Source organism: Streptomyces sp. NPDC058773, from assembly GCF_042746015.1.
In the GTDB taxonomy this organism is placed as follows: Bacteria; Actinomycetota; Actinomycetes; order Streptomycetales; family Streptomycetaceae; genus Streptomyces.
Map to the genome: position 1 here is coordinate 89957 of NZ_JBHYPE010000003.1, position 57040 is coordinate 146996.

The window sequence follows — 57040 nt, forward strand, 5'->3', positions numbered from 1 at the left end:
GGCGGGGGGCGGGCCGCCTCCCGCCCCGGGGCGGGTGGTGCCACCCGGGGGGGGGCCGCCCCCCCCTGGCCCGGCCCGCCGCCGTTGTGTGTGCGCAGCGCGCGCTGTCCGTCAGACCGCGCTGCCCTGCTGCCACTCGGACCAGGACATGTTCCAGCCGTTGAGGCCGTTGTCCGGCTTGACCGTCTCGTCCTTCGAGTTCTTCACGATCACGACATCGCCGATCAGCGACTCGTTGAAGAACCACTTGCCCGGGGTGTCGCCGCCGCCGCCCTTGTTGTCCCGCAGGCCGACGCAGCCGTGGCTGGTGCCGGCCTGGCCGAAGATGGACGGGGAGCCCCAGTAGTTGCCGTGGAGGAAGGTGCCGGAGGCCGACAGCCGCATGGCGTGCGGGACGTCAGGGATGTCGTACTCGCCCTTGCCGTCCTTGCCCTTGAAGCCGACGGTGGAGCCGTCCATGCGGGTCTGCTCGAACTTCTCCGAGATCACCATCTGGCCGTTGTAGGTGGGGTTCTCGGGGCTGCCGCCGGAGATCGGGACGTTCTTGAGGGTCTTGCCGTCCCGCTTGACCGTCATGGTCTGGGTGTTCATGTCGACCGTGGAGACCTGCGAGCGGCCGATGGTGAACGAGACCGTCTTGGACTGGACGCCGGTGATGCCCTGGCCGCCCTTCACCCCGTCCAGGTCGATCTTCATAGTGATCTTGGAGCCGGCCTTCCAGTAGTCCTCGGGCCGGAAGTCCAGGCGCTGGGCGCCGAACCAGTGGCCGACGACCTTCTGGCCGCTGCTGGAGGTCACCGTGATGTGGGACTGGACGTCCTTCTTGTTGGTGATCACCTTGTCGAAGTTGAAGGACACCGGCATGCCGACGCCGACGGTCTTGCCGTCGTCAGGGGTGTAGCTGCCGATGAAGCTGTCGGCCGAGGAGACCGTCGTGAAGCTCGCATTCTCGGTGGCGGCGCGGCCCTTGGCGTCCTTGGCCTTCGCCACGATCCGGTACTTGGTGCCGCGCTCCAGCTGCACGCCGGGCTTCCAGGACGCGCCGTCGGGCGATATGGCACCGGCGACGTCCTTGCCGGACTCGACTTCGGTGAGCTTCACCTCGGTCAGCTTGCCACCGGTGGCCTTCACGCCGGTGTCGTTGATGCTGGCGTCGGTGGCGCCGTCCTTCGACGAAACCTTGATCTTGACGTCGGAGGCGTTCTTGGCGGCCGCGGCGTCCGCGCCGGCCTGGCCGTTCTTCCCGTCGTCGTTGCCGCCGGCCGAGGCGTCTCCACCACAGGCGGAGAGGGTCAGCGCGCTCGCGGCGAACAGGGCCGTCACGGCGAGCGTGCGGCGCATCCGCCGGTTACGGCGCGACGCTCCCGACGCCGGCTGCTCGACCGAGGGGAGCAGCTGGTGCGGGGTGCGGGACCGAGCGGGCGCGGTGTTGTCCGGCGTTGTCACGAGCTGCTCCATAACAGGGGTGTTGTGATTCCGTGCTGGTAAACAGCACGGGCGGGCGGATTTGGTTGCGGGTACGGGTCTCTTGTGATGAAGGTCACATGTGCGGCGGTAGGGGGTGGTTGGAAGGCCCCGACAGCCAGGTTCGCAGTGCCGTGCCGTGTTCGTCCAGGCGGGGTGGAGCGAAGGGTTGGGCCACCGGCGCCCCCGAAAGGCGGAGTGGGCTGGTGACTTGGGGGATCCGGCCCTCGCCGGCAGATGTCACCGGATCGAGACCGAGCCGTGCCGCCAATTCCGGCGCCCCGGAGAGGGTGTTGACCGGGCCGCGCGGCACGGACACCGCGGTCAGCCGCTCGGTCCAGCCCCGCGGGGTGTCGGCGGCCGGCCGGTCCTCCAGCGCTTTGCTGAGTTCCGTGCGGTTTCGTACCCGGTCCTCATTGCGGGCGAAACGGAGATCCCCGGCGAGTTCCGGGGCGCCCAGGGCCCGCGCAAGCTCCCGGAACTGACGGTCATTGCCCACCGCCACCGCGAGCAGCTGCCCGTCGCGGCAGGCCGGCGTCTCGTACGGGGCGATGTGGTACGCGGCCGTCCCGCGCGGCGGGGGCGCCGTCCCCGTGCGGCTCCGGGGCCGCGCCGGCGGGGTGGTCCGCGACGAACGGCGGGCCCCAGGAGCGGGCGCCGTCACCGGTGCCCGGCCGCTCCACCTTGATCGCCTCGATGCCGAGGCCGGCGAGCGTCGCGGCGGCCAGCGGCCCGGCCGGCGCCCGGCTGAAGTCCGCGACGAGGATGCCGTCCAGGGTGCGGGCGGGCGGAGTGCCGGGCGGTGCGATGCCGGTGAGCCCGGTGGTGGCGTCGGCGGGCGGCCGGGGCTGCGGCCGGTGCGGCTGCGGCACGTGCGTGCTCCTCACGTCGCGGACGGGGTGCCGTCATCGTCCGGGACGATCTCCGCCGGGGGAGCGGCCGCGGTGTCCAACGGCGCGGGGGGGGAATCCTGCCGGGGCGGCCTCTTGGGGTGGCGCCTTCGCGGGTCGTGCCGGGAATGTGGCGAAATGTCATAGGAGATGTGTCACTTCAGGACTTTTGGCCCAAGATCTCCTGTCCGAAGTCCCGGACCGTGGTGTCTACTGGCTACCAGGGCCCGTCTTCCGGGTCGGCCCGGATCAGCCCGCGGCATCCAGAGACGCGCCCCGCCCCAGCGCCCCATCCCTCCGGGAGGACCACATGCTTCCCTCCGTTTCGATTCTGCAGCAGATCGGCCTCGGCGTCCTTGTCGCGGTGGGCGCCCTCTGGGCCGTCGGGATGGTCAGACTGCTGCGACGGGGCCGGTACGAGGCCGCGCTGCGGCGCGACCAGCGGGAGATGCGGGCGCGGTACGCGTCGCGTGGCTGGCTCGCGGAGGACGGCCTCGCCGCCGCACCGGGTCCGGCCGGGCCGCCCGGACAGCCGGAGCTGCTCGGTTCGGTGCCGCGGCAGACCGGGCCGGACGGGCCGCCGTCGGAGTGTGTGGAGCTGAGCCCCGCCGAGCGGGCGGCGTTCGCGGGACTCGTACGGCAGCTGACCAGCCGTAGTTGAGCCGGGCGGCGGGGCCGGCGCGGGTGGGCCGCCCCGGAACCGCCCCCAGGGGTCAGCGGACCGGACCCAGCCGCAGCAGCGCCAGCGCGGCCAGCATCTGCACGGAGACCGCGGCCGCCGACTTCCACGTCGACAGATGGTGCTGGCCGCGTATCAGCAATATGGCGAGGACATAGCCGAAGCCCCACGTCGTCCAGGTCGCGGCCTGGACGAAGGTGGCGCCGGTCGGCAGCCAGGCGGCGATCGCCATCCGCGGCAGATCCGTCACCCAGAAGAGCACGATGAACAGGCTCGCGGTCGGCGCGAAGCGGCCGATACCGCCCAGCGTGCGGGCGATCGCGTGGGCGACCGCGCCCAGCACGAAGCTGGCGGCCAGCACCCCGGCCTCGGCCAGCCCGATGAGCTGGAGCCCCGCGGTGCGGTCGACGGCCCACTGGGCGTGGAACGCGTCCACCGACAGCACCCCGATGGCGCCGCTGATCAGCGACAGCAGCACCGCCGCGCTCCAGGCGCTGCGGTCCCGCGCCTCGTCCAGCACCTCCACCGGGCGGTACCAGAGCCCGAATATCAGCCGGTGCCACCACAGTCGGCGGCGCGGTGCGGGCTTGCGGGGCGCCGGCTGGACGAGCGTGGGCGGGGGCGGCGGGGGAGTCGGTGAGGGGGGCCGTGCGGACATAAGCCCGTTTCTACCACCGGCCGATCAGGGACGGCGCGGTGGCGTCGAGCGGGGCTCGGCCGGTGCGGATGCGACGCTCTTCCGGTGACTTCGCAGACATCGGACCACGACGAGGCGCACGGCGGCGGGCTCGGCAGCCGGCTCAACTGGCTGCGGGCGGCGGTCCTCGGGGCCAACGACGGCATCGTGTCCACCGCCGGACTTGTCGTCGGGGTCGCCGGCGCCACCGACGAACGGGGCGCGCTGCTGACGGCGGGGCTGGCGGGCCTGCTGGCCGGCTCCCTGTCGATGGCGGCCGGCGAGTACGTATCGGTCTCCACCCAGCGCGACTCGGAGAAGGCCGCGCTGGCGCAGGAGAAGCGGGAGCTGGCGACCGAGCCGCAGGCGGAACTCGTCGAGCTGACCGAGATGCTGGAGGGGAAGGGGCTCGACGCGCAGCTGGCGCGGGAAGTGGCCGAGCAGCTCACCGAGCACGATGCGCTGCGGGCGCACGCCGAGGTGGAGTTGGGCATCGACCCCGACGAACTCACCAATCCGTGGCATGCGGCGGGCGCCAGCTTCCTCGCCTTCACGGCGGGGGCGTTGCTGCCGCTGCTGGCGATCGTGCTGCCGTCGGCCGCGCAGCGGCTGTGGATCACAGTGGCCGCCGTGGTCGCGGCGCTGGCGCTGTGCGGCTGGAGCAGCGCACGGCTGGGCTTCGCACCGGTGGGACGGGCGGTGCTGCGGAACGTGGGGGGCGGGGTGGTGGCGATGGGCGTGACGTATGCGGCGGGGTCGTTGTTGGGGGCGGTGGGGGTGTGAGGGGTGGTCAGCGGGGCTGCTCGGGCTGTTGGGGCTGCTTACGGGCGCCGGCGCCGCCGGGTGGCCGAAGCCGCCGACGGCCGCCGGTCCGCGCCCGATGGCCGCCGGTCCGCGCCCGGCGGCCGCCGGTCCGCGCCCGCCCGTCAGCCCTCGGCCCCGTACAGATCCCGGTAGGACGGGAAGACGCCGCCGGGGCCGCGCACCGTCTCCGCGGAGCGGGCCGCGTCGACCACGGCCCGGGTCAGGACGTCCGCGCCGGCGGCGAGGATCTCGTTCAGGGCGCCGGCCTCGGCGTGGATGCCGAACGCGGGGTCGGCGCGGGACTCCTCGGGGGCGAGCGGGCGGGTGGCGGTGGACAGGGCGAAGACCGTGTCGCCGTCGGAGAGGAGATGGACCGGGCGGACGGCCCGGGCCAGACCGTCGTGCGCGGTGCCGGCGAGCTTGTGGGCCTGGGCGCGGGTGAGGGTGGCGTCGGTGGCTACCACGGCGAGGGTGGTGTTGAGCGGCGGCCCGACGGACGCCGCCGAACGGGCCAGGGACACCTCCTGGGCCTCGGCCAGCCGGCGCAGCGCGGCGGCGTGCACCTCGGGGGCCGGGAGGGCGGCGGTCGGGTCCTCGTACAACCGGCCGTAAAGGGCGCCGGTACGCGGGTCGGTGACGGAGCCCGCGGCGTTGACGGCGGCCAGGGCGGCGACGGTGGCGCCCGAGGGAAGGACCGCGCTCGCGGTGCCGATGCCGCCCTTGAGGCCGCCGGCCACCGCGCCCGTACCGGCCCCCGTGTTGCCCCGGGCCACCGGGGCGCCGGGCTCGGTGCCCGCCGCGGCGGCGGCCGCCGACCGGCCCAGGGCGGCGTCCGGGCGGGCCCGCCAGGTGCCGCCCCGGCCCAGGTCGAAGAGGGCCGCGGCCGGCACGACCGGGACGACCTGGGCGGGGTCCGGGCCGACGCGGAACCCGCGGCCCTCGTCCTCCAGCCAGCCGGCGACACCGGACGCGGCGTCCAGCCCGAAGGCGCTGCCGCCGGTCAGCACCAGCGCCTCGACCCGCTGGACGAGGTTGCGCGGGTCCAGCGCGTCGGTCTCCCGGGTGCCGGGCCCGCCACCGCGCACATCGACGGCAGCGACGGCGCCGCCCTCGGGTGCCAGGACGACGGTGGTGCCGGTCAGATATCCGTCACCGATGCGCTGGGCATGGCCGACCCGGAGGCCGAGGACGTCGGTGAGGGCGTCCTGCGGCCCCGTGGGGTACGGGCCGGTCGGCTGCTCAGTAATCGGCCGGTCCCATCACGACGACCGGGTGCAGGTCGGGGTCGAGGGTGCGCAGCAGTTCCCGCATCACCTTGGGCTTGAGGCTGATACAGCCCTGGGTGGGGCCGTCGTGGTCGACGTGCAGCCAGACACCGCCGCCCTTGGCGGCGCCCCAGGGACGCCGCTGGTCCAGCGGGGAGGTGCCCGGCTCCCGGTTGTAGTTGATGGCGATGACGTAGTCGAAGGCGCCGGCCAGCGGCTCGCCCTCCACACCGGTGCCCCCGGCGACGAAGCTGCCGTTGCGGTCATAGGGGAGCTTGGTGCCCTCGGGCGCGGCCAGCAGACCGCCCGCGTCGGTGAGCGGGTAGACCCCGATGGGTGAGCGCAGATCGCCGTAGCGGTGGTCGTCGGTCCAGCCGTGCGCGGCGTTGTGCGCCGGCCAGGTGGGACCCGCCTCCCAGTCGTCCGAACCGTCCGCACGGGTGTAGAGGACGACCCGGGACTGGAAGGAGTCCATGTCCTTGCCCGTGACGACCAGCACCTGGCGGGAGTCGGCCGGTATGCGCTTCCTGGCCGCGTCGCTGAGACCGGGGATCGGCCGGGCGGCCGGGGCGTTCGGCGCGGCCTTCGGTGCGGCGTTCGGGGCGGATTTCGGCGCGGACACGGGCGTACGTGGCGTGTCCGGGCCGGAAGCCGTCGTGGACATGGTGCTCTTGGCGTCGGTCCCGCCGTTGTGGTCGTCGCCCGAGGCCGGCCACGCCCACAGGGCGGTGCCGACCAGGGTGGACAGGGCGAGACCGCTCACGGCCTTGCTGCGCCGGGACAGTCTCGTCCGCGCGCGGGACTGAGCGTGGCGGGCCATGGCTGGCGTCTCCTCAGGTACGGACGGTGGTCGGTCCCAGGGCTTCTGTGGGTCTCCCACAGTGACACCCCCTGTCATAAAAAGGGCAATCTGCACCCTACCGCTTCGACGTGCGCGCGCCTCCGCTGGCCCCTGTGAACAGTGGGGAACAAGAGCACGAAGGGGCGGGAAGTAAGGTCCATTGGTGGGCAATTGACGGGCAATGGGGTGGGGCCGGAAGGGCGCCCGTGCCGCTGACGGGCCGTCGGCCGCCGACAGGGAAGATGGCCGGATCTGATATGGAATCAGCGCCCGGCACAGGGCTGAACGGGCGTCAGGTACGCCGAACCGGGGAGCCGGCAGGGACGCCGGCCGGGCGGGGAAAGGCGGCGTCCGAGGGCTCACACCTACGGCCCCGCACCCTCGGCGAGATCGGCGCCCGGCCGCTCGTCGAGACGGGTGACACGGCCGCTACTCCACCAGCGCGCCCCCCTGACGGGAACTCAGGGCCACCCCGGCCGCCACCGTCGCCGAGGCCACCAGCCCGGCCGCCGGGACGGCCCAGTGCCCGGCGAACGTACACACCAGGACCAGCAGCGCCGACACCGGCAGCACCAGATGCTGCGCCGGCCCCCGTTTCTGGTGCCGTGAGTGGATCAGCCACACCGTGAGCAGGTACAGCGCCGCCGGCACCGTGACACATGCGGCCGCCGCGAACGCCGACAGATGCGCCCGGCCGAAGGACTCCGCCACCGAGACCTCGATGCCCGCACCGACCGCGGCCGCCGCACCGAACACCAGGTAGTGCCCGTAGCCCCAGAGGAACGCCTGCCGGTTCGAACGGAGGTGCAGGTGGACCGGCACCGCGAAGTAGATCCAGTACGCGGCGAAGACCAGCAGCAGGCCGCCGCCCGCGCTCGGCAGCAGCGTCCCGAGCGCCTCGTTCCGGTCCAGCGCCGCCTGCACGGCGAGGGTGGCCGCCGCGATCGTCTCGCCCAGCACGATGATGGTGAACAGGCCGTAGCGCTCGGCGATGTGATGCGGATGCCAGGTCGTCTGCCGCTCCCGTTCGGCCAGCGCCGGCACCGACAGCTCCAGCAGCGCCACGACCCCGAACACCCAGGGGATGTCCCCGACGGGCAGGACCACCAGGCCCAGCCACCCGATCTGGCACACCGTCACCCCCAGGGCGTAACGCAGCGCGGTGCGCCGCTCGGCGCCCTCGCTCCCGTATGCCACCCGCAGCCACTGGCTGACCATCGCCAGCCGCATCACCACGAAGCCGAACCAGACGACGGTGAAGTCGCTGTCGGCGAAGGCCCGCGGCACACCGGCCGCCAGGATCAGCACCCCCGCCATCTGGACCAGCGTCACCACGCGATAGAGCGGGTCGTCGGTGTCGTACGCCGAGGCGAACCAGCTGAAGTTCATCCAGGCCCACCAGATGGCGAAGAACAGCATCAGATAGCCGGTGACACCGTGCCCCGGATGCCCCTCGGCCAGCGCATGCGCCAGCTCCCGCCCGGCCTGGGCGACCGCCACCACGAAACACAGGTCGAAGAAGAGCTCCAGCGGGGTGGCGGCGCGGTGCTGCTCGTCGCGGCGGCGTGCCCGCATGAGGACCGGCACGTCAGCTCCTCTCGTCGGCCGGGGCGGCCGCCTCAGTAGAGCGCGGGCCGACGGTGCGGACGACGAGGGGAGCGGGGCGCGGCGTGTCGCCCCGGGCCGGCGGCTACTCGGCGACGGCCTCCACGATCGAGGGAAACGCCGAGGTCGGCAGCGTCCGCGTCAGCCGGAACCCGGCCGCCGACAGCAGCGCGGCGAACTCCTCCGCGGTGCGCTCCTGCCCGTCGAGCACCGCCATCATCGCGACGTCCATGGTCTTGCCGAAGTGCGGCGCGTTGCCCGGTGGCAGCACCGAGTCGACGACCAGCAGCCGGCTGCCGGCCGCCATCGCCCGGTGGCAGCTGCGCAGGATGCGCCGGCACGGCTCGTCCGGCCAGTCGTGCAGCACGTGTTTGAGCACATAGACATCGCCGCCCTCCGGCACCGACTCGAAGAAGTCGCCCTCCTGGGTGCGCCAGCGGCCCTTCAGCTCGTCGCCGCCCAGGAGGTGATCGGCCAGCGGCGGCGCCTGGTCGAACAGCACCCCGGTCAGCTGCGGATGGCGGCGCAGCGCGGCGCGCAGCAGGCCGCCGCGGCCGCCGCCGACGTCCACCACCGTGCCGTTCGCGGGGAACGCGCAGGCGGCGGCCACCGCCTCGTCGACCCGGGCGGACACCGACGCCATCCCGTCATCGAAGAGCCGGCGGGCGGCCGGGTCCGACAGCAGATGCTCGAAGAGCGGCGCCCCGAAGATCCACTCGAAGGACGCGCCGCCGCGCGCCACGGCCTCCGGCATCGCGGCCGACGTCCGCAGGAACAGCTGGTCGGTCGCCATGAGCACGGCGGCGCACAGCGAATCGGGCGCGTCCGTACGCAGCTGCTGCGCGGCCGGCGTCAGTTGGTAGGCGCCCGCGGCGTCCTCCCGGAAGACGCCGCGGGTGGCGAGACAGCGCAGGACACGGCGCAGATGCGGGGCGTGGGTGCCCGTGGTGCCGGCCAGCTGCTCGACGGTGCGCGGGCCCTCGGCGAGATGGTCGGCGATGCGGTGGTGCACCGCGGTGCGCAGCGCGGCCGAGAAGAGATGCCCCATGGCCAGGTCCATCAGATGAGCCGTGAGGTCGCGGGGCTCGCCGGTCGGTCGGTGCGGGGAAGTGGCCAACGTCAGCCTCCAGTCGTCGGCTTGGGCTTGCTGGACCGCGTCACCGGCGGCGGTCCACGGTCGCAGCCACGGGCTCCGCTGTCACGGGCGAAGGGGACGGCAACCGCGAACTCCGGCCAGAGAGGAGGGGGTGCCCTTAGGGGCCGGACTCCGGGGAATGCCGGGGCCGACAGCGGCCGCCCGCCTCCGGAGCCATGGTCGAATGCACATATGAGCGACAGCGACACGACCGTCCCGACCGCTAACGCCGACCCCCGCGGCAGCACCGCCCCCGCTGCCGTCCTGGCCCCGCTCGACGACCGCCTCACCGATCTCGTGGCCCTCTACGAAGACCTGCACCGCCATCCCGAACTCGGCTTCCAGGAAACCCGTACCGCCGCCGAGGCCGCCCGCCGGCTGACCGCCCACGGCTACGACGTCACCACCGGCATCGCCGAGACCGGCGTCGTCGGCGTACTGCGCAACGGCCCGGGACCCGTGGTCCTGCTGCGCGCCGACATGGACGCACTGCCCGTCACCGAGAACTCCGGCCTGGACTACGCCTCCACGGTCCCCGGCCGGATGCACGCCTGTGGCCACGACGTCCATGTGACCTGCCTGCTGGGCGCCGCCGACCTGCTCGCAGCCGGCCGTGACCACTGGTCCGGCACCCTCATCGCGCTCTTCCAGCCCGCCGAGGAGGTCGGCAGCGGCGCCCGCGCCATGCTCGACGCCGGCCTCTACAGCAAGGGCCTGGTCCCCACCCCCGATGTGGTGCTGGCCCAGCATGTCGCCCCCTTCGGCGCCGGGCTGATCGCCTACTGCCCCGGCCCCTGCATGGCGGCCTCCGACAGCCTGGAGATCACCTTCCACGGCACCGGCGGCCACGGCTCGCGCCCCGAGACGACCATCGACCCGATCCTGATGGCGGCCTCCTTCGTCCAGCGGGTGCAGTCCGTGGTGGCCCGCGAGATCGCCCCGAAGGACCAGGCGGTGGTCACGGTCGGCTCCTTCCACGCCGGGGACACCGCCAATGTGATCCCCGACCGCGCCGTCGTACGCCTCAGCGTCCGCACCTTCGACGAGACGGTCCGCACCGCCGTGCTGGCCGCCATCGACCGCATCGCGCGCGCCGAGGCCGCCGCCTCCGGGGCGGACCGCGCCCCCGACACCGAGGTCCTGGACGCCTTCCCCGTCACCGTCAACGACGCCGAGACCCTGCAAGAGGTCAATGAGCGGTTCGCTGAACTCTTCGGCCCGGAGCGGCTGTTCGCCTACGGACCGGCCACCGGCAGCGAGGACGCCGGACTGCTGGCGACCGCCGCCGGGGCCCCGCTCTACTACTGGTGGCTGGGCGGCTGGGACCCGACGGAGTTCCAGACGGCACTGGCGGCCGGCCGACTGGCCCAGGACATCCCGTCGAACCATTCCCCGCAGTTCGTCCCTGTGGTGCGGCCGACTCTGACGATGGGGGTCGAGGCGCTTACGGCTGCGGCTATGGGGCGGTTGGGGGCTGGGGGTGGCGTTCGGTAGGTGAGGGGTGGTGGAGGTGGGCGGGTGGGCTAGGGGGAGGGGGAGGAGGAGCCGGTCTGGCGGTGTGGCGCGGCCCGTCCTGCCCGCCTCCCTCCTCCCGCCCGCCCCCGGTCCAGCTGGAGCGGCGCAGCGTGGGTGGTCCAGTCCGGTCCAGTCCGGTCCGCCCGTCCGCTCCCCGCAGGCCGTTACGGGTCGTTGCCGCGGCAGCGATTGACCTTGCCCTTGGGGCAAGCCCCAGCATCGGCCGTGCCGGGCGAGGCGCCCGGTACGAGGAGGACGGACGGGTGAACGGAGACGGGGGTATGGCGCCGTACGGCGACGACACGCTGCTGACCATCGGGGCGTTCGCACGGGCCGCGCGGCTCTCGCCGAAGGCACTGCGCCTCTACGACGAACTCGGCCTGCTGCCCCCGGCCCATGTAGACCCGCACAGCGGCTACCGCCACTACGCCCCGGCACAGTTGGAGCGGGCCCGGCTGGTGGCCTGGCTGCGCCGGCTCGGCATGCCGCTGGCCCGCATCCGTGAGGTGTGCGAGCTGGCGCCGGACGCCGCGGCCGTGGCGGTCGCCGCGTACTGGGCGCAGGTCGAGGCCGACACCGCCGCCCGCCGGGACCTCGCCGCCTTCCTCGTCGACCAGTTGGAGAGGAAGAACACCGCCATGACCACACCCCACATCCCGTTGACCATGCGCTCTGCCGCCCTGGCCGACCAGGGCCTGGTGCGCCCGCTCCATCAGGACGCCGCGCACGCCGGACCGCGGCTGCTGGCCGTGGCCGATGGCTACGGCCCCCTGGGTGGCCCGGCCGCGACGGCGGCGATCGAGGCACTCAAGGGCTTGGAGGAACAGGACCTGACCTCGGCGGACCTGCCGGCCCTCCTGGAGGAGGCCGCCCGCCGCGCCCACCGCGCCGCCCCGGCGTTGGGCGAGGCGACCGGCAGCACCCTCACCGCGCTGCTCCGCTCCGGCGCGCAGCTGGCACTGCTGCACATCGGGGACTCCCGCGCCTATGTCCTGCGGGATTCCGGCCTCTTCCAGATCAGCCACGACCACAGCGTGGTCCAGTCGCTGATCGACGAGGGCCGGCTCGCCCCCGAGGAGGCGGCCTCCCATCCGCAGCGCGCCCAACTGCTGCGGTCGCTCGACGGAGCCACCGAGTTCGCCCCGGATCTGCACCTCCTGGAGGCCCGGCCCGGCGAGCGCTATCTGCTGTGCACGGACGGCCTGACCGGGGTGGTGCCGGCCGAGGCGATCCAGCGGGTGCTGACCTCGGCCGACGACCCCGACCAGGCCGTACGCGAACTGATCCGGCTGGCCTGCGAGGCGGGGGCGCCGGACAACGTGGCGTGCGCGGTGGGGGAGACGGCGGAGGGCTAAGGGCGGGGCGGGTGCAGGAGGCGGCCCCCTGGGGCGGGGCTCTCGGGTGGGGGCGTCCCTGGGGGGCGGTCCCTAGGGGGAAGGTGTGCCCCTTGCATGAGCCCTGCCCGGTGGGGGGTGCCGTTACGCCAGGCCCTTGAGCATGCCCTTGAAGTAGAGCTGCGGCAGTCCGTAGCGCTTGAGGAACCACATGTCGGTGCGCTCCTTGGTGGTGTCGAGGAAGGGGATGGACGGCGTGGGCTTCAGGTCGTAGTCGAACTCGGCGAGCAGCATCTTGTGCCGGGCGGTGACCAGCGGACAGGAGGTGTAGCCGTCGTAGCGGGCGGTGGCGGGACGTCCGCGCAGCCCGGACAGGAGGTTGGCGACCGCGACCGGAGCCTGCTTGCGGATCGCGGCGCCCGTCTTGGACGTCGGCAGATTGGCGACATCGCCCAGCACGAACACATTCGGGAAATCCGGGGGCTGGAGTGTTTCCCGGTCGGTCTTGACGTACCCGTACGGGGAGTCGGGGTCGGCGAGCGGGCCGTCCGCCAGCCACTGGGGGGCGCGCTGCGGGGGTACGGCGTGCAGCAGGTCGTAGTGGACGGTCTCGGCCTTGCCGGTGGTGTGATCGGTGATCACCGCCTCCCGCGCCGCCCCGTCGAGGCGGGTCATCTCCGAACTCAGCCGCACCTCGATGCCGTACCGCCGGGCCGTCTCCGTCAGTACCTCGGAGAACACCGGCACCTTGAACATGGCGGGCTCCGGGAGCACCAGAATCGTCCGGATCGCGCCCAGTACACCGCGCTTACGCCAGTGATCCGCCGCCAGATACGCGATCTTCTGCGGGGCGCCGCCGCACTTCACCGGCCCGGACGGCATCGTGAACACCGCCGTGCCGGACCGCATCCGGCGGATCAAGTCCCAGGTCAGCGGCGCGAGATCGGGCCGGTAATTGCTGCTCACCCCGCCGTGGCCGAGGGCCTCGGCCAGACCGGGCACCCCGTCCCAGTCGAGCTGCAGCCCCGGGGTGAGCACCAGCCGCCCGTAGGAGAGCACCCGTCCCGAGGCGGTCGTGACCGTACGGGCGGCCGGGTCGACGGCGGTGGCGCGCTCCCGCAGCCAGCGCACCCCCGGCGGAATCACCTCCGCCTCGGTGCGCAGCGAGGAGCGCAGCGGCGCCTGCCCGCCGCCGACCAGCGTCCACAACGGCTGGTACCAGTGCGTCTCGGAGGGCTCCAGCAGCGCGATGTCCCGGACACCGGCACGGCGTAACCGGGCGGCGACGGTGATACCTGCGGTGCCGCCGCCGACGATGAGGACCTGGTGATGGGACGGGGCCGCGGGTGCGGGGGCCATGTGCTTCCTCCTGGAGGTGGTGGGAATCGGTGGGTCGGTATACGGGACGCGGGGCTACAGCGGGGCTACCAGAGGCGGGGCAGGGCGGTGGCCGCCATGGTGACGGCGAGGACGGTGACCAGGAAGGCGAAGGCCGTGGCCAGGACCTCCGGGCGCAGCCGGGTGGTGAGGCGGTTGCCGAGATGGCTGCCGAGCGCCGCACAGGCCGCGAAACCGGCCAGCAGCGGCCAGTCCAGGCCACCGGTACCGGCGCGGGTGGCCAGCGCCGTGAGGGAGTTGATGAGAATCACGAGCAGCGAGGTGCCGATGGCCACCGGCATCTCCAGGCCCAGCACCAGGGTGAGCGCCGGTACGACGACGAAGCCACCGCCGACCCCGAAGAAGCCGGTGAGCAGCCCGACCGCGGAGGCCGTCACGGCGAACCGCGCGGGACGCTGCGGCACCCGCCGGGCGGAGCCCCCGTCCCCGGCAGCGGACGGCACCGGGCCCACGGCGCGGTCCCTCAAGGGCTGGGCGTCGGTGGGGGCTTGCGGGGGCTGCGCCTCTGCGGGCTCCCGTAAGGGCACCCCGTCCGGCGAGTTCCGCATCGGGACGCTCCCCCCAGGGGCGGGTAACGGGACGCTCCCCCCAGGGGCGGGTAACGAGACGCTCCCCCCAGAGTCCGCTAACGAAGCGTCCTTCCCCGGGCCCTCTAAGGGCCGGCCGCCGCCGCCCCCCGCCGCCCGCCGCTCGCGTCGCCCCCGTGACACCAGCATCGCCGCCACCACGAGCAACAGGCCCGAGAACGCCGCCATCAGCACCGTGGGGTCCATGGCCGCGCTCCACCGGGAGCCGAGGACGCTGCCCGCCGTACCCAGCGCGCCGAACGCCGCACCGGCCACCCACCGGACCCGCCCGGCGCGGCCGTGGCACAGCAGCCCGGTCACCGCGCCGACCGTGACGACGATCAGCGCCCCCGCGGTCGCCTCGTGCGGCGACTGCCCCAGCAGATAGACCAGCGCCGGCACCGCCAGCACCGAACCGCCGCCGCCCAGCGCACCCAGCAGCAGCCCGATCAGCAACCCGCACGGCAGCGCCGCCAGGGCTACGAGGACGGACACGAGGCCCGCGGAGCGAGAGCGACGGCCCGGCCGTCATCGGACCACTCCGCGACGAACGTGAACCGGTCGCCGCGCACCACCGTTTCGCGCCACTCCACCGGCCGCTCCCCGGCCTGCCCGAGCCGCTCGATGGCGAACGCCGCCTCCCGGTCGGCCAGCCCCAGCAGCCACGCCTGCCGGATGTCCGGCAAGAACGGCTGAATCCGCTCCCGGCCACCGGCGACCTTCACCCCGCAGCGCCGCGTCAGCTCGCCGTAGAGCGAGGTGTGCCCGAAGTCGGCGTCCAGCAGCGGCTCGGCCACTTCGGCGGGCAGATACGCGGTGTCGTGCGCGAGTGGTTCACCGTCCGCGAGACGCAGCCGCTCCAATACGACCAGTGGCGCGTCCGGGACCAGCCCCAGATGCCCCGCCACCGTCGAGTCCGCGGTCCGCTCCAGCCGCAGCACCTCACTGCGCTGCTCCACCCCCTGGCCCTCCAACTCGCGGAAGAGGCTGTAGAGGGAGCCCAGCGGCTGTTGTATGCGGCGGGTGTTCAGCCGGCTCGTCCGGCCGCGCTCGGCGATCACCAGGCCGTCGGCACGGAGTCTGCGCAGCGCCTCCCGGACGGTGTGCCGGCTGACCTCGTACTCGCCGGTGAGCCGGTGCTCGGCCGGGAACTCCGCACGGAACGCGCCGGCTTCCATCCGGCGGCGCAGATCGGCGGACAGCTGCGCCCACAGGGGCAGCGGTGAGCGCCGGTCCAGTGGATGCGGGCCGTGCGCGCCGTGCGACGGCTCGGTCGTCATGGTGGATTCCTCCGCGGGCGTACGGGGGGGGCCGTTGATGGTGCCGATGTCATCGACGCCATGGACCCGTCGGCCCATGGGCGCCATCGAACGCCATCGACGCCGTGATTCAGGATCAATGGCGGTACGTGCCATGCGTGATGACGGGGCGTCGTCCCGAGCTGCCCGGCTTGTCGCCCGCCATCCGGCTACCTAATGTACGTACATCCGTGCATCCGCACAACGCACCCTGCCCGAACGGGCCCCGGCCGCCGCGCACGGGCCCCGCGCACCCATGGAGGCCGACCGTGCACTTCGCGCAGTACTACCTCGACTGCCTCTCCCAGGCGTCGTATCTGATCGGCGACAAGACCACCGGACGCGCCGTCCTCGTCGACCCGCGCCGCGACATCGACGACTACCTCCACGACGCGGAAGCCGCCGGCCTGCGGATCGAACTCGTCATCGAGACGCACATTCACGCCGACTTCCTCTCCGGCCACCTCGAACTCGCGCGGGCCACCGGCGCCACCATCGCCTTCGGAGAGGCCGCCGAAACCGGCTTCCCCATACGGCGGTTACGAGACGGCGAGCGCCTCTCGCTCGGCGCGGACGACGGCCAGGGAGTCACCCTCACCGTGCTCGCCACCCCGGGCCACACCCTGGAATCCATCTGTCTCGTCCTGCGCGAACACCCCGACGACGAGGTGCCGTTCGGCGTGCTCACCGGCGACACCCTCTTCGTCGGCGACGTCGGCCGCCCCGACCTGCTCTCCGCCGCCGGGCACACCCCACAGGACATGGCCGCCCGTCTGTACCGCTCCCTGCACACCAAACTGATGCCCCTCCCGGACGCGACCCGGGTCTTTCCCGCACACGGCGCCGGCTCCGCCTGCGGACGCAGCCTCTCCAGCGAGACCAGCTCCACCATCGGCGACCAGCGCCGGTTCAACTACGCCCTCCAGCCCATGCCGGAGGACGACTTCGTCCGACTGGTCACCGCGGGCCAGCCCACCACCCCCGGCTACTTCGCCCACGACGCGGCCCTCAACCGCGACGGCCACCCCCTCCTGGAGCCCGGCCCGCCGCCCGCCCTCACCCTGGACGAGGCCCTCGCCGCCCGTGACCGACAGGGCGCGGTCCTCCTCGACTGTCGTCCCCTGGCCGCCTACACCGCCGCACATCTGGCCGGTTCACTCCATACGAGCCTGGACACCCGCTTCGCCGAGTACGCCGGCAGCGTGGTCACCCCCGGCACACCGATCGTGCTGCTCGCCCACCCCGGCACGGAACAGGAAGCCCGCCTCCGCCTGGCCCGCATCGGCTACGACCACGTCCTCGGCCATCTCCCCGACCCGGCCGCCGTATTGGCCCGCACCCCCGAGCTCAGCCGTAGTAGCTGCCGCATCGACCATGAGGAACTGGTCATGCGGGGGCCGGAGTTGCCCAAGGGACAGTCGCTGGAGGAGAGCCGTACGGGCGGTGATGCCGCGGTGGCCGATGCCCGGCCGACTGCGGCCCCGCCGGCCGGCATTCAGCTGATCGATGTCCGCAACCCGGCAGAGTACGAGGCGGGCGCCCTCCCCGGCGCCCGCAACGTCCCCCTGGCCGGCCTGCCCGACCGCCTCACCGAACTGGACCCGGCCCGCCCGGTGGTCCTGTACTGCCGCAGCGGCAACCGCTCGGTGATCGCGGCGGCCCTGCTGGAGGCACACGGGTTCACGGAGGTCTGCGATGTGATCGGGGGGTATGAGGCGGTCGGGGCGGGGGCGCAGTAGGCGGATGGACGATGGGCGTCCGTGGACGGCATGACCGGCCCTCCTCGGCGCACCTGCCAGGCACGCGTACGCGTCCATGCACGCCTGCTCATCCATGCACGCCTGCTCATCCATGCACGCCTGCTCATCCACGCACGTGTACTCATCCACGCACGCGTATCCGCACCCGCACTCACCCCGTACTCACCCCCGTGCGCGCCCGCGCAGAAGGGCGCGCACGGGCACACGCCCGCGTACGAGTCCGAGCACGTAAGAGAGCACCCGAGCGCACACCAACACCGCTGCGGTGGCCAGACAAACGGCGGCGGGAAGCAGCAGGGACGGGTGGGCGCCCGCCTCCTCCCCGCCGCCGGTGAGGGCGAGCCCGGCCCCCGCCGTGGCCGTCAGCACGGCCTTGGTCACCCCGGAGGCCTCGCCCGCCCGCTCGCGGCGCACCACCGCCTGCGTGCCGGTGAGGGCCAGCCCGCCGGCCACCCCGAGCGCGCCCGCGGCCGCCGTCGACGCGATCAGCAGGGCGGGCGTGCCCGTCGTGCACGTGGCGGCAGCCAGCGCGGCCGCCGCGACGGCGAGACAGAGCGCCATCACCGGCACCGCCGCCGCCGGCCGCACCCGCCCCGCCAGCGACCCGCCCACCGCCAGCGCGCCCGCCGGAACGGCAAAGACCACCCCCGCGTCCCGTACCGACCACCCCGCAGTCTGCTGCAGCGTCCACGGGACCACGTACAACAGCGCCACCGTCGCGGAGTTGGCGACCGCACCGGCCACGGTCAGCGCCACATACGGCCGGTTGCGGAACAGGGCCAGGTCCACCAGAGGCGCGGGCGAGCGCCGCTCGGCCCGCACGAACAGCCCGCCGAGCAGCACCGCGCCGACCGCCCAGCCCCAGTCCGCGCCCTGCTCCAGCCAGCGCGCCAGACAGGCCGGCACGCCCGTCGCAGCGATCGCACCGACGACGTCGAGCGACCGCCCGGCATCCGGATCGCGGGATTCCGCCGCCCGGCGGGCACACAGCGCGGCGGCCACGGCCAGCGGCACCGTCAGCCAGAACACCGCCCGCCAGGACACGGACCGCGCCAGCGCACCACCGAGGAACGGGCCGCAGACGGTGGCCAGTCCAGCCAGCCCCAGCGCACGGCCCATCGCGCCGCGCCCCCGCCCCGGCGGACAGGCGTGGGTCAGCAGGGCCAGCCCCGCGGGCATGATCAGCGCACCGCCCACGCCCTGCACCACCCGCGCCGCCACCAGCAGCCGCAACGACGGCGCGAGCGCACACAGCACGGCCGCGCCCCCGAAGAGCGCCAGCCCGGCCGTCAGTATCCGGCGCCGCCCGTACAGGTCGCCGAGACGGCCGGCGAGCGGCATCAGGGACCCCGCGGCGAGGAGATAGCCGCTGACGACCCAGGCGGTGGCCGTCGCGGAACCGTGCAGTGCGGCACGGACGACGGGCAGCGCCAGGTTCAGCGCGAACGAGTCCAGTTGGACGCAGAACGCGCCGGTGGCGACGGCGGCCAGCGCCCAACGGGCCTGGGGGTCCAGGTGGGTGTGCGGTTCGGGTTTCGGCATAACGGGCAACGGAACGCCTCTCACGGGTCCACCTCTCGCGCCTGCGGAGGAAATCGGCAAAGGGAGAGTGAGAGGGGATGGAGTGCACCGGAAAGGGGCAGGAACCCGGAGCGGGTTGCGCGCGTGGCCGCGAGGCCGGAGAGATGAGCGGGACGGCCCGTGCGGCGAGCCAGGCGGCCGGTGCGGTGAAACGGGGTGGCGCGGGGACCGAAGACCCGGCGGGCGCGAGCTGCTGCCGCGGGGGTGCGGAAGGGGCCGCGCCGACCCCGTACAACGGACGTTCAGCGATCGTTGATCGGTGATCTCCATGCTGAACGGCATGTTGAGCCGTGTGACTTCAGAGCATGCAGATGACGCCCGGGAAGCGCAAGAGCCGGATGCGTCGCGGATCGCCCTCACCTGGACCGGGGAGCCCGGACGCCAGGAGGAGCTGACGCACGGCATGCTCCTCGACCAGGCCGAACGCGCCGCCGCCGTGCTCCGCCGACTGGGCGTACGAGCCGGTGACCGGGTCGCGGTGCATCTGCCGCTGGTACCCGAGTCGGTGATCGCCACGCTCGCCTGCGGGCGGCTGGACGCGATACGTACCACGCTGCCGGTCTCGCTGACGGTGCCCGAACTGGTCGCGCGGACCCGTGAGTCCTCGGCCCGGGTGCTGATCACGGCCGACGCAGCGTTCTGGGACGGTGCCGTACGGCCCGTGAAGGCACTGCTCGACCACGCGCTGGCACGGGGCGGCACCTCGGCCCCCGCCGTGGACCGCACCGTCCTGGTGGTGAACCGCTGCTCGCGCCCGGTCTCCTGGAAGCCCGGCCGCGACCTGTGGTGGCACGAGGCCCTGGGCGTCCCGTCCGCCGCCCGCTGAGACCACGCCACCTTCCCGGCCAACAGCCTCCCGCCGCCGCGACGTTGCAGCCCTTCAACGAGCCGCAACTCGTGAGCGAGGCCGTGAATGGCAGTTTCCGGGGCGGCCGCGACGGGCGCGGGCGGTGGAGAGGGGCACGGCGTATCCGGGGCAGTACGGCGCCGCTGGGGCTCGACGTGAATGAGGGCAACGTGTCGGGGACGGCGGCGCGAGCGATGCCGGCGTGAGGACGTACGGCCGCCCCGGAGAGCGCGAAGCTTCGAGAGGAGCGCCGCTGGGCCCCGGGCGGCCTGGCAAGGCGGCAGCGCGGCCCATGGGGAGCCGCAGCTCTATCCGAGCGGACCGGCCCCCTCACCATTGAAGAGGCGCGCGGCCTGACCCGCGGAAGAGCCGAGGCCCGAAGCCGCTCTGCCCTTGGTCAACGACGGGTTTCACGGCCCATCCCGCGGACTGCGGGACTCGCGGGCCCCACCGGCCAGGTACAGCCTCACCCACTCAGGCCACCAAACGGGCCATTCGCCTCATCCGTGCCTAGCCTGGAACTCGTGTCACAGGATCAGGTGGTGCCCACCTGCCTCGGGCCGCAGCTCCGAAGGCAACCGTGGCGCCGCCTGGACCACGCCCACCCGGGTTGCCGGGCCCATCCCACTCCGGCGCACCCAGTGGTCCAGCCGACCACACCCCTCCCGAACCGCCGGCAACCGGGGACGGGGCGGAGCCCCGCAATCCCTTTGCCGGGCCCCCGCCCCCGCCCCACCCTCCCCACCTCCCCCGAGCGGAAAGGCCGTTGCCCGATGGCTCGTCACGAGTACGCGCACCCGCGCCACCCGCTGCCCGGCAGCGACCGCAGTCGGCCCCTCCGACGCAGCCGCGCCTCACAGGGCCCACCGACCCGGCCCCACGACGGCCACCGCCCGCACCCCATCCCCACCCACGACAAGGGCCACTAGGACAGACGACGTTCGCATCCCACCCCGCCCGCCCAGGACGCCCGGGATCGCCCGCCCATCCATCGAGCCCGGGCCCCTTGGCCGTCGGCTGCTCACCACTGCCCATCGCGCCCCATCGGCCCCTCGGCTGCCCGTACCCACCGCGGTCCCCCGGACCGCCTTGGCCGCCCACCAGCCACCGGGCCCCACACCCTGTGGCCACTCACCACCCACCGTCCAGGCCCCGAGCCCCTGCCGGTGTCCGTCCCCCACCGCACCCCGAGGCCCCACCCCGAGCGAGCCACCGCCGCCCATCAACATCCCGCCCCCAGGCCTCACAGCCGGCAATGACACGATGGGGGAATGGTGACAAAGCCCGAAGAATCCTCGCAGTGCCGGTCCATAGTTCCCGGGGGGTGGCTGGACGGGAATTCCGTTCATGCCGAGCTTCTCGCGGCGAAGGAAAGGGTTTACGACCCCTGTGGGTTCACCTGCTCACGGCCGGTTCCGGAGACGGAGAGTGCTGAGTATGCGGCGCATGAATTCACTCTGGACGGCTTCTCCGTCAGATATCGGGTTGCCAAGACCACGCCGACGAAGGTCGGGCAGTTCGTCACGGTGTGGAAGCGGAGTCCGGGCGGGCCGATTCAGCCCTTCGATTCCGGGGATCCGGTAGACCTCTTCGTCATCAGCAGCCGCGTGGGCCAGCACTTCGGGCACTTCGTCTTTCCGCGTGAGGTGCTCTGCGAACGGGGCATCGTTTCCCGGAACGGCTCCGGAGGGAAGCGGGCCTTCCGTATCTATCCGCCGTGGGTGGAGACCACCAATCGGCAGGCCCGCACCGCGCAGACGTGGCAGGTGGACTACTTCCTGCCGATTCCGGAGGACGGGTCTCTCGACTCGGCCCGTGCCCAGGCGCTCCATCACCCGTGATCGGTGGGCCGGGATCACCCGTGACCGATGGGCCGGGCCGCAGCCACGAGGGGCGGAGCAGCTCTCAGGGCTCGCCCTCGTGGTGCCCGGCGCCGCGGCCGGAAGGGGGCCGTGGACCCACGCTGAGCGGTGACCGCTTCCGGCCCGCCCGTACCCTGGAGAGGTGAGCAGCACCCCCGCATCCGAGCCGGCCCCCGCTTCCGGGACGCCCTCCGCGCACGAGTCGGCCTCCGCCCCCGAGCCGGCCCCCGCGCCCCAGGACGCCCCCGACGCCGAGCAGGTCCCCGCCTCCGCGCCCGCCGCAAACCCGGCGACCCCCGCGCCCGCCGCAGGCCAGGCCGGACCGCCGTCCGCCGCCCGCCCCCCGGCCCGCGCGTCCGCGGCGGCTGCGAGGCTGATCTTCGACGATCCGCTGAACCAGCAGTCCTCGGATGACACCGACCGTGGCTGGGGTGAGCGCCCGGCCGGCGGTGACAGTGCCGGTGACCTCGCCCGTTTCCTCGACGAAAAGCCGCCCCACCACCTCTGAGTGAGGCGAGGGGGCGGCGTCTGCCGGCCTTGGGCGCCTGCTACTCGTGGGTCTTCTGGGTGCCGATGGTGCCCGAGGGGGAAGAAGGCACGGACGGGATTCCGGTGCGCTGGGCGATCAGGGCGTCGCGGATCTCGGTGAGCAGTTCGATCTCGGTCGGGCTCGCGGGAGCCGCCTCGGCCGGCTGCTTGGCCGCCTGGCGTTCCTTCCACTTGTTGATCGGAAGGATCATGAGGAAGTAGACGACCGCGGCGGTGATCAGGAACGTCAGGGCGGCGCTGAGCACCGAGCCCCAGAGAATGTAGATGCCGTCGGTGAATGCGCCCGTCTTTGGATCCTTGGCGCAGGTGGCGGTCAGGCACGACTGGTAGTGGTCGAGGTTCTGCGAACCGAGCGCGCCCACGATGGGGTTGATGATGCCCTTGACCACCGCGTTGACGATGTTGGTGAAGGCAGCACCGACGACGACCGCCACCGCGAGTTCGATGACGTTGCCGCGCATCAGGAATTCCTTGAATCCCTGCAGGACGCCCTTGCTCTCGCTCACCTGACAGCCTCTTTCCATGCTCACTGCGGACGGTGCACCAACACTCAGCACCGCAACTTACGGCAGGGCGGGGCGGGGGTGTCCAGTCGTGAGACACGAACCGTCGGGTGGCCGGTGCGTCGGCGCGGAACGGAAGGTTCCGGCGGAGTGGGCCGATCATGCCGGTCCGGCAGGCCGTGCAGGCCCGGCAGGCCATACGAGCCCGGTGGACGGATACCGCGGTACCGGTGCGGTGGGCGCGCCCCCATTGGCGCGCGGCGGGTGCCCCGCCATCCGCAGCAGTCTCGCGCGGGGTGGGGGCGGAAGCCACTCGATCTTGGGGCATGGTCACCGCCCTCCCGACGCCGCCGACGACGGGCAGCCGGGCGCGGGAGCGTCTCGTACGGCACCGTACGACGCCCCGCCGGCCAGTGCTGCGGCGGTCATCGCCAGGCCGGCCGCCAGTAAGCGCTGCCGCGCGGTCCGCCCCCGTGGCCACCGGCCGCCGCCGGCCCGCACCGGCGGAAAGTGCGGCACTTCACACGGCGGAGGAGCCGGCAGCGGTGGGGAGAGAAGGCCGAACCCGGAAGGGTCAGCGGCAGGGGGAGCGGTAGGGGCAGCGGCAGCCGCAAGAGGAGCGGGAAAAGGAGCCGAAGAGAGAGCCGGAGCGGGCGCGGAAGGTGCGTGTCGCATGGTGGGTACCGCCTGGGTGGTGAGGGATCGGTGCATCGCTGATCACCACCGTGGCGGAAAGCCCGCCGGCCCGCTCCGGGCTGTGGATGAGGCCGTCGCTGTGGACAACTCGGCCACCCGGGAGGGGGATGCCGAGCCGGGTGCGACGGGCGTTACGGCAGTTCGATGCCCAGGTCCCAGCCGGTGTGGGCGCCGGTGCACAGGCAGTCGCGGGCGTCGTTGCCGGGGAGGGCGGCGACGGCGTCGAAGAGGACCTCGCGCAGCCGGCCGACGTTCTCGCCGAAGACCCGGAAGACCTCCTCGTGGGAGACGCCCTCGCCGGCCTCGGCGCCCGCGTCCAGGTCGGTGACCAGGGTCAACGAGGTGTAGCAGAGGCCCAGTTCGCGGGCCAGGACGGCCTCGGGGTGGCCGGTCATGCCGACCACCGACCACCCCTGGGCGGCGTGCCAGCGCGATTCGGCGCGGGTCGAGAAGCGGGGGCCCTCGATGACGACGAGGGTGCCGCCGTCGACCGGTCCCCAGTCGCGGCCGCGGGCCGCCGAGAGGGCGGCCCCGCGCCCGGTGGGGCAGTACGGGTCGGCGAAGGTCAGATGGACGACGTTGGGGACGCTCCCGTCGGGCAGGGGCTCGCCGTCGAAGTAGGTCTGGGCGCGGGCCTTGGTGCGGTCGACGAGCTGGTCGGGGACCAGCAGCGTGCCGGGGCCGTATGCGGGGCGCAGCCCGCCGACCGCGCACGGGCCGAGGACCTGGCGTACGCCGAGCGAGCGCAGCGCCCACAGGTTGGCGCGGTAGTTGATGCGGTGCGGCGGGAGGTGGTGGCCGCGGCCGTGCCGGGGCAGGAACGCGACCTGGCGGCCGGCGACCTCCCCCACGAACAGCGAGTCGCTCGGGCGCCCGTAGGGGGTGTCCACCGTGATCTCGGTCACGTCGTCGAGGAAGGAGTAGAAGCCCGATCCGCCGATAACGCCAATCTCCGCGTCAGCCATGCCGGTCACACTATCGGGGTACGGCGGCGGCGGAGAGCGGGTCGGGGAGGACGAAAGAAAGCCGTAAGGCAACGGGCCCCGCCGTCGGTGACGGCGGGGCCCGGAGAAGCGTGGGTCAGGCGGCGGAGCTGCTGCCCGAGGTGCTGCTGCCCGTGGACGAAGTGGCGGCCGGGGCGGCGGACTTGCCGTCGGAGCTGCCGGACGAGGAGCTCGACGCGTCCGAGGAGGACGTCGTGCCCGACGAGGAGGAGCTCTTCGCGGGGCTGCTGCTGGACGACGAGCCGCGGCTGTCGTTGCGGTAGAAGCCGGAGCCCTTGAAGACGATGCCGACCGCGGAGAACACCTTCTTGAGGCGTCCGTCGCAGCTGGGGCACTCCGTGAGCGCGTCGTCGGTGAACTTCTGCACCGCCTCGAGGCCCTCGCCGCACGCGGTGCACTGGTACTGGTAGGTCGGCACTTGTCTTCCTCCTGGCACTCTCACTCGATGAGTGCTAACGACGCTCCATATTGCAGTATTCCCGCCCGCCAGTCCACCGTGACCGGCGGACGGTGACCGACTCCACGCTCGGTCAGGCGCGCGCCAGCTCGCGTTCCCGGTCGTCCGAAACGGCCGGCGCCGGGGCGCCGGGCCCGTCCGCCGGGGCGCCGGCGGAGCTGCGCGGGGAGCGCGGCAGAAGGTGGGCGCGGAGCGTCAGCAGCACCGTCAGGGCCAGCGCCGTCCCGGCCAGCGGCACCAGGAATCCGGTGCTCGGCCCGAAGCGGTCCGCCAGCTGGCCGGCCGAGGTGGCCGCGGCCGCCTGGCCCAGCGCGACCGCGCCGGTCAGCCAGGTGAAGGCCTCGGTACGGGCGGCGGCCGGCACCAGCGATTCCACCAGCGTGTAGCCGGTGATCAGGGCCGGGGCGATGCACAGGCCGACGACCAGGCCGACGGCGCCCAGCAGCGGCACCGAGCCGACCGCCCACAGCGGGGTGGTGGCCAGCGCCAGCAGCCCGTAGGAGACCAGCAGCCGGCGCCGCGGGCCGACCTTCCAGGCGATGGCGCCGCAGGCCACACCGGCGAGCATGTTGCCGCCCGCGAAGATCCCGTAGAGCACGCCGTTGATGCCGGGCTGCCCGATGTGCTGGGTGAACGCCGTCAGCGACACCTGCATCCCGCCGAAGACCGCGCCGATGCCCAGGAACGCCACGATCAGCACGCGGACGCCGGGCACCGACAGCGCCGAGACGCGCGGGCGGTCGCCGGCCTGCGCCCGGTGCACCGCCGGCTGGCTGCGCTTCTGTGCGGCGAACAGCAGTCCGCCGGCCAGCGTCAGCGCGGCTTCGGCGACCAGCCCGGCCGCCGGGTGGACACCGGTGCACAGTGCGGTCGCCAGGACGGGGCCGACGACGAAGGTGAACTCGTCGGTGACGGACTCGAACGCCGCCGCCGTCGGCATCAGCCGGCTGCCCCCGAGCCGGGCGGCCCAGCGTGCCCGCACCATCGGGCCGACCTGCGGCGTCGAGGCGCCCGTGGGGACGGCCACGGCGAGCAGCGCCCACAGGGGGGCGTGCGCCAGCGCCAGGGTGATCAGCGCCGCGACGCCGGCGGCGTGCACCAGGACGCCGGGGAGCAGCACCGCGCGCTGCCCGAAGCGGTCGGCGAGCTTGCCGCTCTGCGGGGCGAACAGGGCCATCGAGACCCCGGTCGTGGCGGACACCGCGCCCGCGGTGCCGTACGAGCCGGTGGTGGACTGGACGAGCAGCACGATGCCGATCGTCAGCATGGCGAAGGGCTGCCGGGCCAGGAAGCCGGGCAGCAGGAATGTCCATGCACCTGGGGTGCGGAGCAGTGGTCCGTATCCGGAACGGGTGTCCTTGACCGCGGATGCCACGGCCGGGCCTTTCTGCCGCCTGGTAGCGCCACCCGCGAGGTCCTCACGGATACGCGCCGAGAGCTGTCCTCTCGCGCAGGACCGAGTGATACCGCGTGGTCCGCACCGGAGAGGTGGCTGCATGGGGCAGGGGGACCGCGGCCGCCGAGCGGTCGCGCCAGCTCTGCATCAGGCAGAGTTGGTTCGTCGATGTGCCTCTTCATACTACAGGCCGCGGCGCGTGAAGCCCTGGGATCGGGCAGGGCTTCACGCGGAATTCCTTCGGATCTGTGGAGAGATGTCGCACATTCCCCGGGTTCCGTGGTGCGGCGGGATGTCAGCGGTGGCCGTGGCCCCGCCGCCCGGAGGGGCCGCCGGTGCCCAGCCAGCCGGCCAGCTTGCCGCCCTGGGAGACCGCCTGGAGCCGCCGCTCCGCCGCGTCGCGCACCGGGTCGGTGGCGACCACCAGCAGCTCGTCGCCGTGCCGCAGCACCGTGGACGGCGCGGGTACGAAGCTGGAGCCGTCCCGTACGACGAGGGTGACCGCGGCGCCCGCGGGCATCCTCAGCTCGCTGACCTCGACGCCGTGCATACGGGACGTCGGGCCGATCACCGTGGACAGCAGATGGCCGCGCAGCCGCTCCAGAGGCGCCGACTCGATGCCCAGGTCGGCGGCCTCCTCGCCGTCGCCCAGCCGCAGCCGCCGGGCCAGCCAGGGCAGCGTCGGCCCCTGGATGAGCGTGTAGACCACGACCAGCACGAAGACGATGTTGAAGACCCGTTCGCTGCCCGGCACATCGCTCACCATCGGGATGGTGGCCAGCACGATCGGCACCGCGCCGCGCAGTCCGGCCCATGACAGCAGCGTCTTCTCCGCCCACGGCACCTTGAACGGCATCAGCGCCACGAACACGGACGTCGGCCGGGCCACCAGCGTAAGGACCATGCCGATCACCAGTGCCGGGACGATGTCGTCGATCAGGTTGTGCGGGGTCACCAGCAGGCCCAGCAGGACGAACATGCCGATCTGGCCGAGCCAGCCGAGGCCCTCGGCGAAGCCGCGGGTGGCCGGTGCGTGCGGCAGTTTGGCGTTGCCGAGGATCATCGCGGCCAGGTAGACGGCGAGGAAGCCGGAGCCGTGCGCCAGGGCACCGGCCGCATAGGCGGAGACCGCGATGGCCATCACGGCGATCGGGTAGAGGCCGGAGGCGGGCAGCGCCACATGCCGCATGGCGTACGCGCCGAGCCAGCCGATGGCCAGTCCGATGGCCGCGCCGATCGCCAGCTCCAGGGTGATCTCGCCGAGCAGCCCGTACCAGTGCTCGACCGGCCCGGCGGTGGAGAAGGCGACGACGAGGATGACCACGGGGGCGTCGTTGAAGCCGGATTCGGCTTCCAGTACGCCGGTCAGGCGGGCCGGCAGCGGAACACTGCGCAGCACGGAGAAGACGGCCGCGGCGTCCGTGGAGGAGACCACGGCGCCGATCAGCAGCGACTGACGCCAGTCGAGCCCGGCCAGGGAGTGCGCGCCGGCCGCGGTGACCCCCACGCTCACCGCGACACCGACTGTCGAAAGCGCTGCCGCCCGGGGCAGCGCCGGCTTGATCTCTTTCCACTTGGTGCCCAGGCCGCCCTCGGCGAGGATCACGACCAGCGCGGAATAGCCGAGGAGTTGGGTCAGCTCGGCGTTGTCGAAGACGACGCCGCCGGGCCCGTCCTGGCCTATGGCGACGCCTATCCCCAGATAGATGAGCAGGCTGGGGAGCCCGCTGCGCGAGGAGAGCCGTACCGCGGCGACCGCAATGAGCAGTACGAGCGAGCAGATCAGCAGGAGTTCGTTGAGGTGGTCGACAGTCAGGAGCTGATCCTTCCTCGCACGGGTTGCCGGGAGCGGGCTTTCCTTACCGTATCTAGTTACTGAGGCTAACAATTTACCATTACTTGAAACTTGGATGTGCCGGTGGTGACTCCGCGTAGGGGTCGCCAAACCCGTGCGCCTATGGTTGCTCCAGCACTCCCACCCTGCCCCTCGAAGGACCGAGATGCCCGCCAACAAGTCCGGCCCAGTCCCCAGGAAGAAGAAGGGGCGGCGCGGCCGCCTCGTCGCGATCACGGTCGTGCTGCTGCTCGTGGCGGGCATCGGCTTCGGCGCGTTCTGGGGAGTCAGTACCGTACGTGCGTCGTTGCCGCAGACCACCGGCTCGCTCAAACTCCCGGGCCTGTCCAACCCGGTGGACGTCACCCGTGACGCGCACGGCATTCCGCAGATCTACGCGGACACCGACGAAGACCTCTTCCGCGCCCAGGGATACGTCCAGGCCCAGGACCGTTTCTGGGAGATGGACGTCCGGCGCCACATGACCGCCGGCCGGCTCTCCGAGATGTTCGGCAAGAGCGAGGTCAAGACCGACTCCTTCCTGCGCACCCTCGGCTGGCACGAGGTGGCGCAGAAGGAGTACGACACCAAGCTGTCGCCCAGCACCAAGCAGTACCTCCAGGCCTACTCCGCGGGCGTCAACGCCTACCTCAAGGACCACAAGGGCTCGGCGCTCTCCCTGGAGTACGCGGCGCTGGACTTCGAGAACGACTACAAGCCCGAGAAGTGGACCCCGGTCGACTCGGTGGCCTGGCTCAAGGCGATGGCCTGGGACCTGCGCGGCAACATGCAGGAGGAGATCGACCGGTCCCTGATGACCAGCCGCTTCACCCCCGCGCAGATCGCCGAGCTGTACCCGGCGTACCCGTACAAGCGGAACAAGCCGATCGTCGAGGGCGGCGCCGTCGACCCGGCCTCCAAGCAGTTCCGGCCCGGCGGTTCGGCGAACGCCGCCGCGGCCGGCCCCGGCGGGGCCACCGCCGGTCTCCAGGCGCAGCTGTCCTCGCTGTCCAAGACGCTGGACAAGGTTCCGGCGCTGCTCGGCCCCAACGGCAACGGCATCGGCTCCAACTCCTGGGTCGTCTCCGGCGCGCACACCACCACCAACAAGCCGCTGCTCGCCAACGACCCGCACCTGGCACCGCAGATGCCCTCGCTCTGGTACCAGATGGGCCTGCACTGCCGCAGTACCGGACCCAAGTGCAACTACGACGTCTCCGGTTTCACCTTCTCCGGGATGCCCGGCGTCGTCATCGGCCACAACCAGGACATCTCCTGGGGCATGACCAACCTCGGCGCCGACGTCACCGACCTGTATCTGGAGAAGGTCAGCGCCGACGGGTACTTCTTCGACAACAAGCAGCAGCCCTTCATAACCCGCAAGGAGACCATCAAGGTCGCCGGCGGCGAGAGCCACGACATCACCGTCCGGTCCACCAGGAACGGCCCGATCGTCTCCGACCGGGACGCCGAACTGGCCAACGTCGGCAAGGACGCCCCCGTCGGCAACGCCGCCCCCGACCGCGGTGACGGCTACGCCGTCTCGCTGCGCTGGACCGCGCTGGACCCCGGCAAGTCCATGGACGCCGTCTTCGAACTCAACCGCGCCAAGGACTGGACCGGCTTCCGCAAGGCCGCCGCGCACTTCGAGGTCCCGTCCCAGAACCTGATCTACGCCGACACCAAGGGAAACATCGGCTACCAGGCCCCGGGCCGGATCCCGGTCCGCGGCAAGGGGGACGGCCAGTTCGACGGCACCTACCCGGCGCCCGGCTGGGACCGGAAGTACCAGTGGACCGGCTACATCCCGCAGAAGGCCCTGCCGTACGAGTACAACCCCAAGCGCGGCTACATCGTCACCGCCAACCAGGCCGTCACCGACGAGAAGTACCCCTACCTCCTCACCAAGGACTGGGGCTACGGCTCCCGCAGCCAGCGCATCAACGACCTGATCGAGTCGAAGATCAAGGACGGCGGCAAGGTCTCCACCGACGACATGCAGGCCTTCCAGAAGGACAACAGCAGTGAGATCGCCCGGCTGCTGACGCCCTATCTGACGAAGATCGACATCAAGGACAAGTACGTCCGCGACGCCCAGCAGCTGCTGGAGGGCTGGGACTTCACCCAGGAGCCCGACTCCGCCGCGGCCGCCTACTTCAACGCCGTGTGGCGCAACACCGTCAAGCTCGCCTTCGGCAACAAGATGCCCAAGGAGCTGCGCCCCGACGGACAGTGCCTCACCGTCCGCCCGGCGAACGAGACCGGCCCCGCCGACGAGAACGACAAGTACATCCGCGAATGCGGCGAGCGGGCCGGTGACACCGCCCAGCCCGACGGCGGCGACCGCTGGTACGAGGTCGTCCGCAAGATCCTCGACGACCCCGACAACGCCTGGTGGAAGACCGAGGACCGGCCCAACCACCCCGGTGACAAGAACCGCGACCAGCTCCTCGCACACGCCATGAAGGACGCGCGCTACGAGCTGACCTCCAAGCTGGGCAAGAACATCGACAACTGGAGCTGGGGACGGCTGCACCAGATGTTCCTGACGAACCAGACGCTGGGCACGGACGGACCGGGCTTCCTCCAGGGCCTGTTCAACCGCGGCCCCTGGAACCTCGGCGGCGGTGAGGCCGCGGTCGACGCCACCGGCTGGAACGCCGCCGGCGGCTACCAGGTCACCTGGGTCCCGTCGATGCGGATGGTCGTCAACCTCGCCGACCTCGACAAGTCCCGCTGGATCAACCTCACCGGCGCCTCGGGGCACGCCTACGACGCGCACTACTACGACCAGACCGACAAGTGGGCCAAGGGCGACCTGCTGCCCTGGGCCTACAGCGAGCAGGCCGTCAAGAAGGCGGGCAAGGACACCCTGACGCTCTCGCCGTAGGGGCGCGGGCGGCGCGCACGCCGCCACCGGGTGCACCACGAGCCGTCGGGCGGGCCGGAGAATTCCGGTCCGCCCGACGGCTTTCGGCTTCCTCCGGACGGAGGCGGCGGGGCGGCGGGCCGTCGGCCGCCGGTCCCTCCCCGGCCGCGCCGGCCCGCGCGCGTCCCCGGCCGCCTGCCCGCCCGTACCGCCCGCCTCAGTCCTCCGGCCGTTCCCCCGGGGCCGTGAACCGGTGCACCCCCGACGGGGTCACCGCGGCATGCACATGCCGGTCGTGCTCCTCGGCCGGCACCTCCGCCAGCAGCTCCGCGTCGTACAGCAGCACCACCAGCGACGCTCGCGCACCGGCCCGCGCCAGCCGCGCCAGTACCCGGTCGTAGGAGCCGCCGCCGCGCCCCAGCCGCAGCCCGCGGCGGTCCACCGCGAGGCCCGGCAGCAGCACCACGTCCGCCTCCGTGACGGCCTCCGGGCCCAGCCGAGGCCCGTCCGGCTCCAGCAGCCCGCGCCCGGCCCGTACGAGCCCGTCGGCGCCCTCGTAGAGCGCCCAGTCCAGGTCGTTGTCCGGCAGCAGCACGGGCAGCAGCACCTGCACCCCGGCCGCCCGCAGCAGGTCCAGCAGGGCGCGGGTGGAGGGCTCGCCGCCTATCGAGACGTACGCGGCCACCGTCGGCAGCGCCTCGGGCCGCGGGGCGACCGGCCACACCAACTCGTCCAGCTCCAGAGCACGCCGGGCCAGCGCCTCGCCCGTCGCCGCGACGACATCCACCGGCAACGCTCTCCTCACCTCCAGGAGATCCCGCCGCAACCTGCGCTTTCTATCGTGATCGATGCTCACTGTGTGCCCTTGCTCCCGCTCTCATGCTCTATTCACCAGACCCTCATCATCGTTCCGATAGGGCCGGTTATGGTGGCGCGCATGACCCCATCGCACACACGGATCAGCAAGGCTGTCATCCCCGCAGCCGGCCTCGGCACCCGGTTTCTCCCCGCCACCAAGGCCACACCCAAGGAGATGCTCCCGGTGGTCGACAAGCCCGCCATCCAGTACGTGGTGGAGGAGGCCGCCGCCGCCGGGCTCTCCGACGTCCTGATGGTGACCGGCCGCAACAAGCGTCCCCTGGAAGACCACTTCGACCGCAATTACGAACTCGAAGAGGCCCTGCACCGCAAGGGCGACGAGTCCCGGCTCGCCAAGGTCCAGGAGTCCAGCGACCTCGCGACCATGCACTACGTACGCCAGGGCGACCCCCGGGGCCTGGGGCACGCGGTGCTGTGTGCCGCACCACACGTGGGCGACCAGCCCTTCGCCGTCCTCCTGGGCGACGACCTGATCGACCCCCGCGACCCGCTGCTGGCCCGCATGGTCGAGATACAGGAGCAGCACGGCGGCTCCGTCATTGCCCTCATGGAGGTCGACCCGGCGCAGATCCACCTCTACGGCTGCGCGGCCGCCGCCCCCACCGGCGACGACGACGTCGTGGTCGTCTCCGACCTGGTCGAGAAGCCGGACCCGGCCGAGGCCCCCAGCAACCTCGCCATCATCGGCCGCTACGTCCTCGACCCGGCCGTCTTCGAGGTGCTGCGCAAGACCGCCCCGGGCCGCGGCGGCGAGATCCAGCTCACCGACGCCCTCCAGGCGCTGGCCGCCGACCCCGCCCTCGGTGGCCCGGTGCACGGCGTGGTCTTCAAGGGCCGCCGCTATGACACCGGTGACCGCGGCGACTATCTGCGTGCCATTGTCCGACTGGCATGCGAACGTGAAGACCTGGGCCCGGACTTCCGGACCTGGCTTCGCAGTTACGTCACCGAGGAGATGTAAGACGTTGAACAACGCCACCGGCCGGACCAGCCACCAGGACCGCGTCTGGTCGGTGGCCGAGCATCTCGACGACATCCTGTCCAAGGTCGCCCCGCTGGACCCGATCGAGCTGCAACTCCTCGACGCCCAGGGCTGCGTGCTGGTCGAGGACATCGCGGTCCCCGTCGCGCTGCCGCCCTTCGACAACAGCTCCATGGACGGCTACGCGGTCCGGGCCGCCGATGTCGCGGACGCCACGGAGACCGCGCCGGTCACCCTCACCGTCATCGGCGACGTCGCGGCGGGCAGCGGCGAACTGCCCGCGATCGGGCCCGGTCAGGCCGCCCGCATCATGACCGGCGCCCCGGTGCCGCCCGGCGCCGAGGCCGTCGTCCCCGTCGAGTGGACCGACGGCGGCTCGGGCCAGGGACCGGCTGACACGATGCGCGCCCACAGCGCCGCCCCCCAGGACGCCGGCGGCGAGGTCCGCGTCCACCGCCCGGCCGCCGTCGGCGCCCACATCCGCGCCCGCGGCAGCGATGTCACCGAAGGCGAGCAGGCCCTGCGGGCGGGCACCGTCCTCGGCCCCTCCCAGATCGGCCTGCTCGCCGCCATCGGCCGCGGCACGGTCCGGGTCCACCCCCGGCCCCGCGTCGTCGTGCTCTCGACCGGCAGCGAACTGGTCCAGCCCGGCGAGGCGTTGGGCCCCGGGCAGATCCACGACTCCAACAGCTTCCAGCTCACCGCCGCCGCCCGTGCCGCCGGCGCCCTCGCCTACCGCGTCGGGGCCGTCGCCGACGACGCCGAGACCCTCCGCTCCACCCTGGAGGACCAGCTCATCCGGGCCGACATCCTTGTCACCAGCGGCGGCGTCAGCGTCGGCGCCTACGACGTCGTCAAGGAGACGCTGGCCGCGCTGTCCGCGACGGAGTCCGATGGCTCGTCCCTCGCGGGCGACGCGGTCGAGTTCCGCAGGCTCGCCATGCAGCCCGGCAAACCGCAGGGCTTCGGCCTCATCGGCCCCGACCGCATCCCGCTCCTCGCCCTGCCCGGCAACCCCGTCAGCTCGTACGTCTCCTTCGAGCTGTTCGTCCGCCCGGCCATCCGCGCCCTGATGGGCCTGCCCGACGTCCACCGCCCCTTCACACCCGCCCGGTGCACCGAGGCCGTCACCTCCTCTCCCAAGGGGAAGCGCCAGTTCCTGCGCGGCTCCTACGACGCCGAGGCCGGCACGGTCACCCCCGTCGGCGGCGCCGGCTCCCACCTGATCAAGGCCATGGCGCACGCGAACGCCCTGATCGTCGTCCCCGAGGACACCACCGAGGTCCCCGCGGGCGCGGAGGTGGACGTCGTCCTGCTCGGCTGACCCGCCGCCGCCGGGGGTACGGTGTCGTCCCACAGGCGGCAGTTTGGTACCGGGAGAACGATGAGCAGCGGCCAGCAACACCTCACCCACCTCGACGCGGCGGGCGCGGCGCGGATGGTGGACGTCTCCGCGAAGGACGTCACCGCCCGCACCGCCCGCGCCCGTGGCCGCGTCCTGGTGTCGTCGCAGGTCATCGAGCTGCTGCGGGGCGAGGGCATGCCCAAGGGCGACGCCCTCGCGACCGCCCGGATCGCCGGGATCATGGGCGCCAAGCGCACCCCCGACCTGATCCCGCTCTGCCACCCGCTGGCCGTCTCCGGCGTCAAGGTCGACCTCTCCGTCACCGACGACGCCGTCGAGATCACCGCCACGGTCAAGACCACCGACCGCACCGGCGTCGAAATGGAGGCGCTGACCGCCGTCTCGGTGGCCGCACTCACCGTCGTCGACATGGTCAAGGCCGTCGACAAGGCCGCGGTGATCTCCGACATCCGCGTGGAGGAGAAGACCGGCGGCAAGTCCGGCGACTGGAGCCGGTCATGACACCCGCCCGCGCCCTGGTCGTCACCGCCTCCAACCGCGCCGCGGCCGGTGTCTACCCCGACAAGGGCGGCCCGCTGCTCGCCGAGGGCCTGACCGCGATGGGCTTCGAGGTCGACGGCCCGCAGGTGGTGCCCGACGGTGAACCGGTGGCGGCCGCCCTGCGCGGCGCCGTCGACTCCGCCCGGTACGCCGTCATCCTCACCACCGGGGGTACGGGCCTCTCGCCCACCGACCGCACCCCCGAGGCCACCCGCCGGGTCCTGGACTACGAGGTCCCCGGCATCCCCGAGGCGATCCGCGCCGCCGGCCGGACGAAGGTGCCCACCGCCGCGCTCTCCCGCGGCCTGGCGGGCGTCGCCGGTACGACCCTGATCGTCAACCTCCCCGGCTCGTCCGGCGGGGTCCGCGACGGCCTCGCCGTCCTCTCCGACCTGCTGCCGCACGCCGTCGACCAGATCCGCGGCGGCGACCACCCCAGACCTTCCGGGAGCCCGAGCTGAACGCGCCCTGGCCGGTGGTCCTGACGGACGGTGAGGTCACCCTCCGCCCCATAAGGGTGCGCGACCAACGGGCCTGGCGCGAGGTCAACCGCCGCAACCGCGACTGGCTGCGCCCCTGGGAAGCCACCATCCCGCCGCCCCCGCCCGGCCTCGTCCCGCCGCACCGTCCCACGTACCGTCAGATGGTGCGCCACCTCCGCGCCGAGGCGCACGCCGGCCGGATGCTGCCCTTCGTCGTCGAATACCGCGGGCAGCTCGTCGGCCAGCTGACCGTCGCGGGCATCACCTGGGGCTCCATGTGCTCGGCCCATGTCGGCTACTGGGTCGACCAGGACGTCGCCGGCCGCGGGGTCATTCCGACGGCCGTGGCGCTCGCCGTCGACCACTGCTTCCGGTCCGTGGGCCTGCACCGCATCGAGATCTGCATTCGCCCGGAGAACACCCCCAGCCGCCGGGTGGTCGAAAAGCTCGGGTTCCGCGAAGAAGGCATCCGCCCGCGCTACCTGCACATCGACGGCGCCTGGCGCGACCACGCCGTTTTCGCCCTCACCGCGGAAGAGGTGCCCGAAGGCCTGCTCAGCCGCTGGCGGCGCGGAAAACCGCGGACGCCCGGCGCATCCCACAAATAAAATAAATGTTCGAATGGAATCGCCGATTGACCGGATTGGCGGAGGTGCTGATCTCTACGATCACAAAAAAGTTCGAGATATCAGCCAGATCGTGCGACACACCGGCCCAATTGGCGGATGGCCCCCTGCAAACCCCTCTACCGTGTGAGTTGTGAGAAGCAGCGGCCTCATCTACGCAGTCATCGTCGGGGCCTGGGCTGCCTATTTGGTGCCGATGTGGCTCCGTAGGCAGGACGAGCTCAATGAGGCCCGTCCGACCGAGCGCTTCAGCACCGCCATCCGGCTGCTGTCCGGACGCGCGGCCATGCAGCGCCGCTACGACAAGCGGAACGGGGACTACCCCGCCGACGATGCGGGCGAAGAAGCGGACCCGGACGCTCCGGCCGACGAGGCCGACGCCCGGGCCTTCGGCGACCCCGCTCCCGCGGACCCGGCCGAGGCCGGCCACACCCGGGTGCAGGCGGCCCCGCCGCGCCCCTCCGCCGCCGAGCGCACCAAGCGCGCCAAGGTCCTCGCCCGCCGCCGGCGCACCATCACCATCCTGTTCCTCACCTTCACCGTCGGCGCCGTCGTCGCCGCGGTCGGCGGCCTCCCCTTCCTGTGGGCACCCGCCCTCCCCGCCCTCCTCCTGACCGCGTACATCATTTACCTGCGCGCCCAGGAGCGGCGGCGCTTCACCTTCACCATGGACCGGCGCAAGGCGGAGGCCGCTGCCCAGCGGCTGCGGGAGGGCCGGCGCCGCCCTCCCCAGGCGGCCGACCAGCCGCCCGCCGACGAGCACCCGGCCGACCCCCGCACTGACACCCCGGCCGAAGCCGCCCCGGAGCCGCCCCGCCCCGCGACCCCGGCCCACACCGCGGGCCGTCGCGCCCTGGTCGAGGAGACCGACCACGCCGAGTGGGTCGACCAGCAGCGCGAACGCGAGCGCCCGCGCCCCGCCGACGGCAGCTGGGAACCGGTCCCGGTCCCGCTGCCCACCTACGTCACCGCCCCGGTCGCCCCGCGCGCCACCAGCCATGTCGACCTGGACGCCGACGACGCCTGGAGCTCCGCCCGCTCCAGCTCCGCCCATGACCACCCGCAGCCCGACCCGCAGACGGACCGCCCCACCCACGCCGGCCGCCGCACCCGCGGCCGCACCCCGCTCTTCGACCAGTACGAGGACGAGGACCGCCCGCGCGCGGCGAACGAGTGACGGCCCTCCGCTGACCAGCACCGGAAGCGATTTCCGAGCACCGCGATCGAGATGCTAGAGTTTCACTCGTCGCAAGGGCCTGTGGCGCAGCTGGTAGCGCACCTCGTTCGCAACGAGGGGGTCAGGGGTTCGAGTCCCCTCAGGTCCACGTGAGATCGTTCTTGAGTTAGCTCAGGAACGGTTGACGAGATCCCGCCGATCACCATGATCGGTCGGGATCTTTGTCGTTTCCGGGGGCTGTTCAAGGTTGTCCGGGTGATGGACGACAGCGGATCGCGGCTGTGCGAGCCCTGATTTGCTGTCATGCGGTCTTGTGGGCACGACGGCTGGCCCCGGGGGCCCAGCGTCGGCTGCCGGGCACTGAAGACGGAGGGCACCTCGGGCGTCCGGGCCTTGTTTGGTCTTGAGGAAGTAAGGCCCCCGTTCCTCGATTGCTCGCTGCAGTTCCTCGGACGGCATGCGTACCGATTCGTCCTTCGCGCCTTGGGTGGCCTGGGCCAGGGCGGTGGGCATGTGGGGGCAGGCCAGCGAGCCGTTGATCAGCAGGGCGCCCCGCCGGCTGCCCTGCTTGCCCCTGTTCTCGGCCTTGTCATCCAGGGTGAGGCGGTAGCCGAGGCGGCGCACGGGGGTCTGGAAGGTCTCGGGCGCGCCTCCGGTGTAGGCACGGCCGGCCGCACAGGTCCCAGCCGGAAAGCCGAGTTCGGTGAGCCGTGTCAGAGCAGTGACCGCGTTGCTGCCGAAGCGGACCGTGGGGGTATCGAGCACGAGGCCGACACACAACTGCGGGTAGGCCAAGGGCTTTCCAGCCCTCTCGCCGGCGGCGGCGATGGGCTGCGACCACGAAGCCGGCGCTGTAGCCGAAGGTGCCTTCGTCAGCTCCCGCGCTGTAGTGCCAGCCTGCGGTGATCTCCACCGAAGCGGTGTCCGCGCTCTTTGCCCGGGTCGGCCAGGACCGGGATCGGCGTCGCGTCCACGCCCAGATCCCCGCGCCAGCCGCGCAAGTACCCGCGCTGCTGGGCGAGGCGGGCCGGGGCCAGGACCAACTGGTTGGCCAGGTGCTGCAACCGCTCGGCGGCCTGCCTGCCGGAAGGAACGTGCCAAGCATCGGCGTAGGCGTCAGCCATATCCAGAGGGAGGCGAGAGCGCCGGTTGCAGCGGGCCGGGTCCGACCGTGTCTGCACCCTGCGGCAAACCCGCAAGCTGGGACCGGCCAGGATCGGCCCGATCCTGGGCCTGCCGGCCTCGACCGTGCACCGGGTCCTGACCCGCCGTGGCCTGCACCGGCTGGCCTGGCTCGACCGGCCCACCGGCGAGCCGATCCGCCGCTACGAACGAGCCCGGCCCGGCGAAATGGTCCACCTCGGCATCAAGAAGCTCGGCAACATCCCCGACGGAGGCGGCTGGCGCACGGTCGGCAGGACCACGGGCGCCCACAACAAGCAGGCCACCACGCAGCAGCGCAAGAGCTGCAAGCCGGTGATCGGCTACAGCTACATCCACTCCGCCGTCGACGACCACTCCCGCCTGGCCTACAGCGAAGTGCTCATCGACGAACGCAAGGACACCGCGATCGCCTTCTGGCACCGGGCCCAGGCCTTCTTCGCCTCGCACGGGATCACTGTCGAGCGCGTCCTGACCGACAACGGCTCCTGCTACAAGTCCAAGCTGTTCACCCGGACCCTCACCGCAGCCGGCAACGCCCACAAACGCATCCGGCCCTACCGGCCACAGACCAACGGCAAAGTCGAACGCTTCAACCGCACCCTGCTCGACGAATGGGCCTACCACCGGCCCTACACCAGCAACAGCGAACGCACCGAAGCCCTGACAGACTTCCTCCACACCTACAACCACCACCGCAGCCACACCGCACTCGCAGGCCAGCCGCCCATCAGCCGAGTTAAGAACGCTGCGGGTCAATACACCTAGGGGCTGCGAAGGCCGCGGCCGAAACGGCGATCCGCCTGTTCGCCCCGGCTGCCATCATCGCTCGCACCTCGCTGATCATCGGCGACGGTGGCTCCGTGCACGAGGCATTCATCCATGATCTGGCCACCGGGCGAGCGGGTGAGCTCAGGATCAAGCCTGGCCTTCGGGATCGCCCGCTGGTGGCAGTTAGCTCGATCAGGTGATCTAGCTCGAAAAGTCGCACTGCGGGCCAACTCAGAAGCTCAGCGGGGCCACCTGAAGCGCTCAGCACGCAACCCGCCGGGAAACGATCTTCATCTCGGCGGGAAAAGATCTTCGGGAGGTCTCTCCGTTGCTGGTCAGACCCTCTCGTGAACACCCCTCGACGCCGCCACCCATGACGCAGCGTCACCGGCGCACGGTCGCACACCCCGGCTTCACGGAAGTCTTGCCAGGGCCACTTCAACGAGTACGCGGACAGGCGTGGAGCTCAGCCAGGGCGCGCTGCCAGGTGCTGTCCTCTGCCCACCGTCGGAATCGGTTGAATTCCGTTTGCCACGGGCCGAATCGATCGGGCGGGTCCCACCACGCGTTGTTGCCCCGTACTTCCACGCCACCGTCCTTTGGAAAAGCGTTCAATCGTGAAGATTCTTACGGACCCACGTGGCGATCGCTTCTCCGGAAGCGAACCGGCCTGCTGTGATTGCCCGTCCGAGATACCAGCCGCAAAGACTGAGGCGGAGGTCCTGGATGCTGTTTCCCCGGTTCTCATAGACGATTGGGATTTTCCGAAGTTCGGGTTCGGCGGCGCCAAGGTTGAGTGCCGTATTGTTTCCGAGTGCTGCGAGGGCGGCGTCCCAAGCGATGATGTCGGATTGGGTAACTGCTTGGAATTGTGCACGGAATGCCCGAATCACGGCGATGGCCGCGCCACCCAGGATCCCCGGCACAGGTGACCCTCCCGTAATCCCTACAGGTACGGCGGCGCCTACCAGAGCTCCAATTGCCGCATCTCCCAATGAGGGGTCCGCTGCCTTCTCGTGGCCGATGACGAGGCGTCGGACTACCTCGCTGTCGAGCATGGCTTCTGGAGCATCGAGAAGTGTTCGAAGGGTGATTCCTCCAACTCGCCGACGAACCACGGCAGGTTCGAAGCTCATGCCGACTGCGGTGAGGAAGTGACCTACTTGATTCCTGCTCGACTCCCACGGATCGCGGAAACCTTCGCCGCCAGGTTTCTGGTCTCCTTTGAAGTGGCGATCGGAAAATGCGATACCGGTCTGAAGCCCAGGGATTGCCCAGTGCTCCGTGGCAGCTAGGATCTCCTTGAGGCGGCCGGGCACTGTGTTGTCGTCGGTGATGCCCTGGTCGGAGAAGAGAAGCGCCAGGGCTTCGCAGTCATCCTGACTCTTCGACAGTGCTTTGATGCGGGCCCCGTTCTTCTCTCTTCGGGCTTCTGGGGTGGACAGGGCTGGTGTGAGTTCAGCCCTGCCCTTGATCGGCCTCTGGTTCAGGATGGCCCCGAGGGGCCCTAGGGGGGTGTCCGGTGTGGCTGTGCTCATCAGTCTCCTCGCCCGTTTGGGTCTTGACCTCGTCAGAGGTGTTCACTTGGACGTCGCGGATGACAGGACTTGGTTCCGCGGGGCGACGGAGGTGGGCCGGAGAGCTGCTCCGGCGGGTGCCAATGCCACGTCGGGCGTGGGGGTGTTCATGTGCCGCTACCGCTGACGGCGTGGGCGCCATCGGCACCTGCGTGGCTGGCGACGGTCACTCCGGTGTCCGAGGCGGAGACCGAGATCTTGCCGGGCAGGGCAACGGAGGGAGTGAAGATGTCTTTGAAAATTTTGGCTTTCGCGTTCTCGTTGTCGGTGACGAGTTTCTGTCCCAAAGTCTCGCGGTCGTTGTCGAGTGTGCGTTCGCGGACGGCGTTGAGTTGCAGGCCTTGCGAGTATTCGTCGAGGGCGTTGCCTTGGCCTAGGAGGGCATCGACCACGACGCCTTCGGTACGCATGGCGATCTTGTCTACGTTCACGATGACTCCGGGAACCGTGATGACGTTGCCGGTCTCATCTTGGTAAGTGGACGTCTTCTTCCGCCAACGCAGGTAGGTGTCGTTCGCGCCGATCGTTTTTGTTTCCACCATGGGAGGGTCGACCAGCTTGTCCTGGTAGTCGAAGATCGTGGAGAGCTGGTCGAGGACCATTTTGCGCAGGTCGTTCTTCTTCTCGGGCTTGACGTAGGTGTCGAGCAGACCGTCGAGTCCGGACAGCGGGACCTCGCGCGTGGACTCTCCGTATCCGTTCCAGAAGGCCACGCGCACGTCGACCAGGTGAAGGATGCTGATGTGCTCCTGGTTCATCTGACGGAAGACGAAGTTCAAGGTCCGTCCGACATTGATGTTCTCAAGCTGACGGGTGATCGAGGTCTCCTCGCCGCTCTGTGTCTTCACCTCGTTGGACGTGTTCACCTGCACGTCCCTCTTTGCTGATGCCTTGGACGCGTGCTTGTTGACCGCGTTGCTCATGTCCTTGGCGAATTGTTCACGCTGGGACGCGGTGGATCCCTTGACGCCGCCACTGATCTTCGCGTTGCCCCACCCCCAATGGGCGTCTGCCTCCGCCTCGACGTGCCACTCCAGACTCTTCTGCTCAGCTTCCTTGTCGGAGTTCTCGTGCGCGACGGTGGTCTGCAAGTCGTCGGCGCTCTCCTTGGAGAACGAATCCAGGACGCTGGACGCCGACTTGCTGGTGGTCTCCGTCCTCATGAACGTCTTGACGCTGATGGTGGTCTTCTCGCCCGGCAGCAGGGTGAATGTCTTCAAGGTCCGGCCGGCACCGTACTGGCCAAGGAAGTTGGACAATCGGTAGGTCTCCACCAGTGCGATCTGCGGCTTCCCTTCGGGCAGCGTCCCATCGGCGGCGGGCGGTCCGAAGGGGTCGGGGAGGAAGGTGTGCGTGTACTCCCCCCACATGGTGCGGTGCACACTCAGCCGCTTTCCCGTCTGCAGCATCTCGGTGACATGCCCGATGTCGAGATCGGTGATCTGCGGCCGCACCCGGTGATCGGCCAGTGCGGCCTGGGAGAGAATCGAGCCGCGCACCGCCCGGGCCAGGTGCGTCACCTCGGGGGTGGTGCCGGGCGTGTTCTCGGTGTTCTCAAGGGCTGGACCATTAGGCGGAGGTGGAGGCGGGGCGGGCGTGCCTGCAGTTTCGGTGAGGGGCGTCAGATCCGGTTCGACCGTGGCCTTGCGCAGCGCCTGGGCCAGAACGCTGGTGGTGGCCGTGTCCAGGGCGCCCGCGCTTCCCGCTACTGCGCTGTGCGGGGCGAACAGCCCGGCATGGGTGGCGGCCGGATTCCTGATCCCGGGGAAGGTCTTGAGGTCTCCGGTGCGGAGCATCGTGGCCACATCCGAGGCCGTCAGCTGGCGCAGCGTATGGGCCGGTGTGCGCTCTGGAGCCTTGAACGCGGCGTCGAGGAACCAGTCCTTGGGTTTGTCCACATCCAGGGCGATGATGTTGCGTCCGCTGTAGGAGGTCGGCTCCGGAACGTTGTAGCTGAGGATCGTGGCCTTGCCACTCGGGTCAAACTTGGTAATCGGCTCAGCCACCACGGCTCCCTCGCGTACCTGGCCTACTCCGGATGAGCGGGCGCCATCACAGAATAGTGACGAAAGCGCAACGAAATAGGACATACACGCGCCCGTGAGGGTGTTCATCGGACGCAAAGAGGGGGAGCCTGTCCGCCTGCGTCGACGGCGGCAAAGCGAGTGCGGTCCTCGCCGATCCCGGCCAGAGCCGGGCGCCCGGTACGGCGCCCGGCCGGAGCGGGCAGGCCGGCGTCAGGCGCCGCGCTGTTACGGTCCGGCCCGCCGACAGCCGGGGCGGGCGGATATCTTCCACCAGCGGGCGGTCATGCTGTCGGCGGGCGTCGCGTCCTCCGGGAACCTCCGCTGCCCGCGCCCCGCCCCGGCAAGTCAGAGTTTCCTGGTGGCTACTCCATGGGCGTGAGGACACCGTCCTCATCCACGTCGAAGCTTCCATTGGTGAGGCCGTCGACGGCGGTGTGCTTGAACCACTGCTTGGACATCCGGTGCAGGACCTTCGACTGGCGCTCCCAGGGCATTTGGTGGCTTGCGCAGGCGACTCGGAAATTCAGTTTGTTCGGGCCGGGGATGGCCTTGTACAGGGCAGGGACCGAGAAGTAGAGCTGGCCCAGGTCCGGCGAGGTGTTCGCTGTGGTGTCCAGTGCTCCGTAAATGATGAGCACGGGCACCGTGTTGCCGAGAGTGCCGTCCAGCGGCACCGTGGAGGAGTTCCAGCCCCACCAGAAGGAATTCCGGAACCGCATCACGCCCTGAGGGGCTCGGCCCTCCTTGGGTCCCCAGCCCTTGCCGACCGTGTCGTTCTCCATGATGGCTTTCCACACCACGTCGACCATGTCGGCCTCCCGCTGGTTGGGGCAGTGCAGCTGACTGTCCCATGAGCTTTCGAAGCCGCCCTTACTGGTCAAGCTCATCGGGAAACCGAACACGGCTGCCGGGGTGGACACCGGCAGCGGAACCGGCGCCTCGAAGCGCGTACCTGGCTTGCTCGCCCTGCCCTTGGGCGGGAACATCGGGGCGAGAAGGAGCAGGCTCTCCACCTTCTCGGGGTGCTGCAGGGCATATGGTCCCATCTGGAACGACGCCGCCGACCAGCCGGCGAGCGCGACCTTCTGAACGTCGTGGCGGTCCCTGATGAACTCAACGACGGTGTCGAGCTCGTCCCAGTCGCTCTGCGAGTTGTTCAGCTGGTACGGATACTTCGGGGAGCAGGTGGCCGACAGCGGATTGGGGACCAGAAACTCTTCCTGCAGGGCCGGGTTGGCATTGCAGGCGTCGTCCATCTTCGGGCGCGGGGAGCGGCCCGATCCCTGGAGATCCAGGATGAACACGTCGCAGCCGTCTTCTGCCAGCGACTGAGCCCAGCTGTACTTCCCGTATTGCAGGTCGAGGCCCGCGAGCGCCGGAACACTCCTGCCGTGCAGCATGAGGACGGCTTTGCGCGGCTTGTTCGGCTTGGTTCCGTCGTACTCGCGTACGAAGAGTTTGACGGAGTCATCCCTGTTCGCGGGAACGGTCGATTTGTGCTCGACCAGGTGGTCCTTCGGGGTGATGGTGGCCATCGCTGCGATCCAATCCGTCGACTCGTCCCGAGACAGACGCCCCGGCTGGGCCAGAATCACCAGGGACAGGTGCCCAATGCCGTGCACAAGGCCGCAGCCCTGCGCGATCCGACCCCATCGGGTACATCCGTCGCTCCGAACGGCCTGTTCCCGGTGCGCCTCGTCGCTCGTGGCGATCCGCGAGGACCCTTGTACGCCACGTGATTCAGGAAATCCCGCACGGTCTTCATGACCGGGCGGGATTTCGGCGTTTCAGGGGGTGTTGAGGGCGGGGGAGCGGCGGCCAGCCGGGCGGGCCGCCGGAGGTGGGGCTGAAGGGGCGTCAGGGGTCAGGCCGGGTGGGCCGGGGGTCAGCGACGGTGGTGGTGAGGGCGGGGGCCGTGGTGGCGGTGGTGGCCGTGGGCGGGTGCGTAGTGGTGGCGGTGGCGGTGGCGGTGGGGGCGTGTGGTGGGGGTGTGGGGCGTGAGACGGATGCCGTGTCGGGCGAGGTAGGGGAGGGGGTTGATGTCCGAGCCGTAGCGGCGGCTGGTGCGTACCTCGAAGTGGAGGTGGGGGCCGGTGGCGCGGCCGGTGGCGCCGCTGTAGCCGAGGTGGGTGCGGGCGCGGACCTTCTGGCCGGGGCGGACCGTGATGCGGGAGAGGTGGCCGAAGAGGGTGTAGCGGCCGTCGTTCATCCGGATCGTCACGGCCTTGCCGTAGGCGCCGGACCGCTTGGCGAGGATCACGGTGCCGGAGCCCACGGAGCGGACCTTGGTTCCGACGCGGACGGCGAGGTCGATGCCGGTGTGGTGGCCGGCTTGCCAGGCGCCGCGGACGCCGTAGGGCGAGCTGATGCGGTGGCGGGCCTTCGTGGGGTGGCCCCAGTTGCCGGCCGGGGCGGCCACGGCCACCTCGGACGCCGCCAGGGCGAGGGCGCAGCCCGTGGCCGTCGGGGCTATGGCGAGCAGCAGCATTCTGCGCAGCGAGGTGCTTTTGCGGAACGTTGTCATAGTTGCGAGCCCACGCCTTGTGGCGGGCGGTCGCATCCCGGGGCGGGGCAGCGGGCCGCCGAACGGGTGGCGGGCCGTCGCCCGGACGGGCCCCGCGGGGGTGGGCGGCCGGTGGGGTGAGGGGGCGGGGGAGCTGGGTGCCGTCGGGCGTTTGCCGGCCCGCGTTGGCTGTCCGTCGTCCGCCGTCTGTCGTCCGTCGCCGGTCGCCCGCAGCCCCGCCGCTCACGGCGTCAGGCGTTCGACCGCTGTGAGGACCTTGCCGGCGCCGTCCTCGGTGGTGAGGCGGTGGGCGGCGGCGTGGGCGCGGTCGCGGTGGGCCGGGGTCGTGGTGGCCTGGGTGAGGGCGTGGGTGAGGCGGGCGGTGCCGTCGTCCCCGGTCAGTTCCTTGAAGGGGATGGGGGCGGTGGCGACGCCGAGGGTGGCCAGGCGGGCGGCCCAGAAGGGCTGGTCGGCGGTGACCGGGACCGGGACGGTGGGGACTTTGGCGCGTACGCCCGCGGCGGCGGTGCCGGCGCCGCAGTGGTGCACCACCGCGGCCATCCGGGGGAAGAGGAGGGCGTGCGGGATCTCGCCGACGGTGAGGAGGCCGGCGTCCGCGGAGGTGTCCCCCGCGGACAGGCCGGCCCAGCCGGACTGGAGGATGCCGCGGACCCCGGCGCGGCGCAGGGCGGCTGCCGCGAGAGCGCTCAGGCGCTCGCCCTCGCCGCCCGCCATACTGCCGAAGCCGATGAAGACCGGGGGCGGGCCGGCGGCCAGGAAGTCCTCGACGGCGGGCGGGAGTTGGGCGTCCGGTGCGTGCCAGGGCCACCAGTTCCCCACGACGTCGAGGCCGGGGCGCCAGTCGGTGGGGCGGGGCACCAGGGCCTCGCTGAAGCCGTGCAGGACCGGACGGGCGGCGGCCTCGGTGCGCCGGCGGACCGTACGGGGCGTGGCGGGCGGCAGGCCGAGGCGGGCCCGGAGGTCGCGGGAGGCGTCGGCGTGGAGGCGGTCGATGATGCGGAGGGAGAGCCGGCCGGCGGCGCGGTTGCCCCAGCGGCCCAGTGAGCGGCCGCCGCTGACCACCGGGGCGAAGTCGCCGGTGGGGGCGCCGGGCACCAGGGGCAGGTCCAGGAACGGGATGTCCAGGGCCTCGGCGAGGTGGTGGCCGAGGGGCGCGGTCGTGGTGGAGAGCAGGAGGAGGTCGGTGTCCTCGGGGGCGGCGTCGGCGATACCGCCGGCCAGTTCCCTGAGGAAGGCGGCGGCCTGGCGCATGAGGTCGCGTTTGCCGTCGGGGCGTCCGGGCCGGTCCTGCCCGTCGGCGGGCGCGGGCGCGGCGCGGCGCGCGCGGGGGTCGGCCGGCAGCCGGCGGAACTCCAGGCCGGCGGCCCGTACGAGCCCGGCGTGGCTGTCGTGGGTGGCGAGCGCGACCTCGTGGCCGGCGGCACGGAGCCGGGCGCCCACTCCGGTGTACGGGGCGATGTCGCCGTAGGAGCCGGCGGCCGTGATGAGGATTTTTGGCATGGGTGGTCAGCCTTCGTCAGCCTTCTTGCTTCTCGGGGTGTGGTCGGCCGGGGCGGCGGACCGCGTTCGGGGCCCAGGTGTGGTGTACGGCCGGTGAGTCCTCGTGCGGCGTCTCAGCCGCCGTGGGCGGGAGCCTGCCGGACGGCGTTGGCGTGTACGGCGGTGCGCAGGTACGGGGCGAGGCCGGGGCGTTGTTCGGTGGGCGGGACGAGGAGGGCGAAGGCGCGGGGGTCGGCGGCGAAGTCGTCGGCGATCCGGCCGTGCATGTCGGTGGGGCACGGGGTGAACCAGCGGGTGAGGTGCCGACGGTGCTCCTCGGCGAGGTCCATGGCGGGGGTGCCGTCGGCCGGCTCCCCGGTGTCGAAGGTGGCGAGGAGGCGATGGCGCCAGTCGGCGGCTTCAGCCATGATCGTCGCCCAGTCCTCCTTGGAGTGCGCGGCGGCCCGTGCCATCGAGCGCTGATGGCCCTCGCGGTGTTGCCACTTGAGGTGGGCCTCGGTGGCGTAGGTGAGGTCGAAGGTCACCTCGCCGAAGACCTCGAACCGCTCCTCGGGGGTCAGCTCCACACCGGTCTGCTGGACCTCCATGGCGTGTTCGGCGACCTCGACCAGGCGTTGCAGCTTGGCGATCTGGTCGTTGAGGAGGCGGTGTCGGGCGCGGAGGTGGTCGAGCGCGTTGGCCTGGGGGTCTTCCAGGATGGTGGCGATCTCGTCGAGGGGGAAGCCGAGTTCCCGGTAGAAGAGGATCTGCTGGAGGCGGGCGAGGTCGGCGTCGCTGTAGAGGCGGTAGCCGGCGGGGCTGCGGTCACCGGGGGAGAGCAGCCCGGCCTTGTCGTAGTGGTGCAGGGTCCGCACCGTGATCCCCGTGAAGCCGGAGACCTGCCCGACCGAGTAGCTCATCGCAGCGCCTTTCGTCCCGTCATGTCCGGTCGGCCCGCCCGTCTTCCGGCGGTGAGATCGCCGGTGGTGGCCGGGGCCGTGCCGTGGTGCTTCAGCGTGGAGCCTGACGTGGCGTGAGGGTCAAGCGGGGACGGGAGCGGCGGGCGGGAGGGGCGCCGAAGTGGGCGCCCCTCCCGCCCGTAGGTGCTCGGGGAGGCCGGCGACCGGGGGCGTCCGGCGGCTCAGCCGTCTGCCGGGGCCCGTCCGCCGGCTCAGTCGTCCGGGTACCGGTCCTGGAGTACCGAGGTCATCAGGGCCTGGACGTCCTCCCGGTCCAGGCCCTCCGCGTGGGCCCGGTCCACCCAGGCGCCGAGGTCCGCGCGGAGCAGGGTGTCCGCGGCGGACTCGGGGCGGGCGAGCGTGCGGCTGACGAAGGTGCCGAGGCCGGGGCGCGGCTCGACCAGGCCTTCGCGTTCCAGTTCGCGGTAGGCCTTGAGGGTCGTATTGGGGTTGACCTTGGTCGTCGCGGCCACCTGGGCGGCGGTCGGCAGCCGGTCGCCCTCCACCAGGACGCCCAACCGCAGTGCCTGCTGGACCTGTTGGACGATCTGGAGGTAGGTGGCGACACCGCTGCGGCGGTCGATCCGGAACTCGACGACGCTCACCACCTCTCTGCTGCTTTCGCCCGTGCCGTCCCATATGGGGCCGGGTGGGGGCTGCCCGACCGATTGATGATCGGGCCGGCCGTGCCGGGTGTCAAAGCGCCGCCCGGGGCGAACCCCGTACGGCAGGCACCCGGGGCCGGCCTCCTGTACGGCCCGCCGGGCGGCCGGCCGTTCAGAGCGGCCGCCGGTGGGTGCGCCATACGACGAACGCCAGCACCACGGCCGACGCCGCCAGCAGAATTCCCGCGCCCCGCCACTGCATCCCCGCCATCTGTCCGTACTCGAAATACTCGGTCACACCGGTGGGCCGGCCGTAGGTGGTGACCATCCAGTCGTTCACCCGCGCGGCGTCGAACGGCAGGTCCCTCCCGCCGGAGCCGTACGGGTACTTGATGCTGTGCAGCGTGCCGAGCCGTGGACGGACCAGATCGGCCCAGAGCACCGCGGCGACCAGTGAGAACGCCGTGGTCGCCGCCATCGCCGGCACCACCCGCTTGAACAGCATGCCGATCGCGATACCGCAGAGGGTCAGGAACAGGGTCTTGGCGACCGGGACCGGGCCGGTGGTGTCGAAGGGGCCGCTCTCCAGCCAGTTGCCGTTCATGACCAGGCCGTGTGCCGGCGCCCACAGCCAGGAGAAGGCGGCCGACAGCAGGGTGGCGCACAGCACCACGACGGCCAGCGGCAGGCCGAGGGCAGCGGTGAGCCAGCGGCCCCGGCTCACCGACTGGGTGAGGACCAGCTTGGCGGTGCCGTGCTCCTGCTCGCCCGCGATCAGCGGTGCGCCGAGGAAGATTCCGGCCGCGAACGGCAGCAGTTGGAGCAAGACGGTGTCGCTGCCGAACATCGTGCTGAACGTGCTCTGGAACGAGGTGGACAGCGGGCTCTCGGTGTCGGTCGGGGTGCCCTGGGTGTGCAGGAAGTCCAGGACGCCGGCGCGCTGGTAGGCGAAGGTGGCGCAGCCGACGACGGTGAGCAGCAGGGCGGTGAGCAGCAGGGCGCGGTGCCGGCGCCACACCAGCCAGGGCAGGCCGCGCAGCGGGCCGCGGCGGGGGGTGGCCGCCGCGGGGGCGTCCGGACCGGTCGCCGCGCCCGCGCCGCCGGTGTCCGTGGCGGTGCGGCCGGGGGTGCTGGTCCGGCTCATGCCGCGGCCGTCCGCGTTCGGCCGATACGGGCCTCGTCCGCGATCAGGGCGGGGGCGTCGGGCGAGCGGAGGTAGGCCAGCAGGACCTCCTCCATGCTCGGCGAGAGCACCTCCCAGCTGTCGGAGAGCGGGCCGCCGGTGCGCACCAGGGCGCTGAACTGCCGCCCGCTGATGCGGGATTCGACCACGGTGTGCTGCCGGCGCAGCTCCTCGGGCACCCCGTCGTCCCCTTCGGCGACGCCCGTCACGAGCAGGTGTGCGGGGATCAGTTCCTCGGTCCGGCCGGCCATCCGCAGCCGGCCCTCGGCGAGGACGAGGAGATAGTCACACATCACCTCCATCTCGGAGAGCATGTGGGACGACATCAGGACGGTCGTGCCGTGTTCGGCGGCCTCGGCCATCAGCAGCCCCGACAGCTCGTGCCGGGCGAGCGGGTCGAGGTCGGACATCGGCTCGTCGAGCAGCAGCAGCTCGGGCCGCTTGCCGAAGGCGAGGGCGAAGGCGACGCGGGTGCGCTGCCCGCCGGAGAGGGTGCCGACGCGGGCGCCGAGCGGCACGTTCCCGGAGCGGACGATCCGCTCGGCCAGGGCCTGGTCCCAGCGCGGGTTGAGCTCCCGGCCCAGCCGCAGGGTGTCCGCCACGGTGAAGCGGGGGTAGAGGGGCTTGTCCTGGGCGAGGAAAGCGAACCGGGTCAGTACCTCCGGGTCGGTGACCGGGACGCCGAACAGCTTCAGCGTGCCGGTGGTCGGCTGCACCAGCCGGGTCGCGGTGCCCAGGAACGTGCTCTTGCCGGCGCCGTTGGGGCCGACGAGGGCGCAGATGTGGCCGGCGGGAAGCCGGAACGAGCAGTCCCGCAGTGCCCAGCCGCGGCCGTACTGCTTCCCCAGGCCTTCGGCCTCGATGGCCCATGGGCTCGGGTCGCTCACCCGGATCCCCCCTTTAGCTAGTTGATTAGTGGAATGAGTATGGGGAGCGGCCCGGACGCCTGTCAACAAGAGGGGCGGGGTGCGGCGGGGAGGGGGGAGGGGAAGCGTGGCGGGGGCCCGCCCGTGAGGGGGAGGCCCCCGGCCGTCTCGGTGCTCCGCCGTCAGTGGCGTCGTTCCGCCGTCAGCGGCTTCGCCATGCAGCGGCTGTCGTCGTAGGTCCGGTACAGGCCGAACTTCTCGACCGGTGCATAGCCGGACGAGGCATACAGCTCCAGCGCCTCGGGCTGCTTGATCCCGGTCTCCAGCACCATGCGGGAGCACCCGGCGGCCCGCGCGTCGGCCTCCAGGGCGGCCAGGATGCGCCGGGCCAGCCCCCGTCCGCGGGCCTCCGGGACCACGAACATCCGCTTGATCTCGGCGTCGCCGGCCCGGTACCCCTCCGCCGCGTCCTCTTGTCGCCGCCACCCGCCGGTGGCCACGGGGCGGCCGCCGTCGTAGGCGATCAGATACGTGCCGTGGGGCGGGGCGAACATCTCCGGCGCCAGCGGGGTGATGTCGCCGTCGCCGTAGCGCCGGACGTACTCCTGCTGGACCAGTTCGTCGAGCGAGACCGCGTCGGGGTGGTCATAGCGGGCGGGGCGTATCTCCATTCCGGAAAGCGTACGGGTGGAGGATGCCCGGCGCGAGAATGCGGGGTCGGGCGGGCTTCGGGCTGGGTGGTCTCATGGTCACCGAGCAGGAATTCAGTGGCATGCCCCTGCCGTGTCGAGTGGGCTCATCAAGGTCTCGGAGGGGCATCAACAAGGGGGAATCAATGCAGGTACGGGCTTCCCGCAGCGGGAATTACCGTGGCCCTGGCCGTGTTTTTCGCCGGCGCACCGGGAATTACCGGCGAGTTCGTCACGGCCGGAATTTCCTGAGGGCGCCGCGGCCCGGTGGTGCCACCCCCTGACGGTGAGGGCGTTGCCGTGCCGGTCCGCCCCGTATGGGAGCCTTCCTTCGGCCCGGGAAGAAACAGGGCGGCCGGGAAAGGGTTGGGAGAGCGTCGTGTACACAGTGACCTCGGTGAATGTGAACGGGCTGCGCGCCGCGGCCAAGAAGGGCTTCGTCCCGTGGCTGGCGGAGACCGCGGCCGATGTGCTGTGCCTGCAGGAGGTACGGGCCGAGACCGCCCAGCTCCCGGACGAGGTGCGCGAGCCCGCCGGCTGGCACACCGTGCACGCCCCGGCGGCCGCCAAGGGCCGGGCCGGTGTCTCGCTCTGCACCCGGCGGGAGCCGGACCGCGTCCAGGTCGGCTTCGGCTCGGCGGAATTCGACACCAGCGGCCGCTATGTCGAGGCGGATCTGCCCGGTCTGACCGTCGCCAGCCTCTATCTGCCCTCCGGTGAGGTCGGCACGGAGCGGCAGGACGAGAAGGAACGCTTCATGGCGGAGTTCCTGCCGTACCTCGTCGAGCTGCGCAAGCGGTCCGCTGCGGACGGCCGCGAGGTCGTGGTGTGCGGCGACTGGAACATCGCGCACCAGGAGGCCGACCTGAAGAACTGGAAGGCCAACCAGAAGAAGTCCGGTTTCCTCCCGGAGGAGCGCGCCTGGCTGACCGACGTCCTGGACGAGACCCGCGGCGGCTACGTGGACGTGGTGCGCGCCCTGCACCCGGACACCGCGGGCCCGTACTCGTGGTGGTCGTACCGGGGCCGCGCCTTCGACAACGACGCGGGCTGGCGCATCGACCTTATTGTCAGTTCGCCTGGCCTGGCAACGAAGGCGGTCAAGGGGTACGTGGAGCGGCCCGCCAGCTATGACCAGCGGTGGTCCGACCACGCGCCCGTGACGGCCGTCTTCGACGTGTAGCCGGTCGCATGGGGGCAGACTGTCTTCGCAGGTCAGACAGTCTGCCGCCCCAACCCTCAGACCTTGATTCCCGACAGCTTCGAGAGCCGCAGTAGCTCTGGGTTGCTCCTGCGGTGCAGGGACGACAGCACACGGAACACCTCCCGTGCCATGGGATGGATGCGGGCCATCTGGGGAGCCGCCTCCCACGCATCGGACAGGCTCTCCAGAGCTCCGTCACGGTCCCCGACATCGAGCCGGGCCCTGGCCAGATTCATGTGCGAGGGAGCCACACGGGTAGCGGGCAAGCCTTCCAAAGCCGCATCCAGGCTCTCTGCCACCCTCAGAGCCTCACGTGGCCGCCCCAGGTCCAGCCGAGTAGCCAGAACGTGTGTGGTCGTGTTCTGGGGCCCAAAGATCATGCTGTGCCGGTTCCAGTCCCGGTCGAACCATTCAGCGGCTTCCCAAGCCGACTTGATATGCCGCTCCGCTTCCTTCTTGCCTTCCTTCTTGTCCTTGAAGCGTCCGGCAAGGGTCATCCCTCGCAGGTTGAGGAGTCCTACGGCAAAGGCCCTCTCTTGGCCCGACAGGCTGGCCTGAGCCTGGCTGATCGCCCGGTCCACCACCATGAGGCCGCCCTCAAAGTCTCCGCCGTTCAGGTAGGCCCCTGCCCGGTCCCTGGCCGCAATCGCCACGCCCAGAGGGTTCTTTTTCTGCTCGACGGCCCACCTCTGGCGAGTCACGGCAAGCTCCGCCATGTCCATCCATCGGTGCCGGGCGGCCAGCCAATAGACGCTGCTGTAAACCTCGGACAGGGCCATCCAGCTCTCTACCGTGTTGGCCGTGTGCGCGTGCGTCGTAGCGTCCCTCAGCAGGCCAGGGAGCATGGCCAGGAGCCGGTCTACCTCTGCCGCGTCCCTGTGCTGTCCAGCGGCGTCCAGAGACGCCGTGAGAGCGTCTTCCTGGACTTCCCGGCGTGCCGGTAGGTCATAGTCCCGGACGGCCGACCGCAGGGCCGACAGGCGTCCTTCCTCGTTCCTGGCCACAGAGGCTTTGCCCAGTACCTCAGCCATGCTCAGGCCCATCGGCTTGCCCACAGCGGCAGCAACCGCAGGCGTGAGGGTGCGGTCCCCTACTTCGATCTTGGACAGCAGGGAGACGCTGACACTGGCCAGCCGCGCTAGCTGGCCCTGAGTGAGCCCACGTTCCTTCCGGAGCGCAGCCAGGTTCGCGCCCGGTGGCAGTTCGGTGGTCTTGCTCATGTGATCAGCCCTACCCATGGAGACAACCGCTGGAGCCATCCTCGCAAGCCCAGCAAGTACCCGCAGTAGGTTCCTTCACGCCTGAGCCTGCCGTGTGCAAGTGGTGTGCAAGTTCCCCGGTCTCTGTCGCCGTTGACTAGATGCAGACACCAGCGAAAGGCGGACGGGATGAGACAGGGAACTGTGTGGGAGCCCGGTACGGCCGTGTTCGACAACGGCAGTCAGATGGTCGGCGTCGTTCACGCATGCCATGGACCCATGCTGACCCTGATGCGCCCCTCTGGCCTCAGCTGGCAGACACGCGCTGTGTCCGTACGAGCCGCCACAGAGCGGGACCTCATCCAGCTCAAAGCCCTGGCCAGGCACAACCGCCAGGCGCGCGGCTTGGCCGCTCTGTACCGACGCGTGCACTCCTGAGATCCCCGCCCTGGTCACCCTGGCCAGATCGAGTGGCCGGGGCGGGTTCCATCACCCGAGCACGACCGAGTGAAAGGGCCGTGATGGCTACAGCAGTAGAGGTCCGTAACCCCCGGAACTGTGTCTCCTCCCAGGTCTGGGAGCGGGAAGTCCGACTCATCATGCGGGATCACGTCATGGAGCGTGACCTCGCGGAACGCATCTTCGGCCAGGCCGTCGCCTATCTGGTGACCTCCGCCGAACGCCCTGAGGTCCGCATGGGGCCGGCTCAGGCCGTGGACCTGGGCGTCCACACGTTCGTGCTCGACACGGTCAACTACATGGCGTTCTGCGTCCAGCACGCGGGACACTACATTCACCACATCCCGCACCTCCCGGAAGAGGGGGAGGAGCAGCCGCACGTCTTGAAGGGCACCATCCAGGCCATCCGGGACTCCGGCTTCGCCATCGACCAGGAGCTGTGGGCCGCCCAGGGAGTCGACTGCTCCCAGTGCCACGCCGGGTGCCACGACAGCCCCAACAGCGGCAAGAAGTGAGATAGCGCGGACCGTGGCAACTCCCCTCACTCTTGGGGGGAGTTGCCCCTATCGGAAGGGAGCAGCATGGAGGCCGTGGAAGCCTGGGAGCGGTACGCACAGGGACGGACCCCACGCCGCGAGGTCAACGCCGCTGGCGCCCGCACGTGGTTGAACTGGACTCAGTACCCGGACCACGGCCCTGATGAATCGATCCTTGGAGATCTCCAGGGCCGTACCGTTCTGGAACTGGGCTGTGGTACAGGCTGCAACCTGGCCCACCTGTCCACCCTCGGGGCCTCCTGTACCGGGGTCGATATCGCACCGAGTCAGTACAGGAAGGCCGTAGCTCGATGGGGGCACCTCCCTGGGCTCACTTTCCACACGGCTGAGGTGACGGACTACGTGACCCGCACGGAAGGCCCCTTCGACGTGGTTCTGTCGATCTTCGGGCCTGTCTGGTTCACGGACCCTGAACAGCTCCTCCCTCTGATCCACAAGAGGATGTCGCCTGGCGGTGTGCTGGCCTTCTCCCACAAGCCTCCAGCCGAGGGCATGAAGCCGGTAGGCACTCTGAGGGAGGCCAAGGCGGTAACCAGGTGGGACCACTCGGCAGATGAATGGACGGCCCTTCTGGCGTCTGCCGGATTCTCGGGCATCAAAGCCGAGATCATTCCTCCCCCAGAAGGACAAAGCACGGGAACCCTCCTGGTCATGGCCTACGCGTAACACTGAGCGCGTCACGCCCGGTGCCTCCCCCCAGATCAACCGCCTGGCCCTCGTTCGCGCAGATAGCGAAAGACCGCCGACCCGGCCGGGTAGGCGGTCTCCGGTGTGTGCCGGGCTACTCCGTGTCGGCAAGCGCCCGGTAGAGCGTCGCACGGCTCACGCCCAGCGCCTTGGCAATGGCCGTGACGCCCTCGCCCTTGGCCCGGCGCGCCTTGGCGGCAGCGAGCTTGTCAGCGTCCATCACAGTCGGCCGTCCACCCGTACGCCCCTGCGCTTTGGCGGCCTCCAGCCCGGCGCGAGTCCGGTCCTTGATCAGGGACCGCTCGAACTCCGCCATGGCGCCGACCACCTGGAGCATGAGGCGGCCGTCCGGGGTGTGCGGGTCGATGCTCGCCAGCGCGCCCGTCAGTACCTTGAACCCGATCCCGCGCTCTGCAAGGGCGTCCACCGTGGTCACCAGGTCGATCAGCGAGCGGGCGAAGCGGTCCAGCTTCCACATGCACAGCGTGTCGCCGGGGCGCAGGTAGTCCAGTACGGCGGCAAGCTCCGGGCGGTCCGTGTTCTTCCCGCTGGCCTTGTCCGTGAAGATCCGGGTGCAGCCCGCCTCAGTCAGCGCGTCGTGCTGGAGCTGCGCCTCCTGGTCGTCAGTGCTGACGCGGGCGTAGCCGATGAGGTGTCCGGTGTTCGTGTTCATGATGAGGCCGTCTCATAACTCGTCTCACAACCTCAAGAGGCTGGAGGGGTTTTTGAGACGGGTTTTGAACGCATTTTCGGGGCTCTGGGGGTGTCGGCCAGGGTGTCTCACAAACCATCGATTCTGAGACGTACTCCCAACGTCACCCGGCGCGACCGAACACCCCGCCCTGGCGCTCAGCGATGCAGAAAAACTGCATCTTGGAGATCTTTCTATGTGGATCTCCCAAGGAAGTAGGTCGGAGATGCAGTTTTTCTGCATCAGCTTCCGGGGCCTTGGCGACCTTCAAACCCGTAACGCCACAGAGCTGCTATACCTCTGCGGTCCCCCGATGGGCAGCGAGGGGGGTGTACCCCACCCTGGCGTCGGTCGTACCCCTGGCGGTGACGAAGTGACGGAACGGGGCCGGTTCCCGGTATCCCTATAGAGTTCTTATAGGGATACCGGGAAGTGGGTCAGAATCGTCACTTCGTCACTTTCCCCTGGTCAAAGGCCATGCGCCAGAAGCAACCGCCGCTGCGGTTCGTCACCCGCCCTTGGTGCGTTGGTGGTCACAGGCACGCGGGCGGCCGCCACCGGAGCAAGGTCCAGCAACGGGCCGTGAGTGGCGCTCAGACGGGCCTACGCCGCGTCATGCCTCTCGGGGCGTACCGTGCCCGGCACGTCGATCGAGAGCCGTTCCAGCGCGCGGCGTTTCATGTCCTGCGGGCGTCCGCCTCGCTGTCCCTTCGTGCACTCCATCCGTACGCGGGTGTCGATCAGCAGAAGCCGCTTGTCCTGGTCGTCACCCTCGTGCCAGTAATCGGCGTACGTCTTCCCGGTCGGTATCAGCTCCGTTCGTTCCTCCTGTACCGGCATGGCTTCCAGGGCTTCCGCGCGGCGCTCCAGGGCATCCACCTGCTCTTGCCACACAGCAAGGCCCACACGTGAGCGCCGGCTGTCCTTGGTCGCGTACAGGTTCCGCAACTCCGCTTCGATCTCTTCGAGTTCCGGGCCGGGGTCGTAGCCCGGGTGTGTGACCTGCTCCATCACGGGGAAGTCTCCCCAAGCTTTGAGGAACTTCCTTTCCGCGTACTCCTCTGCCCACTCGGTCTTGATGGCCGCCGGAGCGTCGCACGTTCGCCCCCTGGTGCGGGCCCGGCACACGTAGACGGCGTAGTCGTGGGCGGGAACGCGGTACATGCGGCCCTGGCATCCGGCGCAGTGCAGGACGCCGAGCAGCATTGCGCCCGTGTCCTTCCGGTCGCCCTTCGCGCCCCCGGCCCGCTTGTCCAGTGCCGCAACGATCCGGGCACGCTCCTCGCGGGTGAGTATCGGCTCATCCGTGATCATCACCGGCACGCCGTTGCGGTCCCGGACGGTCACCCCGCCGTGAACCTGGTGACCGAGCAACGACGGGGACAGCAGCGCACGCTTGACGGTCTGACCTACCCACTTCCGGCCCTTCGGGGCCCGTCCCTGCCGGGCGTCGTTCCAGTCTCGGGGCGTCATGATCTCGTTGTCGTTCAGATGCGCGGCAATGGCGTTCGGGGCGTGGCCG

51 protein-coding genes, 1 tRNA gene and 2 pseudogenes (1 of these 54 only partly in view) are annotated in these 57040 nt (G+C 71.2%); 21 read left to right on the forward strand and 33 right to left on the reverse strand.

Annotation, left to right across the window (positions count from 1 at the left end; genetic code table 11):
• Positions 1 to 111: 111 nt before the first annotated feature.
• The 3 genes from ACFW5B_RS03770 to ACFW5B_RS03780 all read right to left on the reverse strand — a co-directional run bounded on the left by ACFW5B_RS03770 (position 112) and on the right by ACFW5B_RS03780 (position 2336).
• Positions 112 to 1458, reverse strand: coding sequence for an Ig-like domain-containing protein (locus tag ACFW5B_RS03770; RefSeq protein ID WP_386432703.1), 1347 nt, complete (start codon positions 1456 to 1458; stop codon positions 112 to 114).
• Positions 1459 to 1540: 82 nt separating this feature from the next.
• Entirely contained in the window at positions 1541 to 2017 is a 477-nt protein-coding gene (locus tag ACFW5B_RS03775) for a CoA transferase (protein WP_386433231.1), read from the reverse strand.
• Positions 1953 to 2336 carry a CoA transferase gene (locus tag ACFW5B_RS03780; protein ID WP_386432706.1) on the reverse strand — a complete coding sequence of 128 codons (384 nt, stop codon included), beginning with the start codon at positions 2334 to 2336 and terminating at the stop codon, positions 1953 to 1955. The genes ACFW5B_RS03775 and ACFW5B_RS03780 overlap by 65 nt, the downstream gene beginning before the upstream one ends.
• Positions 2337 to 2664: 328 nt before the next feature.
• Between ACFW5B_RS03780 and ACFW5B_RS03785 the strand changes: the two genes are divergently transcribed.
• Entirely contained in the window at positions 2665 to 3015 is a 351-nt protein-coding gene (locus ACFW5B_RS03785; RefSeq protein ID WP_386432709.1) for a hypothetical protein, read from the forward strand.
• Positions 3016 to 3067: 52 nt separating this feature from the next.
• On the opposite strand, the gene ACFW5B_RS03790 is transcribed toward ACFW5B_RS03785, so the two are convergent.
• Positions 3068 to 3691 carry a YIP1 family protein gene (locus tag ACFW5B_RS03790; protein WP_386432712.1) on the reverse strand — a complete coding sequence of 208 codons (624 nt, stop codon included), beginning with the start codon at positions 3689 to 3691 and terminating at the stop codon, positions 3068 to 3070.
• A gap of 84 nt (positions 3692 to 3775) precedes the next feature.
• On the opposite strand from ACFW5B_RS03790, the gene ACFW5B_RS03795 reads away from it, so the two are divergent.
• Entirely contained in the window at positions 3776 to 4492 is a 717-nt protein-coding gene (locus ACFW5B_RS03795) for a VIT family protein (RefSeq protein ID WP_386432716.1), read from the forward strand.
• A 143-nt stretch (positions 4493 to 4635) separates the two neighbouring features.
• Here ACFW5B_RS03795 and ACFW5B_RS03800 read toward each other — a convergent pair whose 3' ends face one another.
• From ACFW5B_RS03800 to ACFW5B_RS03815, 4 genes are all read right to left on the reverse strand, one after another.
• The gene (locus ACFW5B_RS03800) at positions 4636 to 5760 is read right to left on the reverse strand and encodes a P1 family peptidase (RefSeq protein WP_386433234.1); all 1125 of its coding nucleotides are present in this window, start codon (positions 5758 to 5760) and stop codon (positions 4636 to 4638) included.
• A complete protein-coding gene (locus ACFW5B_RS03805; protein WP_386432719.1) occupies positions 5753 to 6598 on the reverse strand; it encodes a hypothetical protein in 846 nt (281 codons plus the stop codon). The genes ACFW5B_RS03800 and ACFW5B_RS03805 overlap by 8 nt, the downstream gene beginning before the upstream one ends.
• A 450-nt stretch (positions 6599 to 7048) precedes the next feature.
• On the reverse strand, positions 7049 to 8206 hold the full coding sequence (locus ACFW5B_RS03810) for a low temperature requirement protein A (RefSeq protein WP_386432722.1): 1158 nt from the start codon (positions 8204 to 8206) through the stop codon (positions 7049 to 7051).
• Positions 8207 to 8309: 103 nt separating this feature from the next.
• Positions 8310 to 9341, reverse strand: coding sequence for a methyltransferase (locus ACFW5B_RS03815; RefSeq protein WP_386432725.1), 1032 nt, complete (start codon positions 9339 to 9341; stop codon positions 8310 to 8312).
• A gap of 210 nt (positions 9342 to 9551) precedes the next feature.
• Between ACFW5B_RS03815 and ACFW5B_RS03820 the strand changes: the two genes are divergently transcribed.
• Positions 9552 to 10853: an amidohydrolase gene (locus ACFW5B_RS03820; protein ID WP_386432728.1), complete on the forward strand. Its 1302-nt coding sequence runs from the start codon at positions 9552 to 9554 to the stop codon at positions 10851 to 10853.
• 302 nt (positions 10854 to 11155) lie between these two features.
• Entirely contained in the window at positions 11156 to 12229 is a 1074-nt protein-coding gene (locus tag ACFW5B_RS03825) for a MerR family transcriptional regulator (RefSeq protein ID WP_386433237.1), read from the forward strand.
• 123 nt (positions 12230 to 12352) lie between these two features.
• On the opposite strand, the gene ACFW5B_RS03830 is transcribed toward ACFW5B_RS03825, so the two are convergent.
• The 3 genes from ACFW5B_RS03830 to ACFW5B_RS03840 all read right to left on the reverse strand — a co-directional run bounded on the left by ACFW5B_RS03830 (position 12353) and on the right by ACFW5B_RS03840 (position 15452).
• Positions 12353 to 13567 carry an FAD-dependent oxidoreductase gene (locus tag ACFW5B_RS03830; RefSeq protein WP_386432730.1) on the reverse strand — a complete coding sequence of 405 codons (1215 nt, stop codon included), beginning with the start codon at positions 13565 to 13567 and terminating at the stop codon, positions 12353 to 12355.
• 65 nt (positions 13568 to 13632) lie between these two features.
• Positions 13633 to 14667, reverse strand: coding sequence for a sulfite exporter TauE/SafE family protein (locus tag ACFW5B_RS03835; RefSeq protein ID WP_386432733.1), 1035 nt, complete (start codon positions 14665 to 14667; stop codon positions 13633 to 13635).
• Positions 14652 to 15452 (reverse strand): GntR family transcriptional regulator, encoded by an 801-nt coding sequence (locus tag ACFW5B_RS03840; protein WP_386433239.1) that lies wholly within the window; start codon positions 15450 to 15452, stop codon positions 14652 to 14654. Before ACFW5B_RS03840 ends, ACFW5B_RS03835 begins: the two co-directional genes overlap by 16 nt.
• Before the next feature lie 287 nt (positions 15453 to 15739).
• Here ACFW5B_RS03840 and ACFW5B_RS03845 point away from each other — a divergent pair, with 287 nt between their 5' ends.
• Positions 15740 to 17209 (forward strand): rhodanese-like domain-containing protein, encoded by a 1470-nt coding sequence (locus ACFW5B_RS03845; protein ID WP_386432735.1) that lies wholly within the window; start codon positions 15740 to 15742, stop codon positions 17207 to 17209.
• A gap of 183 nt (positions 17210 to 17392) precedes the next feature.
• Here the strand turns inward: ACFW5B_RS03845 and ACFW5B_RS03850 are convergent, their stop codons facing one another.
• Positions 17393 to 18772 (reverse strand): MFS transporter, encoded by a 1380-nt coding sequence (locus ACFW5B_RS03850; protein WP_386432738.1) that lies wholly within the window; start codon positions 18770 to 18772, stop codon positions 17393 to 17395.
• Between the two features lie 331 nt (positions 18773 to 19103).
• Between ACFW5B_RS03850 and ACFW5B_RS03855 the strand changes: the two genes are divergently transcribed.
• The 3 genes from ACFW5B_RS03855 (at position 19104) to ACFW5B_RS03865 (ending at position 22028) form a co-directional block, all read left to right on the forward strand.
• Positions 19104 to 19637 carry an AMP-binding protein gene (locus ACFW5B_RS03855; protein ID WP_386432741.1) on the forward strand — a complete coding sequence of 178 codons (534 nt, stop codon included), beginning with the start codon at positions 19104 to 19106 and terminating at the stop codon, positions 19635 to 19637.
• Positions 19638 to 20929: 1292 nt separating this feature from the next.
• Entirely contained in the window at positions 20930 to 21499 is a 570-nt protein-coding gene (locus tag ACFW5B_RS03860) for a MepB family protein (protein WP_386432744.1), read from the forward strand.
• Positions 21500 to 21662: 163 nt separating this feature from the next.
• Positions 21663 to 22028, forward strand: coding sequence for a hypothetical protein (locus ACFW5B_RS03865; protein WP_386432747.1), 366 nt, complete (start codon positions 21663 to 21665; stop codon positions 22026 to 22028).
• A gap of 40 nt (positions 22029 to 22068) precedes the next feature.
• On the opposite strand, the gene mscL is transcribed toward ACFW5B_RS03865, so the two are convergent.
• The 5 genes from mscL to ACFW5B_RS03890 form a co-directional block, all read right to left on the reverse strand.
• The gene (gene mscL, locus ACFW5B_RS03870) at positions 22069 to 22575 is read right to left on the reverse strand and encodes a large conductance mechanosensitive channel protein MscL (RefSeq protein WP_386432750.1); all 507 of its coding nucleotides are present in this window, start codon (positions 22573 to 22575) and stop codon (positions 22069 to 22071) included.
• Between the two features lie 824 nt (positions 22576 to 23399).
• Entirely contained in the window at positions 23400 to 24233 is an 834-nt protein-coding gene (locus tag ACFW5B_RS03875) for an S-methyl-5'-thioadenosine phosphorylase (protein WP_386432753.1), read from the reverse strand.
• A gap of 115 nt (positions 24234 to 24348) precedes the next feature.
• Positions 24349 to 24690: an FmdB family zinc ribbon protein gene (locus ACFW5B_RS03880; protein ID WP_386432756.1), complete on the reverse strand. Its 342-nt coding sequence runs from the start codon at positions 24688 to 24690 to the stop codon at positions 24349 to 24351.
• A 112-nt stretch (positions 24691 to 24802) separates the two neighbouring features.
• Entirely contained in the window at positions 24803 to 26104 is a 1302-nt protein-coding gene (locus tag ACFW5B_RS03885; RefSeq protein WP_386432758.1) for an MFS transporter, read from the reverse strand.
• Between the two features lie 316 nt (positions 26105 to 26420).
• Entirely contained in the window at positions 26421 to 27941 is a 1521-nt protein-coding gene (locus tag ACFW5B_RS03890) for a potassium/proton antiporter (protein ID WP_386433243.1), read from the reverse strand.
• Positions 27942 to 28125: 184 nt separating this feature from the next.
• Between ACFW5B_RS03890 and ACFW5B_RS03895 the strand changes: the two genes are divergently transcribed.
• Positions 28126 to 30849, forward strand: a complete 2724-nt coding sequence (locus tag ACFW5B_RS03895; RefSeq protein ID WP_386432761.1) for a penicillin acylase family protein — start codon at positions 28126 to 28128, stop codon at positions 30847 to 30849.
• Positions 30850 to 31045: 196 nt separating this feature from the next.
• Here ACFW5B_RS03895 and ACFW5B_RS03900 read toward each other — a convergent pair whose 3' ends face one another.
• Positions 31046 to 31678: a 5-formyltetrahydrofolate cyclo-ligase gene (locus ACFW5B_RS03900; RefSeq protein ID WP_386433245.1), complete on the reverse strand. Its 633-nt coding sequence runs from the start codon at positions 31676 to 31678 to the stop codon at positions 31046 to 31048.
• An 87-nt stretch (positions 31679 to 31765) separates the two neighbouring features.
• Here ACFW5B_RS03900 and galU point away from each other — a divergent pair, with 87 nt between their 5' ends.
• The 7 genes from galU to ACFW5B_RS03935 all read left to right on the forward strand — a co-directional run bounded on the left by galU (position 31766) and on the right by ACFW5B_RS03935 (position 37028).
• Positions 31766 to 32668, forward strand: coding sequence for a UTP--glucose-1-phosphate uridylyltransferase GalU (gene galU / locus ACFW5B_RS03905; protein WP_086720839.1), 903 nt, complete (start codon positions 31766 to 31768; stop codon positions 32666 to 32668).
• A 4-nt stretch (positions 32669 to 32672) separates the two neighbouring features.
• The gene (gene glp, locus ACFW5B_RS03910; RefSeq protein WP_386432765.1) at positions 32673 to 34013 is read left to right on the forward strand and encodes a gephyrin-like molybdotransferase Glp; all 1341 of its coding nucleotides are present in this window, start codon (positions 32673 to 32675) and stop codon (positions 34011 to 34013) included.
• A gap of 60 nt (positions 34014 to 34073) precedes the next feature.
• Entirely contained in the window at positions 34074 to 34556 is a 483-nt protein-coding gene (gene moaC, locus ACFW5B_RS03915; RefSeq protein ID WP_386432768.1) for a cyclic pyranopterin monophosphate synthase MoaC, read from the forward strand.
• On the forward strand, positions 34553 to 35056 hold the full coding sequence (locus ACFW5B_RS03920; RefSeq protein ID WP_386432771.1) for a molybdenum cofactor biosynthesis protein B: 504 nt from the start codon (positions 34553 to 34555) through the stop codon (positions 35054 to 35056). The genes moaC and ACFW5B_RS03920 overlap by 4 nt, the downstream gene beginning before the upstream one ends.
• Positions 35057 to 35070: 14 nt before the next feature.
• On the forward strand, positions 35071 to 35685 hold the full coding sequence (locus tag ACFW5B_RS03925) for a GNAT family N-acetyltransferase (protein ID WP_386432774.1): 615 nt from the start codon (positions 35071 to 35073) through the stop codon (positions 35683 to 35685).
• 151 nt (positions 35686 to 35836) lie between these two features.
• Positions 35837 to 36880 (forward strand): hypothetical protein, encoded by a 1044-nt coding sequence (locus tag ACFW5B_RS03930; protein WP_386432777.1) that lies wholly within the window; start codon positions 35837 to 35839, stop codon positions 36878 to 36880.
• Positions 36881 to 36955: 75 nt separating this feature from the next.
• Positions 36956 to 37028, forward strand: a tRNA-Ala gene (locus ACFW5B_RS03935).
• A 23-nt stretch (positions 37029 to 37051) separates the two neighbouring features.
• Here ACFW5B_RS03935 and ACFW5B_RS03940 read toward each other — a convergent pair.
• Together ACFW5B_RS03940 and ACFW5B_RS03945 are read right to left on the reverse strand one after the other, a co-directional pair.
• A complete protein-coding gene (locus ACFW5B_RS03940; protein WP_386432780.1) occupies positions 37052 to 37675 on the reverse strand; it encodes a hypothetical protein in 624 nt (207 codons plus the stop codon).
• 77 nt (positions 37676 to 37752) lie between these two features.
• A complete protein-coding gene (locus ACFW5B_RS03945; RefSeq protein ID WP_386432783.1) occupies positions 37753 to 38004 on the reverse strand; it encodes a hypothetical protein in 252 nt (83 codons plus the stop codon).
• Positions 38005 to 38050: 46 nt separating this feature from the next.
• On the opposite strand from ACFW5B_RS03945, the pseudogene ACFW5B_RS03950 reads away from it, so the two are divergent.
• Both ACFW5B_RS03950 and ACFW5B_RS03955 read left to right on the forward strand, forming a co-directional pair.
• Positions 38051 to 38809, forward strand: a pseudogene (locus tag ACFW5B_RS03950) (IS481 family transposase); the annotation flags it as partial.
• Positions 38809 to 38943 (forward strand): annotated as a pseudogene (locus ACFW5B_RS03955) (dTDP-4-dehydrorhamnose reductase); the annotation flags it as partial. The pseudogenes ACFW5B_RS03950 and ACFW5B_RS03955, both read left to right, overlap by 1 nt.
• Positions 38944 to 39423: 480 nt before the next feature.
• Here ACFW5B_RS03955 and ACFW5B_RS03960 read toward each other — a convergent pair.
• From ACFW5B_RS03960 to ACFW5B_RS04005, 10 genes are all read right to left on the reverse strand, one after another.
• The gene (locus tag ACFW5B_RS03960) at positions 39424 to 40350 is read right to left on the reverse strand and encodes a hypothetical protein (RefSeq protein ID WP_386432786.1); all 927 of its coding nucleotides are present in this window, start codon (positions 40348 to 40350) and stop codon (positions 39424 to 39426) included.
• 146 nt (positions 40351 to 40496) lie between these two features.
• Complete coding sequence (locus ACFW5B_RS03965; RefSeq protein WP_386432789.1) at positions 40497 to 42395, reverse strand: hypothetical protein; 1899 nt, start codon at positions 42393 to 42395, stop codon at positions 40497 to 40499.
• Positions 42396 to 42778: 383 nt separating this feature from the next.
• On the reverse strand, positions 42779 to 43951 hold the full coding sequence (locus tag ACFW5B_RS03970; protein WP_386432792.1) for an alpha/beta fold hydrolase: 1173 nt from the start codon (positions 43949 to 43951) through the stop codon (positions 42779 to 42781).
• A 350-nt stretch (positions 43952 to 44301) separates the two neighbouring features.
• Entirely contained in the window at positions 44302 to 44940 is a 639-nt protein-coding gene (locus ACFW5B_RS03975; RefSeq protein ID WP_386432795.1) for a M23 family metallopeptidase, read from the reverse strand.
• A 222-nt stretch (positions 44941 to 45162) separates the two neighbouring features.
• Complete coding sequence (locus ACFW5B_RS03980) at positions 45163 to 46440, reverse strand: glycosyltransferase (protein WP_386432798.1); 1278 nt, start codon at positions 46438 to 46440, stop codon at positions 45163 to 45165.
• A gap of 113 nt (positions 46441 to 46553) precedes the next feature.
• A complete protein-coding gene (locus tag ACFW5B_RS03985) occupies positions 46554 to 47339 on the reverse strand; it encodes a MerR family transcriptional regulator (RefSeq protein ID WP_386432801.1) in 786 nt (261 codons plus the stop codon).
• A gap of 251 nt (positions 47340 to 47590) precedes the next feature.
• Complete coding sequence (locus tag ACFW5B_RS03990) at positions 47591 to 47986, reverse strand: GntR family transcriptional regulator (RefSeq protein WP_386432804.1); 396 nt, start codon at positions 47984 to 47986, stop codon at positions 47591 to 47593.
• A 169-nt stretch (positions 47987 to 48155) separates the two neighbouring features.
• Positions 48156 to 49127, reverse strand: a complete 972-nt coding sequence (locus tag ACFW5B_RS03995) for an ABC transporter permease (RefSeq protein WP_386432807.1) — start codon at positions 49125 to 49127, stop codon at positions 48156 to 48158.
• On the reverse strand, positions 49124 to 50053 hold the full coding sequence (locus ACFW5B_RS04000) for an ABC transporter ATP-binding protein (RefSeq protein WP_386432810.1): 930 nt from the start codon (positions 50051 to 50053) through the stop codon (positions 49124 to 49126). Before ACFW5B_RS04000 ends, ACFW5B_RS03995 begins: the two co-directional genes overlap by 4 nt.
• A gap of 161 nt (positions 50054 to 50214) precedes the next feature.
• Positions 50215 to 50703, reverse strand: a complete 489-nt coding sequence (locus tag ACFW5B_RS04005) for a GNAT family N-acetyltransferase (RefSeq protein WP_386432813.1) — start codon at positions 50701 to 50703, stop codon at positions 50215 to 50217.
• Positions 50704 to 51100: 397 nt separating this feature from the next.
• Between ACFW5B_RS04005 and ACFW5B_RS04010 the strand changes: the two genes are divergently transcribed.
• Positions 51101 to 51904 (forward strand): exodeoxyribonuclease III, encoded by an 804-nt coding sequence (locus ACFW5B_RS04010; protein WP_386432816.1) that lies wholly within the window; start codon positions 51101 to 51103, stop codon positions 51902 to 51904.
• A 56-nt stretch (positions 51905 to 51960) separates the two neighbouring features.
• Here the strand turns inward: ACFW5B_RS04010 and ACFW5B_RS04015 are convergent, their stop codons facing one another.
• Complete coding sequence (locus ACFW5B_RS04015; RefSeq protein ID WP_386432819.1) at positions 51961 to 53145, reverse strand: helix-turn-helix domain-containing protein; 1185 nt, start codon at positions 53143 to 53145, stop codon at positions 51961 to 51963.
• 500 nt (positions 53146 to 53645) lie between these two features.
• On the opposite strand from ACFW5B_RS04015, the gene ACFW5B_RS04020 reads away from it, so the two are divergent.
• Complete coding sequence (locus tag ACFW5B_RS04020; protein ID WP_386432822.1) at positions 53646 to 54098, forward strand: glycine-rich domain-containing protein; 453 nt, start codon at positions 53646 to 53648, stop codon at positions 54096 to 54098.
• A 66-nt stretch (positions 54099 to 54164) separates the two neighbouring features.
• The gene (locus tag ACFW5B_RS04025; protein ID WP_386432825.1) at positions 54165 to 54806 is read left to right on the forward strand and encodes a class I SAM-dependent methyltransferase; all 642 of its coding nucleotides are present in this window, start codon (positions 54165 to 54167) and stop codon (positions 54804 to 54806) included.
• A gap of 115 nt (positions 54807 to 54921) precedes the next feature.
• On the opposite strand, the gene ACFW5B_RS04030 is transcribed toward ACFW5B_RS04025, so the two are convergent.
• Together ACFW5B_RS04030 and ACFW5B_RS04035 are read right to left on the reverse strand one after the other, a co-directional pair.
• The gene (locus ACFW5B_RS04030; RefSeq protein ID WP_386432828.1) at positions 54922 to 55500 is read right to left on the reverse strand and encodes a recombinase family protein; all 579 of its coding nucleotides are present in this window, start codon (positions 55498 to 55500) and stop codon (positions 54922 to 54924) included.
• Positions 55501 to 56121: 621 nt separating this feature from the next.
• Positions 56122 to 57040 carry the 3' portion of a recombinase family protein gene (locus ACFW5B_RS04035; protein ID WP_386432831.1) on the reverse strand. It continues 623 nt past the right edge of the window, so the window shows 919 of its 1542 coding nt (coding positions 624-1542); the start codon falls outside the window, past its right edge; it ends in the stop codon at positions 56122 to 56124.

Excerpts from the sequence above, each read along its gene's own strand:
- ACFW5B_RS03770 (WP_386432703.1), bottom strand. The coding sequence starts at position 1,458 with ATGGAGCAGCTCGTGACAACGCCGGACAACACCGCGCCCGCTCGGTCC.
- ACFW5B_RS03785 (WP_386432709.1), top strand. The coding sequence starts at position 2,665 with ATGCTTCCCTCCGTTTCGATTCTGCAGCAGATCGGCCTCGGCGTCCTT.
- ACFW5B_RS03790 (WP_386432712.1), bottom strand. The coding sequence starts at position 3,691 with ATGTCCGCACGGCCCCCCTCACCGACTCCCCCGCCGCCCCCGCCCACG.
- ACFW5B_RS03805 (WP_386432719.1), bottom strand. The coding sequence starts at position 6,598 with ATGGCCCGCCACGCTCAGTCCCGCGCGCGGACGAGACTGTCCCGGCGC.
- ACFW5B_RS03820 (WP_386432728.1), top strand. The coding sequence starts at position 9,552 with ATGAGCGACAGCGACACGACCGTCCCGACCGCTAACGCCGACCCCCGC.
- ACFW5B_RS03825 (WP_386433237.1), top strand. The coding sequence starts at position 11,156 with ATGGCGCCGTACGGCGACGACACGCTGCTGACCATCGGGGCGTTCGCA.
- ACFW5B_RS03830 (WP_386432730.1), bottom strand. The coding sequence starts at position 13,567 with ATGGCCCCCGCACCCGCGGCCCCGTCCCATCACCAGGTCCTCATCGTC.
- ACFW5B_RS03840 (WP_386433239.1), bottom strand. The coding sequence starts at position 15,452 with ATGACGACCGAGCCGTCGCACGGCGCGCACGGCCCGCATCCACTGGAC.
- ACFW5B_RS03850 (WP_386432738.1), bottom strand. The coding sequence starts at position 18,772 with ATGCCGAAACCCGAACCGCACACCCACCTGGACCCCCAGGCCCGTTGG.
- ACFW5B_RS03860 (WP_386432744.1), top strand. The coding sequence starts at position 20,930 with ATGGTGACAAAGCCCGAAGAATCCTCGCAGTGCCGGTCCATAGTTCCC.
- ACFW5B_RS03875 (WP_386432753.1), bottom strand. The coding sequence starts at position 24,233 with ATGGCTGACGCGGAGATTGGCGTTATCGGCGGATCGGGCTTCTACTCC.
- ACFW5B_RS03895 (WP_386432761.1), top strand. The coding sequence starts at position 28,126 with ATGCCCGCCAACAAGTCCGGCCCAGTCCCCAGGAAGAAGAAGGGGCGG.
- galU (WP_086720839.1), top strand. The coding sequence starts at position 31,766 with ATGACCCCATCGCACACACGGATCAGCAAGGCTGTCATCCCCGCAGCC.
- moaC (WP_386432768.1), top strand. The coding sequence starts at position 34,074 with ATGAGCAGCGGCCAGCAACACCTCACCCACCTCGACGCGGCGGGCGCG.
- ACFW5B_RS03920 (WP_386432771.1), top strand. The coding sequence starts at position 34,553 with ATGACACCCGCCCGCGCCCTGGTCGTCACCGCCTCCAACCGCGCCGCG.
- ACFW5B_RS03945 (WP_386432783.1), bottom strand. The coding sequence starts at position 38,004 with ATGGCTGACGCCTACGCCGATGCTTGGCACGTTCCTTCCGGCAGGCAG.
- ACFW5B_RS03960 (WP_386432786.1), bottom strand. The coding sequence starts at position 40,350 with ATGAGCACAGCCACACCGGACACCCCCCTAGGGCCCCTCGGGGCCATC.
- ACFW5B_RS03970 (WP_386432792.1), bottom strand. The coding sequence starts at position 43,951 with ATGGCCACCATCACCCCGAAGGACCACCTGGTCGAGCACAAATCGACC.
- ACFW5B_RS03975 (WP_386432795.1), bottom strand. The coding sequence starts at position 44,940 with ATGACAACGTTCCGCAAAAGCACCTCGCTGCGCAGAATGCTGCTGCTC.
- ACFW5B_RS03980 (WP_386432798.1), bottom strand. The coding sequence starts at position 46,440 with ATGCCAAAAATCCTCATCACGGCCGCCGGCTCCTACGGCGACATCGCC.
- ACFW5B_RS03985 (WP_386432801.1), bottom strand. The coding sequence starts at position 47,339 with ATGAGCTACTCGGTCGGGCAGGTCTCCGGCTTCACGGGGATCACGGTG.
- ACFW5B_RS03995 (WP_386432807.1), bottom strand. The coding sequence starts at position 49,127 with ATGAGCCGGACCAGCACCCCCGGCCGCACCGCCACGGACACCGGCGGC.
- ACFW5B_RS04005 (WP_386432813.1), bottom strand. The coding sequence starts at position 50,703 with ATGGAGATACGCCCCGCCCGCTATGACCACCCCGACGCGGTCTCGCTC.
- ACFW5B_RS04015 (WP_386432819.1), bottom strand. The coding sequence starts at position 53,145 with ATGAGCAAGACCACCGAACTGCCACCGGGCGCGAACCTGGCTGCGCTC.
- ACFW5B_RS04020 (WP_386432822.1), top strand. The coding sequence starts at position 53,646 with ATGGCTACAGCAGTAGAGGTCCGTAACCCCCGGAACTGTGTCTCCTCC.
- ACFW5B_RS04025 (WP_386432825.1), top strand. The coding sequence starts at position 54,165 with ATGGAGGCCGTGGAAGCCTGGGAGCGGTACGCACAGGGACGGACCCCA.
- ACFW5B_RS04030 (WP_386432828.1), bottom strand. The coding sequence starts at position 55,500 with ATGAACACGAACACCGGACACCTCATCGGCTACGCCCGCGTCAGCACT.